At 55.6% G+C, this 57,671-nt stretch carries 44 protein-coding genes and 1 pseudogene; 18 read left to right on the top strand and 27 right to left on the bottom strand.

The genetic code is table 11. The annotated features are described in order from the left end of the window. The first annotated feature begins 7 nt into the window (after positions 1–7). The 4 genes from PHT20_RS08880 (at position 8) to malQ (ending at position 6,045) form a co-directional block, all read left to right on the top strand. A complete protein-coding gene (locus PHT20_RS08880) occupies positions 8–1,669 on the top strand; it encodes an alpha-D-glucose phosphate-specific phosphoglucomutase (protein WP_301020239.1) in 1,662 nt (553 codons plus the stop codon). A gap of 71 nt (positions 1,670–1,740) precedes the next feature. Next, positions 1,741–3,015 (top strand): glucose-1-phosphate adenylyltransferase, encoded by a 1,275-nt coding sequence (gene glgC / locus PHT20_RS08875; RefSeq protein ID WP_301020238.1) that lies wholly within the window; start codon positions 1,741–1,743, stop codon positions 3,013–3,015. 14 nt (positions 3,016–3,029) lie between these two features. Beyond that, positions 3,030–4,478, top strand: a complete 1,449-nt coding sequence (glgA, locus tag PHT20_RS08870; RefSeq protein WP_301020237.1) for a glycogen synthase GlgA — start codon at positions 3,030–3,032, stop codon at positions 4,476–4,478. 43 nt (positions 4,479–4,521) lie between these two features. After that, positions 4,522–6,045, top strand: a complete 1,524-nt coding sequence (malQ, locus tag PHT20_RS08865) for a 4-alpha-glucanotransferase (protein ID WP_301020236.1) — start codon at positions 4,522–4,524, stop codon at positions 6,043–6,045. Positions 6,046–6,121: 76 nt separating this feature from the next. Here malQ and glgX read toward each other — a convergent pair whose 3' ends face one another. Genes glgX through PHT20_RS08850 form a run of 3 tightly spaced genes read right to left on the bottom strand, consistent with a single transcriptional unit; the run spans position 6,122 to position 12,846 of the window. Then, positions 6,122–8,221: a glycogen debranching protein GlgX gene (glgX, locus tag PHT20_RS08860; RefSeq protein WP_301020235.1), complete on the bottom strand. Its 2,100-nt coding sequence runs from the start codon at positions 8,219–8,221 to the stop codon at positions 6,122–6,124. Then, positions 8,209–10,389 carry a 1,4-alpha-glucan branching protein GlgB gene (gene glgB, locus PHT20_RS08855; protein ID WP_301020234.1) on the bottom strand — a complete coding sequence of 727 codons (2,181 nt, stop codon included), beginning with the start codon at positions 10,387–10,389 and terminating at the stop codon, positions 8,209–8,211. The genes glgX and glgB overlap by 13 nt, the downstream gene beginning before the upstream one ends. Before the next feature lie 24 nt (positions 10,390–10,413). Next, a complete protein-coding gene (locus tag PHT20_RS08850; protein ID WP_301020233.1) occupies positions 10,414–12,846 on the bottom strand; it encodes a glycogen/starch/alpha-glucan phosphorylase in 2,433 nt (810 codons plus the stop codon). A gap of 417 nt (positions 12,847–13,263) precedes the next feature. Here PHT20_RS08850 and PHT20_RS08845 point away from each other — a divergent pair, with 417 nt between their 5' ends. Continuing rightward, positions 13,264–15,123 carry a DEAD/DEAH box helicase gene (locus PHT20_RS08845; protein WP_301020232.1) on the top strand — a complete coding sequence of 620 codons (1,860 nt, stop codon included), beginning with the start codon at positions 13,264–13,266 and terminating at the stop codon, positions 15,121–15,123. A 67-nt stretch (positions 15,124–15,190) separates the two neighbouring features. Here the strand turns inward: PHT20_RS08845 and PHT20_RS08840 are convergent, their stop codons facing one another. After that, on the bottom strand, positions 15,191–17,227 hold the full coding sequence (locus PHT20_RS08840; protein ID WP_301020231.1) for a cache domain-containing protein: 2,037 nt from the start codon (positions 17,225–17,227) through the stop codon (positions 15,191–15,193). After that, positions 17,224–18,606, bottom strand: a complete 1,383-nt coding sequence (locus PHT20_RS08835; RefSeq protein WP_301020230.1) for a sigma-54 dependent transcriptional regulator — start codon at positions 18,604–18,606, stop codon at positions 17,224–17,226. The genes PHT20_RS08840 and PHT20_RS08835 overlap by 4 nt, the downstream gene beginning before the upstream one ends. Positions 18,607–19,036: 430 nt before the next feature. Here PHT20_RS08835 and PHT20_RS08830 point away from each other — a divergent pair, with 430 nt between their 5' ends. From PHT20_RS08830 to PHT20_RS08795, 8 genes are all read left to right on the top strand, one after another. Next, complete coding sequence (locus PHT20_RS08830; protein WP_301020229.1) at positions 19,037–19,246, top strand: formate dehydrogenase; 210 nt, start codon at positions 19,037–19,039, stop codon at positions 19,244–19,246. A gap of 32 nt (positions 19,247–19,278) precedes the next feature. Continuing rightward, the gene (locus PHT20_RS08825; RefSeq protein ID WP_301020228.1) at positions 19,279–22,242 is read left to right on the top strand and encodes a formate dehydrogenase subunit alpha; all 2,964 of its coding nucleotides are present in this window, start codon (positions 19,279–19,281) and stop codon (positions 22,240–22,242) included. A 10-nt stretch (positions 22,243–22,252) separates the two neighbouring features. Continuing rightward, on the top strand, positions 22,253–22,924 hold the full coding sequence (gene fdh3B / locus PHT20_RS08820) for a formate dehydrogenase FDH3 subunit beta (RefSeq protein WP_301020227.1): 672 nt from the start codon (positions 22,253–22,255) through the stop codon (positions 22,922–22,924). Next, positions 22,921–23,142 carry a membrane lipoprotein lipid attachment site-containing protein gene (locus PHT20_RS08815; protein WP_301020226.1) on the top strand — a complete coding sequence of 74 codons (222 nt, stop codon included), beginning with the start codon at positions 22,921–22,923 and terminating at the stop codon, positions 23,140–23,142. The genes fdh3B and PHT20_RS08815 overlap by 4 nt, the downstream gene beginning before the upstream one ends. A 14-nt stretch (positions 23,143–23,156) precedes the next feature. Next, positions 23,157–24,332: a formate dehydrogenase subunit gamma gene (locus tag PHT20_RS08810; protein ID WP_301020225.1), complete on the top strand. Its 1,176-nt coding sequence runs from the start codon at positions 23,157–23,159 to the stop codon at positions 24,330–24,332. Between the two features lie 19 nt (positions 24,333–24,351). Continuing rightward, a complete protein-coding gene (locus PHT20_RS08805; RefSeq protein ID WP_301020224.1) occupies positions 24,352–24,726 on the top strand; it encodes a hypothetical protein in 375 nt (124 codons plus the stop codon). 8 nt (positions 24,727–24,734) lie between these two features. Continuing rightward, on the top strand, positions 24,735–25,562 hold the full coding sequence (locus PHT20_RS08800; RefSeq protein WP_301020223.1) for a formate dehydrogenase accessory sulfurtransferase FdhD: 828 nt from the start codon (positions 24,735–24,737) through the stop codon (positions 25,560–25,562). 107 nt (positions 25,563–25,669) lie between these two features. Continuing rightward, positions 25,670–28,186, top strand: a complete 2,517-nt coding sequence (locus PHT20_RS08795; RefSeq protein WP_301020222.1) for an FtsX-like permease family protein — start codon at positions 25,670–25,672, stop codon at positions 28,184–28,186. Positions 28,187–28,199: 13 nt separating this feature from the next. On the opposite strand, the gene PHT20_RS08790 is transcribed toward PHT20_RS08795, so the two are convergent. From PHT20_RS08790 to PHT20_RS08705, 18 genes are all read right to left on the bottom strand, one after another. After that, complete coding sequence (locus PHT20_RS08790) at positions 28,200–29,318, bottom strand: DUF1972 domain-containing protein (RefSeq protein ID WP_301020221.1); 1,119 nt, start codon at positions 29,316–29,318, stop codon at positions 28,200–28,202. Position 29,319: 1 nt separating this feature from the next. After that, the gene (locus PHT20_RS08785; RefSeq protein WP_301020220.1) at positions 29,320–30,546 is read right to left on the bottom strand and encodes a glycosyltransferase family 4 protein; all 1,227 of its coding nucleotides are present in this window, start codon (positions 30,544–30,546) and stop codon (positions 29,320–29,322) included. Positions 30,547–30,548: 2 nt separating this feature from the next. Beyond that, a complete protein-coding gene (locus tag PHT20_RS08780) occupies positions 30,549–32,099 on the bottom strand; it encodes a hypothetical protein (RefSeq protein WP_301020219.1) in 1,551 nt (516 codons plus the stop codon). Positions 32,100–32,112: 13 nt separating this feature from the next. Continuing rightward, positions 32,113–33,135 (bottom strand): glycosyltransferase family 2 protein, encoded by a 1,023-nt coding sequence (locus tag PHT20_RS08775; RefSeq protein ID WP_301020218.1) that lies wholly within the window; start codon positions 33,133–33,135, stop codon positions 32,113–32,115. Further along, complete coding sequence (locus PHT20_RS08770; protein WP_301020217.1) at positions 33,132–34,745, bottom strand: polysaccharide biosynthesis C-terminal domain-containing protein; 1,614 nt, start codon at positions 34,743–34,745, stop codon at positions 33,132–33,134. The genes PHT20_RS08775 and PHT20_RS08770 overlap by 4 nt, the downstream gene beginning before the upstream one ends. After that, positions 34,651–36,090, bottom strand: a complete 1,440-nt coding sequence (locus tag PHT20_RS08765) for a hypothetical protein (protein ID WP_301020216.1) — start codon at positions 36,088–36,090, stop codon at positions 34,651–34,653. Before PHT20_RS08765 ends, PHT20_RS08770 begins: the two co-directional genes overlap by 95 nt. Positions 36,091–36,156: 66 nt before the next feature. After that, the gene (locus PHT20_RS08760; RefSeq protein ID WP_301020215.1) at positions 36,157–37,056 is read right to left on the bottom strand and encodes a nitroreductase family protein; all 900 of its coding nucleotides are present in this window, start codon (positions 37,054–37,056) and stop codon (positions 36,157–36,159) included. 161 nt (positions 37,057–37,217) lie between these two features. Further along, complete coding sequence (locus tag PHT20_RS08755; RefSeq protein WP_301020214.1) at positions 37,218–38,555, bottom strand: polysaccharide pyruvyl transferase family protein; 1,338 nt, start codon at positions 38,553–38,555, stop codon at positions 37,218–37,220. Then, entirely contained in the window at positions 38,506–39,156 is a 651-nt protein-coding gene (gene epsI / locus PHT20_RS08750; RefSeq protein WP_301020213.1) for an exosortase-associated protein EpsI, B-type, read from the bottom strand. The genes PHT20_RS08755 and epsI overlap by 50 nt, the downstream gene beginning before the upstream one ends. A 107-nt stretch (positions 39,157–39,263) precedes the next feature. Continuing rightward, the gene (gene xrtB, locus PHT20_RS08745; RefSeq protein ID WP_301020212.1) at positions 39,264–40,118 is read right to left on the bottom strand and encodes an exosortase B; all 855 of its coding nucleotides are present in this window, start codon (positions 40,116–40,118) and stop codon (positions 39,264–39,266) included. Next, positions 40,111–40,995 carry a chain length determinant protein tyrosine kinase EpsG gene (gene epsG / locus PHT20_RS08740; RefSeq protein ID WP_301020211.1) on the bottom strand — a complete coding sequence of 295 codons (885 nt, stop codon included), beginning with the start codon at positions 40,993–40,995 and terminating at the stop codon, positions 40,111–40,113. The genes xrtB and epsG overlap by 8 nt, the downstream gene beginning before the upstream one ends. Beyond that, positions 40,992–42,362, bottom strand: coding sequence for a chain length determinant protein EpsF (epsF, locus tag PHT20_RS08735; protein WP_301020210.1), 1,371 nt, complete (start codon positions 42,360–42,362; stop codon positions 40,992–40,994). The genes epsG and epsF overlap by 4 nt, the downstream gene beginning before the upstream one ends. A gap of 63 nt (positions 42,363–42,425) precedes the next feature. Continuing rightward, positions 42,426–43,196, bottom strand: coding sequence for a polysaccharide export protein EpsE (gene epsE, locus PHT20_RS08730; RefSeq protein WP_301020209.1), 771 nt, complete (start codon positions 43,194–43,196; stop codon positions 42,426–42,428). A gap of 66 nt (positions 43,197–43,262) precedes the next feature. Beyond that, a complete protein-coding gene (locus tag PHT20_RS08725) occupies positions 43,263–44,234 on the bottom strand; it encodes an EpsD family peptidyl-prolyl cis-trans isomerase (protein WP_301020208.1) in 972 nt (323 codons plus the stop codon). Between the two features lie 17 nt (positions 44,235–44,251). Further along, the gene (epsL, locus tag PHT20_RS08720; RefSeq protein WP_301020207.1) at positions 44,252–45,430 is read right to left on the bottom strand and encodes an XrtB/PEP-CTERM-associated polysaccharide biosynthesis outer membrane protein EpsL; all 1,179 of its coding nucleotides are present in this window, start codon (positions 45,428–45,430) and stop codon (positions 44,252–44,254) included. Between the two features lie 180 nt (positions 45,431–45,610). Continuing rightward, on the bottom strand, positions 45,611–46,198 hold the full coding sequence (locus PHT20_RS08715; protein ID WP_301020206.1) for an FxDxF family PEP-CTERM protein: 588 nt from the start codon (positions 46,196–46,198) through the stop codon (positions 45,611–45,613). A gap of 134 nt (positions 46,199–46,332) precedes the next feature. Next, a complete protein-coding gene (locus tag PHT20_RS08710; protein ID WP_301020205.1) occupies positions 46,333–47,589 on the bottom strand; it encodes a class I SAM-dependent methyltransferase in 1,257 nt (418 codons plus the stop codon). Between the two features lie 29 nt (positions 47,590–47,618). Further along, positions 47,619–49,187 (bottom strand): methyl-accepting chemotaxis protein, encoded by a 1,569-nt coding sequence (locus tag PHT20_RS08705; protein WP_301020204.1) that lies wholly within the window; start codon positions 49,185–49,187, stop codon positions 47,619–47,621. A gap of 81 nt (positions 49,188–49,268) precedes the next feature. Here PHT20_RS08705 and PHT20_RS08700 point away from each other — a divergent pair, with 81 nt between their 5' ends. The 3 genes from PHT20_RS08700 (at position 49,269) to PHT20_RS08690 (ending at position 51,362) form a co-directional block, all read left to right on the top strand. Next, entirely contained in the window at positions 49,269–49,928 is a 660-nt protein-coding gene (locus PHT20_RS08700) for an HAD-IA family hydrolase (protein ID WP_300081886.1), read from the top strand. Further along, positions 49,921–50,307, top strand: coding sequence for a Rieske 2Fe-2S domain-containing protein (locus tag PHT20_RS08695; RefSeq protein WP_300081888.1), 387 nt, complete (start codon positions 49,921–49,923; stop codon positions 50,305–50,307). The genes PHT20_RS08700 and PHT20_RS08695 overlap by 8 nt, the downstream gene beginning before the upstream one ends. Positions 50,308–50,456: 149 nt before the next feature. Further along, on the top strand, positions 50,457–51,362 hold the full coding sequence (locus PHT20_RS08690) for a S49 family peptidase (protein ID WP_301020240.1): 906 nt from the start codon (positions 50,457–50,459) through the stop codon (positions 51,360–51,362). A 28-nt stretch (positions 51,363–51,390) separates the two neighbouring features. Here PHT20_RS08690 and PHT20_RS08685 read toward each other — a convergent pair whose 3' ends face one another. Genes PHT20_RS08685 through PHT20_RS08670 form a run of 4 tightly spaced genes read right to left on the bottom strand, consistent with a single transcriptional unit; the run spans position 51,391 to position 55,918 of the window. Next, on the bottom strand, positions 51,391–52,176 hold the full coding sequence (locus PHT20_RS08685; RefSeq protein WP_301020203.1) for an SAM-dependent methyltransferase: 786 nt from the start codon (positions 52,174–52,176) through the stop codon (positions 51,391–51,393). Then, a complete protein-coding gene (locus PHT20_RS08680; RefSeq protein ID WP_301020202.1) occupies positions 52,173–52,766 on the bottom strand; it encodes a Maf family nucleotide pyrophosphatase in 594 nt (197 codons plus the stop codon). Before PHT20_RS08680 ends, PHT20_RS08685 begins: the two co-directional genes overlap by 4 nt. Positions 52,767–52,805: 39 nt before the next feature. Continuing rightward, the gene (locus PHT20_RS08675; RefSeq protein WP_301020201.1) at positions 52,806–55,274 is read right to left on the bottom strand and encodes a serine/threonine protein kinase; all 2,469 of its coding nucleotides are present in this window, start codon (positions 55,272–55,274) and stop codon (positions 52,806–52,808) included. A gap of 38 nt (positions 55,275–55,312) precedes the next feature. After that, on the bottom strand, positions 55,313–55,918 hold the full coding sequence (locus PHT20_RS08670; protein ID WP_301020200.1) for an SIMPL domain-containing protein: 606 nt from the start codon (positions 55,916–55,918) through the stop codon (positions 55,313–55,315). A 339-nt stretch (positions 55,919–56,257) separates the two neighbouring features. Between PHT20_RS08670 and ompR the strand changes: the two genes are divergently transcribed. Further along, positions 56,258–56,989 carry a two-component system response regulator OmpR gene (ompR, locus tag PHT20_RS08665; RefSeq protein WP_301020199.1) on the top strand — a complete coding sequence of 244 codons (732 nt, stop codon included), beginning with the start codon at positions 56,258–56,260 and terminating at the stop codon, positions 56,987–56,989. Then, positions 56,976–57,671, top strand: a pseudogene (locus PHT20_RS08660) (two-component sensor histidine kinase); the annotation flags it as partial. The gene ompR and the pseudogene PHT20_RS08660, both read left to right, overlap by 14 nt.

Below are 57,671 nucleotides of genomic sequence, written 5' to 3'. Positions count from 1 at the left end.
TTTCACCATGGCCATTCAGTCCATTTCTACCCACAGCTTTGCAGGCCAGCGCCCTGGTACTTCGGGTTTGCGAAAAAAAGTCACGGTATTCATGCAGCCCAATTACCTGGAGAACTTTGTCCAGGCGCTGTTTGATGTGCTCAGTGGCATTGATGCCGAGGGTCAACGGGGCACGGCCTTGCAAGGCCAAACCCTGGTGTTGGGCGGGGACGGCCGCTACCACAACCGCGCGGCGGTGCAAACCATTTTGAAGCTGGCAGCGGCCAACGGCGTGGCCAAGGTGTTGCTGGGGCAGGGCGGTATTTTGTCGACACCGGCGGTCAGCGCAGTCATTCGTCGGCGTGCAGCGTTGGGCGGTATCGTGCTCTCGGCCAGTCACAACCCGGGCGGGGCAGAGGGCGACTTTGGCATCAAATACAACGCCAACAACGGCGGCCCAGCCAGTGAGGCGATGACCGAAGCCGTTTACGCTCGCACCCAAGTGCTGACACAGCTGCGCATGAGCGACGCGCCAGACATTAACCTCAACCCCTTGGGCGTTCAAATGCTTGAGCAGATGCAGGTGGAGGTGATTGACCCCGTGGCTGATTACTTGGCGGTGATGCGCAGTTTGTTTGACTTTGACCAGCTGCGAGGCCTGTTCCAGAAGGGTTTCACGCTGCGCGTGGATGCCATGAACGCGGTGGGCGGCCCTTACGCCAAAGCCATTTTGGAAGACGTGCTGGGCGCACCGGCAGGCAGCGTGGTCAACGCCGTGCCGCTGGAAGACTTTGGCGGATTGCACCCCGACCCCAACCCGGTCAACGCCACCGATTTGATTGACCACATGAGCGCGCCCAATGCGCCAGACTTCGGAGCTGCCATGGACGGCGATGCGGATCGCAACATGGTGGTCGGGCGCAACTTTGTCGTGTCGCCCTCTGACAGCCTGGCGCTCATGACGGCGCATGCCAAGCTGATTCCTGGTTACCGCCATGGTTTGCTGGGGGTGGCGCGCTCCATGCCCACCTCGGCCGCGGTCGACCGGGTGGTGAAGGCCTTGCAACTGCCGTGTTTCGAAACCCCCACTGGCTGGAAGTTTTTTGGCAACCTGCTCGATGCGGGTCAAGTCACCCTGTGCGGCGAAGAAAGTTATGGCACCGGCTCCAGCCATGTGCGAGAAAAAGATGGCTTGTGGGCGATTTTGTTTTGGCTCAGCCTGCAAGCGGCCACGGGCAAATCAGTGCAAACCCTGGTGCAAGAGCACTGGCGCATCTATGGCCGCAACTACTACACCCGCCACGACTACGAGGCCATTGCGGTTGATGTGGCCAACGCCTTAATAGTCGATTTGCGTGCCAGCTTGCCCGGTTTGGTGGGGCAGCGTTTTGGCCAACGCACGGTGGCGGTGGCAGATGACTTTGCCTACACCGACCCGGTGGACGGCTCAATTTCCAACCAGCAAGGCGTGCGCCTGCTGTTTGATGACGGGGCGCGGGTGATTTTCAGGCTGTCGGGTACGGGCACCGAGGGCGCCACCTTGCGCTTGTATTTAGAGCGCTACGAGGCCAACCCGGACTTGCATGCGGTGCCGGTGCAGATCGCCTTGGCCGACTTGGCTGCGGTGGCCGAGCAGGTGGCCGGTATTTGTGCGCGCACCGGCATGGCGGCACCCAGCGTGGCCACGTGATGAACGCCGTGCTCAGGCGGGTGCGAAACCAGCGCATGGCATGAAAAGATTTTGACAACGAGGAGACAACCATGGTGCATACAGAAAAAAGAACCCCCGAAACCCATCAACTGGTGCGCCACACTGTGGCGCTGGTGCTGGCCGGTGGGCGTGGTTCACGGCTCAAGCAACTGACCGACACCCGCGCCAAACCGGCTGTGTATTTTGGCGGCAAGTTCCGCATCATTGACTTTGCCCTGTCCAATTGCCTGAATTCAGGCATTCGGCGCATGGCGGTGGTGACGCAATACAAATCGCATTCACTGATGCGCCACATGCAGCGCGGCTGGAGCTTTTTGCGCGCCGAGCTCAATGAAATGGTGGACTTGCTGCCGGCTCAGCAGCGTGCCGGTGAAGAGCATTGGTACCGTGGCACGGCCGATGCCATTTTCCAAAACATGGACATCATCCGCTCCAGCAAGCCCAAGTACATTGTGATTTTGGCTGGTGACCATGTGTACAAAATGGACTACTCGATCATGCTCAAAGACCATGTGGCCATGGGCGCTGGCTGCACGGTGGGTTGTATTGAAGTGCCACGTGCCGAGGCCAGTGCCTTTGGCGTGATGGCCATTGACGCAGACCGGCAAATCTCGGAGTTTGTGGAAAAACCCACCAACCCGCCGCCCATGCCCGGCAACGATGCGGTGTCCCTGGCCAGTATGGGCATCTATATTTTTGATGCGGACTACCTGTACCAACTTCTTGAAGACGACTTGGCCAATCCGGCTTCAGAGCACGACTTTGGTAAAAACGTCATTCCCCGTGCCGTGTCTGAAGGTCGTGCGCTAGCGCACCCGTTTGGCATGTCATGTGTCTCGCGAGTGAAAGGTGTGGCGCCCTACTGGCGCGATGTGGGCACCATTGATGCCTTTTGGTCGGCCAACCTGGACTTGGCTTCGACCGTGCCCGAGCTTGATATTTACGACACCGATTGGCCAATTTGGACTTACCAGCGCCAGTTGCCGCCAGCCAAGTTTGTGCCCGACAAAGATGGCAACAATGGCATTTACGTCAACACCGTGGTCTCAGGTGGCTGCATTGTGTCGGGCTCTTATGTGGCGCATTCAGTGCTGTTTTCTGAGGTGCGGGTGCATTCTGATTGCAAGATTGACGAGGCCGTGGTGCTGCCTGATGTCACCATCCATCGCCACTGCCGCCTGCGCCGCGTGGTGATTGACCGCGCGTGCGTCATCCCTGAAGGCCTGGTGGTGGGTGAGGATGCGGCGCTCGATGCGCAGCGCTTTGAGCGTTCTGAGGGCGGTGTGGTGCTGATCACCCGCGACATGTTGGCCAAGTTAGTTTGAAGAGAACCCTTTTGATGAATGTCTTGCAAGTCAGCGCTGAAATTTTTCCTTTGCTCAAAACCGGGGGGCTGGCAGACATTGCCGGGGCGCTGCCCGCCGCGCTTCATGGTGCAGGCTGTGACGTGCGGGTGTTGTTGCCCGGTTTTGCCCCCATCATGGCTGACCTGCAACAGCCCCAAGTGCTCACCGAGTTGACCTCCCCCTGGGGCGAGACGGTGCGCATTTGCCATGGCGAGCTGGTCACGCTGGGCGTTCAGGCCTATGTGCTGGATGTGCCACACCTCTACCAGCGCCCCGGCACCCCCTATGAAGACGAGCAGCGCCAGCCGCACCATGACAACCATCGCCGCTTTGCCTTGCTGGGCTGGGTGGCGGCTCAATTGGCCTGCGGGCTCGACGCGCATTGGCAACCCGCTGTGGTGCACAGCCACGACTGGCACGCCGCGCTCACGTCTGCCTACCTGGCTTTTGGCCCCGTGCGTGGCCGCATGGTGGCCAGTGTTTACACCGTGCACAACCTGGCTTACCAAGGGGTGTTTGCGCCGATTCATTTTTACGACCTGGGCTTGCCGCCCCATGCGTTCGCGGTCAACGGGCTTGAGTTTCACGGCCAAATGTCATTCATGAAGGCGGGCTTGTACTACGCCGACCACATCACCACCGTCAGCCCGACCTACGCCAAAGAAATTCAGACGCCAGAGCAAGGTTGTGGCCTGGACGGCTTGCTGCGTGAGCGTGCCTCAGAGTTGACCGGCATTTTGAATGCCGTGGATGAGTCGGTTTGGAACCCGGCCACCGACAGCGCCATCCCCCACACCTTTGATGCCAAAAAGCCCGCCGGCAAGGCGCGCTGCAAAGCGGCGCTGCAGCAAGCCTTGGGTTTGTCAGTCAAGCCCGAGGCCTTGCTGTTTGGCGTGGTCAGCCGCCTGACCGAGCAAAAAGGCTTGCACCTGGTGCTGGCTGCGGTGGACGACCTGATCGCCCAGGGTGGGCAACTGGTGGTGTTGGGCACCGGCGAGGCCGCGCTAGAGGCTGAATTCTCAGCCCGCGCCGCCCGCCACCCCGAGTCGGTGGCGGTGCGCATTGGCTACGACGAAGCATTTGCCCACCAAATTTTTGCGGCCACCGATGTCACGCTGGTGCCCTCGCGCTTTGAGCCGTGTGGCCTGACGCAAATGTATGGCCTGAAATACGGCAGCTTGCCTCTGGTGCACAAAGTGGGCGGTTTGGCCGACACCGTGGTGGACTGCGCCCTGGAGCATCTGGCCGACGGCAGTGCCAACGGCTTTGTGTTCAAAGAGTTCAGTGCAGCTGCTTTGCAGCGTGCCATGCGGCGCGCTTTTGCGCTGCATGACCGCCCGACCGAATGGCGTGCTGTACGCCAGCGTGCCATGCAGCAAGCGCTGGGCTGGGACAAGGCCGCAGCGCAGTATGTGGCGCTGTACCGCCACCTGTTGGCTTGATCAACCCCACCCTTTTTCTATTTTGAGCTGGAGTTCTTGACGCATGCTTCATTCATGGATGGCGCAGCGCGCCGCGGGGGTGCTGCTGCACCCCACCTCATTGCCCGGGCCGCATGGCGCGGGCGACCTGGGTCCCAACGCTTATTACTTCGTTGACTGGCTGCACGGCGCCGGTCAAACGCTGTGGCAAACCCTGCCACTGGGGCCGGTGGGGCCGGGGTTTTCGCCTTACATGGGCAGCTCGGCGTTTGCCGGCAACCCGCTGCTGGTGGCCTTTGAGCCCTTGGTGCAACGCGGCTGGCTGCGTGCCGAGAGCTTGCACTCAGAATGGGTTGATGAGCGCATTGACTACCCCGTGCTGGTGCCGTGGCGCATGCAGAAGCTGCGCGAAGCCTTTGCTGGGTTTGGCCAGCATGCCACCCCAGAAGACCAGGCTCAGCTGGCCACTTGGGCGCAGTCGCAACAGCACTGGTTGGACGACTACACCCTGTTCATGGCGCTTGACCATGCCCACAGCCCCGCGTTATGGCCACAGTGGCCGCCAGGTTTGGCGCAGCGTACGCCTGACGCCATGGCGCAAGCGCGCCTGCAGCACGCATTGGAGATGGCTTTTTGGCGCTTTGTGCAATGGCAGTTTGATGTGCAGTGGCAAGCCCTCAAAGCCTATGCCCACGCCAAAGGGGTCAGGCTGGTGGGCGACTTGCCTATTTTCGTGGCACACCACAGTGCCGACTGCTGGGCGCGGCCAGACTTGTACCAGCTCGACGCCGTGGGGCAACCTACTGTGGTGGCGGGTGTGCCGCCTGACTTTTTTTCTGCCACCGGCCAGCGTTGGGGCAACCCGCTCTACAACTGGGTCGCCATGGCGCAAGACGGCTACGCTTGGTGGATCGAGCGGGTGCGCCGCCAGTTGCAACTGGCTGATGTGGTGCGCATTGACCACTTCAGGGGTTTTGTGGACTACTGGGAAATTCCGGCCAACGAGCCCACCGCCATTCACGGGCACTGGCAAATTGGCCCCGGTGCGGCCTTGTTTGACGCGTTGGCGCAGGCGCTGGGCGACCTGCCCATCATTGCCGAAGACCTGGGGCTGATCACCCCGGCGGTGCACGCGCTGCGCGAGTCCACCGGTTTCCCGGGTATGCGGGTGCTGCAGTTTGCCTTTTCAGGCGATGCCCACAACGCCTTTTTGCCGCACAACTTTGAGCCCAACACCGTGGTTTACACCGGCACCCATGACAACGATACGGTGCCTGGCTGGTGGGCCAGTTGCAGTGGGCATGAGCGCAGTTTTGCCGCGCATTACCTGGGGGTGGCGCCCGAGCCAGTCGCTGCCGTGCAGTGGCCGATGCTGCGCGCGGCCAGCTTCTCGGTGGCGCGCTTGGCTGTGTGCCAGTTTCAAGACGTGCTGGGGTTGGGTGGCCAGCACCGCATGAACACCCCTGGCACCATGGGCTGCTGGAGCTGGCGCTTCAAATGGGACTGGGTGCAACCCCACATGGCGCAACAACTGGCACACATCACCGCCGCCAGTGGGCGGGTAGGCTTTGAGCGCTTGGAACTTTGAGTTTGCTGGCTGTTTTATATGCTTTTTAGGCTTCTAGAGCTTATGAATAAAGCGTAAGTAGCTACTTAATACATAGCTAAACTTGAAGCAACAAACACAGGCTGGGTGCTTGCACCGTCAGGCTGCTGGTGATGGGGCTGGTGGCGGGTGGCTCACCTTGCGAGTGGGCGCAGTCCAGCAACACCTGCCATGAGCCGCGTGGCAAGGTGAAGGCCACGGCCGTGGCACTGGCGTTGATCAGCAGCAGCACGGGCTTTAAGCTGCGCCCGGGGTGACCCACCAGGCAGGCTAGGGCACGGTTCATGAGCTGCTGCCAGGCATCGCCCTGCAGCACACTGCCATCGGCTTCCCACCAAGACAAGTCGTACACGCCGTGCAGGTCAGCAATGCCGCTGTACCACTGGTTGTGAAACGGTTGCAGCAAGTGGCGCAGGCCAATCACCCGCTGGGTAAAGGCCAACAGGTCAGTATTGGGTGACTGCCAGTTGATCCAGGTGATGGCGTTGTCTTGGCAATAGGGGTTGTTGTTGCCGCCTTGGCTGTGGCCAAGTTCATCGCCGGCGCTTAGCATGGGCGTGCCTTGCGCCAAAAGCGTGGTGGCCAGCAGCACGCGCTGCAGCTTGCCGCGCAAGGCCAGCACGGTGGGGTCGGTGCTGGGGCCCTCTTCGCCACAGTTGAAGCTGAGGTTGTCACCCGTGCCGTCGCGGTTGTCTTCACCATTGGCAAGGTTGTGCCGCAGGTTGTAGCTGACCAGGTCGGCCAGGGTAAAGCCGTCGTGCGAGACCACGTAGTTGAGCGATTTGGCCGGTGTGCGCTGGCTGGGTTGGTACACGTCTGACGAGCCGCACAGCCGCATGGCAAAGTCGCCCCGGCTGCAGTGTGCCAGTGGGGCATGGGGCGAGGCTGCGCTTTGAATCCAAAAGCAGCGCATGCCATCGCGAAAGTGGTCATTCCACTCCAGCCAACCGCGCGGAAAGCCGCCCACCTGGTAGCCGCCTGGCCCCAAATCCCAGGGTTCGGCAATCAGTTTGACACGGCACAACACCGGGTCTTGGGCGACTGCGGCAAAAAACGCGGCGTTGGTGCTGAAGCCCTGCTCGGTGCGCCCCAGCACGCTGGCCAGGTCAAAGCGAAAGCCGTCGACATGCATGTCGCTCACCCAATAGCGCAGGCTGTCCATCACCAGTTGCAAGACTTTCGGGTGTTTGACGTTGACCGTGTTGCCACAGCCGCTGTAGTTTTCATAGCGCGATGCATCACCTGCGGCCAGCATGTAGTAGCTGGCGTTGTCCAGCCCGCGAAAGCTGAGGGTGGGGCCGGTGTGGTCGGCCTCGGCGGTGTGGTTGTAGACCACATCCAAAATCACTTCCAGCCCGGCCTGGTGCAGGGTTTTGACCATGTGGCGAAATTCATCGCGCACGCTCAGGCCCAGCGCGCCACTGGCCAGACGCGGGTTGACGCAGAAAAATCCCAGGGTGTTGTAGCCCCAGTAGTTGGTGAGCCCCATGCTCACCAGGCGCTCTTCAGTCAGGCTGTAGTGCACGGGCAGCAGGTTGACGGCGGTGATGCCCAGCGCCTTGAAGTGCGCCACCGCAGCCGGGTGTGCCAAGCCTGCAAAACTACCGCGCAGCGCCGCTGGAATGTCTGGGTGCAGCTGGCTGAAGCCTTTGACATGGCATTCATACAACACGCTGTGCGCCAGCGGGGTGGTGGGTGGGTGGTCGTCGCCCCAGTCAAAGTGGTCATCCACCACCCTGGCTTTGAGCGCCAGGCGGGCATTGTCATGGGTGTCCATGTGGCGCGAGAGCGGGTGCTCTTGCGAAAAGTGAACGGGGCTCCAGATGAAATCACCCACGATGTCGCGGGCATAGGGGTCGAGCAGCAGTTTGGCCGCATCAAAGCGCAGCCCTTTGTCTGGCCGCCACGGACCGTGGGCGCGCAGGCCATACACCAGGCCGGTCTGCGCACCCGGTAAATAACCGTGCCAGACCTCGCCAGTCAGGCAGGGCAGGCGCAGGCGCGCCACTTCAAACTGGCCATCGGAATCAAACAGGCAGAGCTCAATGCTTTGGGCATGCCCGGAAAACACCGCAAAGTTGACCCCGTGGCCATCAAAATGCGCACCCAGCGGCCACGGCTGCCCGGCCTGCAAGCTGGTGGGGTTTACGCTTTCCATTCAAAAAACACCGTGGCCAAGGGCGGTAGCGTGAGGCGCACCGAGCAGGGTTTGCCATGCCAGGGGGTGGGCTCGGTGTGGGCGCTGCCCAGCGGCGTGCCCACATTGCTGCCACCGTAGTGGGCAGAGTCGGTGTTGAGCACTTCTCGGTACACGCCAGGCTGCGGCACGCCCAAGCGGTAGCCAGACTGCACCTGTGGCGTGAAGTTGCACACCACCAGCGTGAAGGTGTTGGCATCCAGCCCGTGGCGCACAAAACTGAGTACCGAGTGCGCGGCATCGCTGTGGTCAATCCACTCAAACCCGGCAGACACAAAATCTTTTTGGTACAGCGCTGGGGTGGCGCGGTAGAGGCGGTTCAGGTCGCGCACCAGGCGCTGCACGCCGGCATGGGCAGGGTCATCCAATAAATGCCAGTCCAGGCTGTGCTCATGGCGCCATTCACGTTCTTGGGCAAATTCACAGCCCATGAACAGCAGTTTTTTACCCGGGTGTGCCCACATGTAGCCCAGATAAGCGCGCACATTGGCCAGCTGTTGCCAGCGGTCGCCCGGCATTTTGGTTAAGAGCGAGCCCTTGCCATGCACCACTTCGTCGTGTGAAATGGGCAAGACAAAATTTTCATTGAAAGCGTAGACCAAGCCAAACGTCATCTCGCCTTGGTGGTGTTGGCGGTGAATCGGGTCGCGCGCCATGTAGGTCAGGGTGTCATGCATCCAGCCCATGTTCCACTTGTAATGAAAACCCAACCCCCCGGCGTAGGTGGGGCGCGACACCGCGGGGAATGCGGTGGATTCTTCGGCCAGCGTGATGGCGTGCGGGCAGTGCTCGCCCACCACTTCGTTGACGCGTTTGAGGAAAGCAATGGCTTCCAGGTTTTCTCGGCCACCATGCACATTGGGCAGCCATTCACCCGCTTTGCGGCTGTAGTCGCGGTAGAGCATGGAGGCCACCGCGTCTACACGCAGGCCGTCTACGCCAAAACGCTCTAGCCAATACAGGGCATTGCCAACCAAGAAATTGCTGACCTCGGTGCGCCCCAGGTTGTAAATCAGGGTGTTCCAGTCTTGGTGAAACCCTTCGCGTGGGTCGGCGTATTCATAGAGGTGGGTGCCATCAAAATTGGCCAGACCATGTGCGTCTGAGGGAAAGTGGGCGGGAACCCAGTCCAATATCAGCCCCAGCCCGGCATCATGGCAGCGCTGCACCAGGCGGCCAAAGCCAGCCGCGTCACCAAAGCGTGAGGTGGGTGCGTACATGCCCACCGGCTGGTAACCCCAAGAGCCGTCAAACGGGTGCTCGCTGATGGGCAGCAGCTCCAGGTGGGTAAAGCCCAGATCTTGGGCGTAGGGAATGAGCGTGTCGGCCAACTCGTCCCAGGTCAGCCAGCGGCCACTGGCGTCAGACGCGCGTCGCCACGAGCCCAGGTGCACTTCATAAATGCTGACCGGTGCATCCAGCGCGTTGGCTTGCTGGCGACCTGACGCAAGGGCTATTTTGGCGGGCAGTTGCCCGACCACACTGGCGGTGGCGGGGCGCAGCTCGGCTTGCAGGGCGTAGGGGTCGGCATGGGCGGGCAGCACTTGGCCGCTGGCACTGCGCAGCTCAAATTTGTAGAGCGCACCTGCGCCCACACCGGGCAAAAACAGCTCCCACACACCGCATTCGCGGCGCAGCCGCATGGGGTGACGGCGGCCGTCCCAAAAGTTGAAGTCACCCACCACACTGACGCGGCTGGCGTTGGGCGCCCACACCGCAAAGCGGGTGCCGGCCACGCCCAGCATTTCAGACGGGTGGGCACCCAGCACCTCAAACGGGCGCAAGTGGGTGCCTTCACCCAGCAGCCACACGTCCATTTCACCCAGCACCAAGGGGAACCGGTAGGGGTCTTCCATTGTGCTGTGTTGGCCGTCAGCCCATTGCACCTGCAGCTGGTAGGGGGTATCCATGGCCATGGGCACAGCGGCTTCAAAAAAGTCAGTGCCAGTGCGGCGCACCAGGTCGGCCAGCGCCGCCCCCTGTGGGCTGACCACTTGCACGCTTTGGGCATGTGGCAAAAAGCAGCGCACGCTGCAGTGTTTGGGGCGCAGCCGGTGCGGCCCGAGCACGGCAAAAGGGTCACCATGGCTGGCGCTGCAAATCAAGGCAATGTCTTGGGGTGTGAGCATGGTGAAGGGCCTGTGGGAGTGTGGTCAGTCGGGCAGCTTGGCGACATGCCAGATTTCTTGGGCATATTGGGCAATGGTGCGGTCTGCCGAGAATACCCCCATGCCGGCCACGTTGGCAATGGCGCGCTCGCACCACAGGGCGGGCTGGCGGTACAGCGCGTCGACCTTGGCTTGGGTGGCAATGTAAGACTCAAAGTCGGCCAGCAGTAGGTAATGGTCGCCGCCCCACAGCAGCGAGTCCACCAGTGCCCGGTAACGCCCCGGCTCTGCCGGTGAAAACTGGCCTCCGGCAATGGCTTCGAGCACGGCTTTGAGTGCGGGCAGGCGCTCGAAGTAGCGCATGGGCTGGTAGCCGCTTTGTTTCAGGGCTTGCACCTCGGGGGTTTTCAAGCCAAAGATGAAGATGTTGTCGTCGCCCACGTTTTGCCGGATTTCAATGTTGGCGCCATCGTCAGTACCAATGGTCAGGGCACCATTGAGCGCCAGTTTCATGTTGCCCGTGCCAGAGGCTTCGGTACCGGCAGTGGAGATTTGCTCAGATAAATCTGCCCCGGGCATGATGACCTCGGCCACCGAGACGCTGTAGTTGGGCATGAACACCAGCTTGAGCTTGTCGCCCACACGCGGGTCGTTGTTGATGATTTGGCCGACATCGTGGATCAGTCGAATGATGGACTTGGCCGTGACGTAGCTCGACGCGGCCTTGCCCGCCAAGATGACGGTGCGTGGCACCCATGGTGCGTTCGGCTCGGCCAAGATGGCCTGGTAGCGCCACACCACGTGCAGCACATTGAGCAGCTGGCGCTTGTATTCGTGAATGCGTTTGACCTGCACGTCAAACAGGCTGTCAGGGTTGACCACCACCCCGGTGCTTTGTGCAATGGCCTGGGCCAGACGCGCTTTGTTGGCATGCTTGACGGCCATGAAGCGCTGTTGAAACTGTGCATTTGTCTTGTGCGTTTGCAACTGGCGCAGTTGATCCAAGTCGAGCCGCCAGCCTTGCCCCAGCGTCTCGTCCAGCAAACTGGACAAGCCAGGGTTGGCCTGCGCCAGCCAACGCCTTGGTGTGACACCGTTGGTCATGTTGGTAAAACGCTCAGGCCACAGGGCGGCAAAGTCGGCAAAGATGGTTTGCACCAGCAAGTCAGAATGCAGTGCCGACACGCCGTTGACCCGGTGGCTCCCCACAATGGACAAATGCGCCATGCGAACACGGCGCTCGCCACGCTCGTCAATCAGTGACAAGCGCGCCAAAAAGTCGTTGTCGCCAGGGCGCTGTTGGGCGGCAAACTCCAAAAATTCTTTGTTGATGCGAAAGATGATTTCGAGGTGGCGCGGCAGCACATGCTGCATCAACCCCACCGGCCAGGTCTCTAAAGCCTCGGGCATGAGGGTGTGGTTGGTGTACGAGAAAGTTTGGCCGCACAGCGCCCAGGCTTGCGTCCAGGGCATGAGGTGCTCGTCGCACAAAATGCGCATCAACTCGGCCACGCCAATGGCGGGGTGGGTGTCGTTGAGGTGAATGGCCACATGCTCAGCCAGGTTGTCCAGGCTGGGGTGTTCACTCAAGTGGCGTTGCACCAGGTCTTGCAGCGAGGCGGCAACAAAAAAGTACTCTTGTTTCAAACGCAGTTCGCGCCCGGCAGGTGTGCTGTCGTTGGGGTACAGCACCCAAGAGATGTTCTCAAACTCGTTTTTGGTGCTGGCGGCGCGGGCGTAGTCACCGGTGTTGAAGGCTCCCAGGTCAAAGTGAGCCGGAGCCACCGCTTTCCAGAGCCGCAGGGTGCTGACCTTTTGGGTGCCGTGGCCAGGCACCACCATGTCATAGGCTTTGGCAGCCACTTCGCCAGCGTGGCGCCACAGGGCACGGTCGTCAATATGTTCTACCCAGCCGCCAAAGCGCACCGGGAAGGTGATGTCGGCGCGCGGAAACTCCCACGGAGTGCCGTCAGTCAGCCAGGGGTCGGGGTACTCAACTTGCGCTCCGCCCTGAATTTCTTGCGCAAACATGCCGTATTCGTAGCGAATGCCATAACCGTAAGAAGGCAACCCGAGGGTGGCCATGGCGTCCAGAAAACAAGCTGCCAAGCGCCCCAAGCCACCATTACCCAGCGCTGCATCGGGCTCCAGGCTGGCAATATCTTCAAGTTTTTGCGCATGCTCGGCCAGTCCTTGGGCTGCGCCTTCGGTCAGGTTCAGCGCGGCCAGCGCGTTGGACAGGGTGCGCCCCATCAGGAATTCCATCGATAAATAGACCACACGGCGAGCCTTGTGCTGACGCTCTTTGGCTTGCGTGTCGACCCAGCGCTTGGACAGTTGGGCACGCGCGACCTGCGCTGTGGCCTGCATCAATTCGTTGGGGGAAGCGCGGCTGGGGTCAACCCCCACGGTGTGCAGCAAGTGCGCGTTGATTTGCTCGGAAGACGTGGTGGCAAGCGGAGTGGCAGAAGCGTTCAATGGAGTTCCTTGCGACGTGGATGGGTGGAAGGTTGGCTAGGCAAGCCTGCACTTATTTTGCACTTGTATGACAGCCAGCTTTACAGGCAGGTTACAACATGCAATTTTCAGGCCGAGGCACTGCGCTGCGGGTGGATGGGTTGTGGTCAATTCGGCTTTGTGGTTGATTTAGGTAGAAACCCGAATTCATGGCATAATCTTAGGCTGTTCTGTACATAGCAGAACACATATGTACATCTCCCAACATTCACTGGATCTGAAATTTGAGCTGTTTACGGCTTGACTTCAAAAAGATCCCCTGCTTCGATACAGCCTCACTTTGGTGAGGCGCTAGCCGGTTCCGTTTGATGGTTGATGTTTTTTAACCACCACGGAGCTACTGCACAACTTGCAGGGCTTTCGTATTGAGGAAATACCATGACTGACGCTACTTTAGCGGCTGGCGAAATCTCGTCTGCCGAAAACTTGTCCAACGAATTCAACGTGCTGCCGCTTGACATCTCTGATGCACCCAATGCGGACGTGATTGAAGCCCCCAACGGATTTGTCACCCTGGGCTTGGCGCCCGAGCTGATTGCAGCCGTGAAAGACCTGGGCTTTACCCAGCCGACCACCGTGCAGCTTAAAACCATTCCCCTGGCCATGGAAGGCATTGCCTGCGAAGGTCAAAAGGCCAAATTTGTCGACCTGATGGTGTCAAGCCAAACGGGTAGTGGCAAAACTGCTGCATTTTTGTTGCCCGTGCTGCACACCTTGCTCAAGCAACAAGAACAAATTGAAATTGACGCACGCGCCGACTACGAGCGCGCTGTGGCAGAAGCGGCCGCCAAAGGCGAAGCACCGCCCAAGCGTGCCAAGCGCAAAGACCCCACCAACCCACGTCATTTTTCTGCCCCCACACCCGGTGCGCTGATTGTTTGCCCCACCCGCGAACTGGCTCAGCAAGTGGCGCATGACGCCATTGACCTGGTGCAGCATTGCCGTGGCCTGCGCGTGGCCAACATCGTGGGTGGCATGCCTTACCAGTTGCAAATTGCCAAGCTGCAAAACGCCAATTTGGTGGTGGCTACGCCTGGCCGTTTGCTGGATTTGCAGCGCTCGATGCAAATCAAACTCGATAAAGTGCAGTTTTTGGTGGTGGATGAAGCCGACCGCATGCTGGATTTGGGTTTTTCTGATGACTTGGCTGAAATCAACCAGCTCACCATTGATCGCAAGCAAACCATGATGTTCAGCGCCACCTTTGCGCCGCGTATCCAGCAGCTGGCTTCGCGCGTGATGCGTGAGCCACAGCGCATCACCATCGACAGCCCGCAAGAAAAACACGCCAACATCAAGCAAGTGCTGTTCTGGGCTGACAACGCCCAACACAAGCGCAAACTGCTAGACCACTGGCTGCGCGACGAAACCATCAACCAAGCCATTGTGTTTGCCAGCACGCAAATCGAGTGTGACGGCTTGGCCAACGATTTGCAGCAAGAAGGCTTTGATGCCGTGGCCTTGCACGGCGCCTTGAGCCAAGGCTTGCGCAATCGCCGCCTGATGGCTTTGCGCCAAGGGCATGTGCAAATTTTGGTCGCCACTGATGTGGCCGCACGCGGCATTGACGTGCCCACCGTCACGCACGTGTTCAACTTTGGCCTGCCCATGAAGGCAGAGGATTACACCCACCGCATTGGTCGCACCGGGCGTGCTGGGCGTGATGGCATTGCCGTGACCTTTGCCGAGTTGCGTGACCGCCGCAAAATCATGGACATTGAGGCCTACAGCCGCCAGCCCATCAAGCCCGATGTGATTGCTGGTTTGGAGCCCAAACAGCGTATTCCCGAGTCGCGCCCCAGCTTTGGTGGCCGTGACAACCGTGGCGGTGGCAACTTTGCCCCGCGTGACCGCAAGTTTGGCAACCCACGCGCTGGTGGTTTTGATGCACCACGTGCGGGTTTTGGTGACAGAAACACCTCTGGCCCCCGTGTTGTAGGCGAAGGCAGCTATCAAAATAACCAAGGCGGACGTTTTGCTGGGCGCGAAGACCGCCCGTTTGCCCCCCGTGAAAACGCCCCACGTGAAGGCTTTAGCTATGAACGCAAGGGCGGTTTCAACGACCGTTTTGCCGCTGACCGCAACAGCGCGGCGCCCCGCGGAGACTTTGCGCCCCGTGGTGACTTCGCAGACCGCAAGCCAGCATTTGGCAAACCAGCTTTTTCCAAGCCCGCTGGTGGTGGCAAAGTGTTTGTACCGCGCGATGCGCAAAAACGCTTTTCCAAAAATGACCGCTGATGGCTTGACGCACCAGCGCTGACATCCAAAGCCCACAGGACTTAACGCCTGTGGGCTTTTTTTCAATCTATGAAAGATTGATACTGAACACCGCACCGGGCGAATCTTCGCCAAGCTCACGGCGGTTTTTGGCTTGAATACTGCCGCCATACCGCTCCAGCAGCCCCACACTGACCCACAAGCCCAGCCCATGTCCCTCGTGTTTGGTGGTGAAAAATGGCTTGAACAGGCGATTTTGGTCTGCCTCAGTCAGGCCGCAGCCGGTGTCGCAGACTTGAATCACCACACCGGTACCGCTCGCTGAATGCGGTTGATCAAAACTGCGCAGGGTCAGGGTGCCGCCCTGTGGCATGGCTTGAATGGCGTTGAGCAGCAAGTTGATCAGGACTTGCTGCAGCTCCTGGCGGTTGATGTTGACAGGACGTGAGGCCAGCCAACTGCGCTCAATCGTGATCTGGGCACGGCTAAGCTCGTGTTCTACCAGCACCAGCGAACCTGCCAAGGCATCATTCACATCGACTGGCACCACGTAGCCTGCGAAATCATTGGGTTTGGCGTATTGCAGCAATTGCGTGACGATCAACCGCATGCGCTCAATTTGTTGATCTATCAAGGTCAGTTCTGGCCTCACAGACTGGGCCTGTTCTGCCAAGGTTTCCCGCATCAAATCCAGATTGCCTTGCATGACGGCAATCGGGTTGTTGATCTCATGCGCCATGCTGGCGGTGATTTGGCCAATGGCCGCCAATTTTTCTGAATGCACCAACTGGGCTTGCGCCTGCTTCAAAGATTGGTTGCTCTCTTCTAGAGCGTGCGTGCGTGCAGCCACTTCCAAGTCAAGCTGTTGCCCCCAGCGTTGCAGGCGGGCAGTTTTGTCGTTGACCGTGTCAAGCAAGTGATCTAAATGCACGGCCAGGGCACCCAGTTCATCTTGTTGCTTGAGTGTGCCCACACGGGCGTCCGCGTGCCCAGCCGCCACTTGCTCAATGGTGCGGTTCATGCGCTCCACGGGTTGAAAAATACTGCGTGCCCAGCGCAGCGACAGCCAGGCGGCCAGCATCATCACCAAGGCAAATATGCCAACGACTGCCCCCAGTAGCCCGGTTTTGACGTGTCGAAAGGGCGTTTCCAAGTAGCCAACATACAGCATGCCAATGCGCTCTTGCTGAGCCCCCAGCAGCGGCTCATAGGCAGAGACATACCAGTCGTTGACGACGAACGCGCGATCCAGCCAGGTTTCGCCACGCGTCAGTACCGCATCTCGCACGGCTTGCGAGACCCGTGTGCCAATGGCGCGTTGATTTTGAAACAAGCGCACATTGGTGGTGACGCGCACATCGTCCAGAAACAGCGTGGCGGTGCCCAAGCTGCCCAAAGGCAGCGAACCCACGGGGTAGACAATTTGGTTGATGTGGTCAATCAAAGGCAAATTTTGGTTCACCAGCACGCCAGCTTGCACCCAGGCCAGCACTTGTCCATCGTCACGCAAGATGGGATAACTGGCCAACATCATCAAGCCTTGGTCTTCGTGGCTGCGTGATGTGGGGGCTGCATTGGGTGTGGCTACCAGGGGAATGTTCAAGCGAGTCGCCAAATGTGGCGCAAGTTGCAACACCTGGGCCTGACTCAAGCGCATCAAATGGTTTGTACCCACTTGTTGATTTTTGAATAAAAATGGGTTCAAAGCCTTGTCAATAAAGCGTGAGTAGCTCTCATTTTTAGATGGGTGTGCAGACAAAATTTGGTCACTTGCTGTATACAAATTGACAAAATCCAGGCTGTGCGTGTGCTGTGCCTTTTGCAGGGTTTGTTCAATCAAGCGGGTGTTTTGGCTGGCCAGCGCTTGGTGCAAGGCATGGGAATTGGCAGTGGCCTGCGTGCTGTTGCCCACCTCGGACTGCACTTGCAAAAAATAGCCACGCGCCACCGCCAGGTCACTGCGCACTTTGGTGATGAGCAACTGGTCGTAAGCTGCGTTGCCCCAAAGTACCAAAGCAGTCATCAACAGGGGCAGCACCAGCACCAAGGGCAACAAAGCCAGCACCATCAGTTTGTGCCGTACCGACAATTTCAGCCAGCGTTGCCGCCAGGCGTTAAGTGTCATGGCGTGGCCCATTCGGCGCTTCGCCGCTCAAGCGTGCGCCGCGAAATACCCAGCAGCTCTGCGGCTCGAGTTTTGTCCCCTTGCACGCTGTCGAGCACGGCTTGAATGTGCTGTTTTTCAAGGGTGTGCAAATCTGTCGGGGCGGGGCTCGATGAGGGCGCGCAGGGGGCGGACATGTCATACAGGGCAGACACATTAAGCTCGCCCAAAATCAAAGAGCGCTCGATCAAATTGCGCAGTTCACGGGCGTTGCCTGGCCAGGGGTATTGCATCAGGTAAGCCATGTGCTCGGGCGACAGGGTTAGGGGTTTAAGCCCCAAACGTGGCACCAGTTGTGCCATGAAATGTGCGGCCAAATCTGCAATGTCTTGCTTGCGATCGCGCAGTGGTAACAAATGCATCTCAACCACTTGCAGGCGAAAGTACAAGTCTTTGCGAAAGCGACCCGCGGCCACTTCGTCTTGCAACACCCGGTTGGTGGCGGCCATGATGCGTACATTGACCTGGATCAGTTGGTTGCTACCCACGGGGCGAATTTGCAAATCTTCCAGGGCGCGCAGCAAGGCTGCCTGCATGGGCAAAGGCAGGTCTGCCACCTCATCCAAAAACAAGGTGCCACCTTGGGCGTAGTAAAAAAGTCCATCGCGCTCAGTGAGGTGGCTGGCGGTGGCCTGGCCAAACAAGGTGACCTCAATTTGCTCATCCGACAAGCTGGCGCAGTTCACCGGCACAAAGGGGCCTGCATGGCGCGGGCTGAGTTGATGCAGGGTGCGCGCGACCAGTTCTTTGCCAGTACCTGATTCGCCTTGCAACAGCACCGTGCTTTCAACTTGCGCCACGCGCGGCAGTGCGGCGCGCAAACCTTGCATGAAAGCAGATCGTCCAATCAAACCCGTGTGGGTGTCACTTTGGCGTGACAAGGTGTGTTTAAGCACGTAGTTCTCGCGCAGCAAGCGCGCACAGTCAAAACAATGTTTGATGGCATTCAAGATTTGCGGCACGCGAAAGGGTTTCAAAATGAAATCAGATGCACCTGCGCGCAGTGCCTCAATGGCAGTTTCAAGGTCGGCAAAGGCGGTGATCAAAATCACATAGCCACGGTAGCCTTGGCCACGCAGAGTTTTGAGCCAGGCCACACCGCTTTGGCCGGGCAATGAGATGTCGAGCACGATCAAATCCACGTGTTGCAGCTGCAAAACCTGCGCACCTTCCTCGGCACTGCCCACCGCATGAACCGTATGGCAACGGGGGACCAAGGTTTTGACCAAAAAATTTCGCATGCCCGGCTCATCGTCGACGATCAAAATTGACCAATCTGGCCAGGCTTGGACAGGGTTGTCTGAACCCGTTGCGGGTGCGAAGAGGGGGCTAGGATGCATCATGGTGTTCAGAAATTCTATCGGTAGACCCGACTAAATTAGTCGGGTAAAAATATTTTGATGGTCTGTCACGCTCGTGTGACTGTGCGCCTACTGGGGTCATGAAAGGGTTTTAAAACCCATCGTGCGACAACTTGTCGCACCTGTTTTGACACTTTGACCTATGAATCGGCATGGATGGACCTAATGGCGACTTGGATCAAGCTAAAACGCTGGAATTTTGATGGCATGCGGTCTGGTTGAAATGGCATAACTATTGCTAGTAAACGGCTTCTCAAAAATACCCATCAAAAGCAATGTGAACCCACCAGCGCTTCAAGCTGGATGCTCAGTGGGTTTACCCACTTGCATGAGCATGCTCTAGCGGTTAGATTCCAGCCACTCAGATATGTTGATGAGTTCATAAGCATGCCACTTGAGGAGACTTTTCATGCCTTCAACCCCATCCAGATTGTCACGTCGCTCCATTTTTTTAGGCGCGGGTACCGCCTCTGCATTGGCTGCTGCGGTCAGCGTCATGCCTGTCATGAAATCCGAGGCAGATGCTCATACGACAACACCGGCAGCCAAGCCTGAAAAAGGTGGCGGATACGCCCTGAGCGAGCACGTCCAGCACTATTACAAAACAGCACGGGTCTGATTCGCCCACCTCATCGTTTTTCGGAGACTGATATGTTGTTAACCAAAAAATCTGGTTCATCGGGCAATGCTGTGCATGCGCCATTTGTTCACAGCCTGCGTCGTGGCTTGAGCCAGGCGCTGCCCACCATGGATCGGCGAGCTTTCTTGCGCCGTTCTGGTCTGGGCGTTGGCGTGGGGCTGGCAGCCTCGCAGTTGACGCTGGTCAAAAAATCCCAGGCTGCCACCGGCAATGTAGCGGTAGGCGAGGGCAAGATTGAAGTCAAGCGCACCGTGTGCACCCACTGCTCGGTGGGCTGCGCGGTGGATGCGGTGGTGGAAAATGGTGTCTGGGTGCGCCAGGAGCCAGTGTTTGACTCGCCCATCAATTTGGGCGCACATTGCGCCAAGGGTGCGGCACTGCGTGAGCATGGCCACGGCGAGTTCCGCCTGCGCTATCCCATGAAACTGGTCAATGGCAAGTACCAGCGCATCAGCTGGGACACTGCCTTGAACGAGATCACGGCCAAAATGCAAGAGCTGAAAAAAGCCAGCGGCCCTGATAGCGTGTATTTCATTGGGTCTTCCAAGCACAACAACGAACAGTCGTACCTGATGCGCAAGTTTGTCAGCTTCTGGGGCACCAACAACTGCGACCACCAAGCGCGCATTTGTCACAGCACCACGGTGGCCGGTGTCGCCAACACCTGGGGCTATGGGGCTATGACCAATTCGTACAACGACATGCAAAACAGCAAGTGCGCTTTGTACATTGGCTCCAACGCCGCTGAAGCGCACCCGGTGAGCATGTTGCACATGCTGCACGCCAAAGAGACCGGCACCAAGATGATTGTGATCGACCCGCGCTTCACCCGCACGGCGGCCAAGGCCGACGAATACGTGCGCATCCGCTCGGGTTCTGACATTGCCTTTTTGTTTGGTGTGCTGCACCACGTGTTCAAAAACGGTTGGGAAGACAAGCAATACATCCACGACCGTGTGTACGGCATGGACAAGGTGCGTGACGACGTGATGGCCAACTGGACCCCGGACAAGGTCGAAGAAGTCTGTGGTGTCAAAGAAGACCAAGTGCTGCGTGTGGCACGCATGATGGCTGAGAACCGCCCGAGCACATTGGTGTGGTGCATGGGGCAAACCCAGCACAGCATTGGCAACGCCATGGTGCGCGCCTCGTGCATCTTGCAACTGGCGTTAGGTAACGTGGGCAAAAGCGGCGGCGGTACTAACATCTTCCGTGGTCACGACAACGTGCAGGGCGCCACTGACGTTGGCCCCAACCCTGACTCACTGCCCGGTTACTACGGCATTATTCCGGGCGCATGGAAACACTACGCCAAGGTCTGGGGCGTGGATTACGACTGGATTGTCAAGCAATTTGCATCACCCGCCATGATGACCAAACCTGGCATCACCGTGTCGCGTTGGATCGATGGCGTATTGGAAAAGAACGAGCTGATTGACCAAGACAGCAACCTGCGTGGCGTGTTTTACTGGGGCCATTCGCCCAACTCGCAAACCCGTGGTCTGGAAATGAAACGCGCCATGGACAAGCTGGACTTGCTGGTGGTGGTCGACCCCTATCCATCCGCCACCGCAGCCATGGCAGCCATGCCTGGCAAGCCTGAAGACTTGAACCCGAACCGCGCGGTGTACCTGTTGCCAGCGTGCACACAGTTTGAGACCAGCGGCTCGGTCACGGCTTCCAACCGTTCCATCCAGTGGCGTGAAAAAGTGATTGAACCGCTTTGGGAAAGTCGCTCTGACCACATGATCATGCAGCAGTTTGCCGACAAGCTGGGCTTTGGCAAAGAGCTCTCGGTCAACTACAAAATGCAAAAAGTGCACGGCATGGACGAGCCCACGCCAGAGAGCATTTTGAGCGAGATCAACACCGCCACCTGGACCATTGGCTACACCGGCCAAAGTCCGGATCGCATCAAAGCGCACATGCGCAACATGGGCGCGTTTGATGTCAAAACCCTCAAATGCAAAGGCACGGTGAAAGACAAGGAAACTGGCTACGACATGACTGGCGACTACTTTGGCTTGCCTTGGCCGTGCTACGGCACGCCCGAGCTCAAGCACCCCGGTTCCCCCAACCTGTACGACACCAGCAAACACGTGATGGACGGCGGCGGTAACTTCCGCGCCAACTTTGGCGTGGAAAAAGACGGTGTGAATCTGCTGGCTGAAGACGGTTCGCATTCGCTGGGCGCTGAAATTACCACCGGCTACCCCGAGTTTGACCACGTGCTGCTGAAAAAGCTGGGTTGGTGGGCGGACTTGACCGAGGTCGAACAAAAAGCCGCAGAGGGCAAAAACTGGAAGACTGACCTCTCAGGCGGCATCCAGCGTGTGGTGCTCAAAGTGCACGGCTGCCACGTGTTTGGCAACGCCAAAGCGCGTGCCGTGGTCTGGAACTTTCCCGATGCCATTCCCAAACACCGCGAGCCGCTGTACGGCATTCGCCCTGATCTGGTGGCCAAATACCCCACGCATGACGACAAGAAAGCCTTCTGGCGCTTGCCCACCTTGTACAAGACGGTGCAAGACAAAAACGTGGCCGACAAGGTGCATGAAAAGTTCCCGTTCATCATGACCTCGGGGCGTTTGACCGAATACGAGGGCGGTGGCGAAGAAACCCGCTCCAACCCCTGGTTGGCTGAACTGCAGCAAGAAATGTTCATTGAAATCAACCCCAAAGTGGCGGCTGAAAAAGGCATTCGCAATGGCGAGCGCGCCTGGGTCTCCACCCCCACCGGTGCACGGCTGAACGTGCAGGCCTTGGTGACACCGCGGGTGGGGCCAGACACCGTGTTCATGCCGTTCCACTTCTCGGGGCGTTGGCAAGGGGCGGACATGCTGGCGTATTACCCGGCTGGTGCAGCACCTGTGGTGCGTGGCGAGGCCATCAACACCAGCACCACCTATGGTTACGACAGCGTGACCATGATGCAAGAAACCAAGACAACCGTCTGCAACATCGAACGCGCTTAAGGAGAATCCCATGGCAAGAATGAAATTTGTCTGCGACGCAGAGCGCTGTATTGAATGCAATGGCTGCGTCACCGCTTGCAAAAACGAGCATGAAGTCCCTTGGGGTGTGAACCGCCGCCGCGTGGTCACTCTTAACGACGGTGTGCCGGGTGAAAAATCCATCTCGGTGGCCTGCATGCATTGCAGCGATGCGCCTTGCATGGCGGTGTGTCCGGTGAACTGTTTTTACCGCACCGACGAAGGTGTGGTGCTGCACGACAAGGACGTGTGCATCGGCTGCGGCTACTGCTCCTATGCTTGTCCGTTTGGCGCGCCACAGTTCCCCAGCCAAGGTACCTTTGGCGTGCGCGGCAAGATGGATAAGTGCACTTTCTGCGCCGGTGGCCCTGAAGCCAATGGCAGCCAAGCCGAGTTTGAAAAATATGGTCGCAACCGGTTGGCTGAAGGCAAGTTGCCGGCCTGTGCCGAAATGTGTTCGACCAAAGCGCTTTTAGCGGGCGATGGCGATGTGGTGGCTGACATTTTCAGAACCCGTGTCATGACTCGTCAGAAAAAAGGCGCCGAAGCTTGGGGTTGGGGCACAGCCTACGGTAGCAAGCAGCAAGGTCCACATGGACAAGGTGATCAGGGTGGGCAGGGCAATCAGTACGGCAAGCCGGCACAGCAAGGAGCCAAGTCATGAAACGCAGCTTATTCGTAATCGTTTTGCTGGCAGGTTTGGCAGCTTGTGGCGAAAAACCACAGGCGCTTGAAACCAATAAGCACGACAGCGCGGCTTACACCGGCACAGGCAAGGCGTTTACTCAGCCTGACTGGAAACCGGGTGACAAAGCCAGTTGGGAGTCGCATCTGAAAGCACGTGAGCAGTATGGTCAAAACGACTACACGCGCATGCAATAAGCCGGAGGCCTGCTATGAAAAATGCCTTGATTTTGAGTTGTGCCTTGTCGCTGCTGCTGGGCAATGCCTTGGCACAATCCGCACCTGTTTCCGCGCCCGATGTTAAGCCAGCCGCTGCGGCGGGCATGCCTGGCATTCAGAGCATGAACATTGCAGATGTCAAGCCTGATGCCAGCCTTGATCCCGGTTATGCCAGCCAAAACAATGGTGAGCGTGCCAAAGTGCAGCCAGGAAATAACGCACCTATGTGGCGGCAAGTGGGCTCTGGCGTAGAGGGTTTTAGCAGCTTGCCTAAATCCCAAGCGCCAGAGGCTGGCGTGTTGATACAACCCTTTGTGCAGTACCCGGGCTCGCGTGTCACCAATGCGGGAGAAGCCTGGCGGCAAGTGCGTAACAACTGGCTGATTCCCTATGGTGGTTCGTTGCTGTTGATTGTGTTGGGTGCGATTGTTTTGTTTCATTTCAAAATTGGCCCGATGAAGGTCAAAGGTGAGTTGACAGGGCTGTTGATTGAACGCTTTTCGGCATTTGAGCGCGCAGCACACTGGGCCAATGTGGCGGCTTTCCTCACCTTGGCGGTGTCAGGTGTAGTGATGGCGTTTGGCAAATTTTTCTTGCTCCCCGTGCTAGGCGGCACCTTGTTTGGCTGGCTTACCTATGCCTTGAAAAACGCGCACAACTTTGCCGGGCCGTTGTTTGCCGTGTCGCTGTTGGTGGTGATTGCAACTTTCATGCGTGACAACATGCCTGCCAAAGGTGACCTGCAGTGGTTGCTCAAGGGTGGGGGGCTTTTTGCGGGCCACGAAATAGATTCGGCTCGCTACAACGCTGGCGAGAAAGTGGTGTTTTGGGTGGGGGTGTTTGCGCTGGGTTTGACGGTGGTTGTGTCTGGTTTGGCCATGGACAAATTGTTGCCAGGGTTGACCTACGACCGCAGCACCATGCAAATTGCGCACATGGTTCACTCTGTGTCTAACTTGTTGATGTTGTTGATGATGATGGGGCATATCTACCTGGGGACTTTGGGTACAAAAGGTGCGCTTGAAGGTATGAAAACAGGCTTTGTTGACGAGACATGGGCCGCACAGCACCACAAGCTTTGGTATGACGACATCAAGGCAGGCAAAATTTCCGCACGTCGTACACCCGTTGCCGCGTCCACTTCGCTCAATAAGCCAGTTCAAGCTTGACCCCAAAGGAGACATGTTCATGAGCAATCGAATGAAAACTTTCTGTGTGGCGTGTGCGGTGGCGCTGATGGGTGCCACGGCGTTCGCCAAACTCCCTGCGCCTTCAGATGAAGCCAAGGCCAAAGCGGCACAGGCCAAAGCCAAGGCTGATTGGAGTGGCAAGGTTGCCGCCTACAAGCTGTGTCAAGCGCAAGACCAAGTGGTTGCGCATTACAAGAAGGCGCCTGAACCCAAAGCGGTCAAAGCGCCAGCCAAAGGTGCAGCACCTGCAGCCACACCAGCGGGTTCTTGTGCCGACCCAGGCCCCTTTGTTTATACGCCAAATCAGGCTGTAGCCCCCGTTGCTGCTGCCTCGGCAGCTCCTGCAGCTGTAGCAGCTGCGAAAAAGCCCTGAGTCATTTGTTGTTGCCGCGTCTGACCCAAGCCTGCGCGCCTTTGACGCGTGAGGTGAGCGTCGTCAACGAGTTTGGCGAGTCCGGTACTGTTTCCATCCCCTCTGAGCGTGCGTTAACCGTTTACGTGGACAAGCGTGAACTGGTCACGCTCATGACGCTGGGCGCGCACCCCGAGTTGTTGGTGCTGGGTTTTTTGCGCAACCAGCGTTTGGTCGCCAGCGTCGACGAGGTGGAGTCCATCACGGTGGATTGGGACGTGGGCGCGGCAGCAGTCAAGACGCGCCAAGGCATTTCAGACATCGAAGCACGCACCGCAAAACGTGTGGTCACCACCGGTTGCGGCCAGGGCAGCGTGTTTGGCGATTTGATGGCTGAGGTGGAAAGCATCGTGTTGCCACCGGCCACACTGACGCAGACCGAGTTGTATGGCATCGTCAACGCCATTCGTGTGCAGGAAACCACCTACAAATCGTCGGGTTCGGTGCACGGCTGCGCTTTGTTCAAGGGCGCGCAGATGCTGGTGTTCATCGAAGATGTGGGTCGCCACAATGCCTTGGACACCATTGCGGGCTGGATGTGGATGCAAGATGAAGAGATGACGGGCGCAGACAAGGTGTTCTACACCACCGGCCGGTTGACCAGCGAGATGGTCATCAAGTCCGCGCAAATGGGCGTGCCGATTGTGGTTTCGCGCAGTGGCATCACGCACATGGGGTTGGAGGTGGCGCAGCGCCTGGGTCTTTGCACCATTGGCCGCGCCACCAACAAGCGCTTTTTGTGTTACAGCGGGGTGGAACGGCTCAAGCTGCAGCCACTTGAGGCCGCGCCTGCATAGTTTCCAAAGGTGCTGGTCGAAATGCTTGGGCTTGATGTTGGGGTCTGCCTCCCTCTTGCAACGCCTTACACATCAGCCGCGAAAGCAATCTGCGGTATGGTTGCTGAATGCGAATTTCTTTTTTAAAACTAGGTTGGCGCAGCTTGACGCGTGATTTGCGTGCCGGCGAACTGCGCTTGTTGATGGTGGCGGTCACACTGGCGGTGGCTGCAATGACGGCAGTGGGTTTCTTTGCCGACCGCCTCAAGGGGGGCTTGCAGCGTGATGCGCATCAGCTGTTAGGGGGTGATGCCGTGGTGGTCAGTGACAACCACGTGCCAGCTTCATTCGTGGCACAAGCACAAAGTTTGGGGCTGCAACAGTCACTCAATCTGACGTTTCCCACCATGGCGCGGGCACCTGATGAACTGGGTGGCGGGCTCAAACTGGTGGCGTTGAAGGTGGTCGATGCCTCTTACCCGTTGCGCGGAAAAGTGCGAGTGAGCGGCAAGCCCGATGGAAGCGGTGAGTTGGCACAGGGCGTTCCCGCTTTGGGACAGGCCTGGGTCGATGCCGGTTTGCTTGATGCTTTGGGCTTGCAGATGGGCGCTGAGGTGCTGTTGGGTGAGAAGCCGTTTCGCATCAGTCACATCATTGTCAATGAACCAGATCGTGGTGCTGGGTTCATGAATTTTTCACCCAGGGTGATGATCAATCAGGCTGACATTGAAGCCACTGGGTTGATTCAGCCTGCCAGCCGTTTGCGCTACCGGCTGGCTGTGGCTGGTGGTGATCAGGCGGTACAAGCCTTTGTGGACTGGGCTCAACAGCAGGTCAACACCCATGCGGTAAGGGGCATGCGCGTAGAGGCGCTGGACGGCGGGCGCCCAGAGCTGAGCAGCACGCTGGCTCGCGCAGAAAAGTTTTTGAGCTTGGTGGCTTTGTTGGCGGCACTGCTCAGTGCTGTGGCAGTGGCTCTGGCCGCGCGTGGGTTTGCTGCCAACCATTTGGACGACTGCGCCATGCTGCGCGTGCTGGGATTGCGCCAGCGCACCATTGCAGCGGCATACATTTTTGAATTTGTGTGGGTGGGTGTCATCGCCAGTGGCTTGGGCGTGGGGTTGGGGTTTGTGGTGCACCATGGTTTTGTGGCGCTGTTGGCTGGGCTGGTGGATGCCAATTTGCCTGCGGCAGGGTTTGCCCCCTTGGTTTTTGGCATGGGCATGGGCTTGACGTTGTTGTTGGCCTTTGGCTTGCCGCCGGTGTTGCAGCTGGCTCAAGTGCCGCCGCTGCGAGTCATTCGGCGCGACACTGGCGGGCTGAAACCCGCCTCTGCAGCGGTGTTGGCCTTGGGTGTGTTGGGTTTTGCCATTTTGCTGATGGCTGCCAGCCGCGACGTGAAGCTGGGCTTGATTGCGGTGGGTGGTTTTGCGCTGGCTGCATTGCTGTTTGCTGGGCTGAGTGGATTGGCAGTCAAGCTGTTGCGGTGGGCTGTGAATGACGCCACGGCGCCAATGGCTTGGGTGCTGGCAACCCGCCAAATGGCAGCTCGCCCAGCGTTTGCGGTGGTGCAGGTAAGCAGTTTGGCCGTCGGTTTGCTGGCTTTGGTGTTGCTGGTGCTGCTGCGCACTGATTTGATCAGCAGTTGGCGTGCCGCTACGCCGCCTGATGCCCCCAACCGCTTTGTCATCAACGTGATGCCGGAACAGGGCGAGGCCTTTACCCATGCACTGAAAAATGCTGGGGTGGCCAAGTTTGATTGGTATCCCATGATTAGAGGGCGCTTGGTGGCAGTGAATGGCCATGCGGTGAGCCCAGAAGATTTCCCTGATGAACGCGCTCGGCGTTTGGTGGATCGAGAATTCAATTTGTCTTACAGCGCAACCCAACCCGATCAAAACCTGGTGGTGAAAGGGCGTTGGTTGGCTCATGAGAAGGGGGTAGTGAGTGTGGAGGAGGGCATTGCCAACACCCTGGGCTTGGCGCTTGGAGACACGTTGACGTTTGACATGGGTGGCGTGCAAACTGTCTCCAAAATCACGTCGCTGCGCAAGGTGGACTGGGGGTCAATGCGTGCCAACTTTTTTGTCATGTACCCGGTCAATGAGCTCGTGGGTGTGCCTGCTACGTTCATGAGTGCGTTCAAAGCCCCACCCGCCAAAGGTTTTGACAGTGCACTGGTGCGAGAGTTTCCAAACATCACCAACGTAGACATGACGGCTACCCTGGCACAAATCCAGCGCGTGCTGGATCAGGTGATTGGCGCTGTGGAGTTTTTGTTTACCTTCACCTTGGCCGCTGGGTTGGTGGTACTGTTTGCCGCAGTCACAGCCACGCGAGAGGAGCGCGCACGAGAATTTGCCATCATGCGTGCCGTGGGTGCCAGTGCCGGGTTGCTGCGCCAGGTGCAGCGCTTTGAGTTGGCCGGTGTGGGCTTGCTGGCGGGCTTTTTGGCATCTGTGATGGCCAGTTTGGTTGGCTGGGCACTGGCGCGCTTTGTGTTTGAGTTTGACTGGGCGGTGTCGCCTTGGGTGTTGGTGTGGGGCTCTTTGGCTGGCGCTTTGTTGGCTTTGATGGCAGGGTGGTGGGGGTTAAGAGAAGTGTTGGGGCGGCCGGTGGTGGAGACGTTGCGACGGGTCGTGTGAGACTTTTTGAAATTTATGTTTGACCCGAGAGCTTGGGCTGAAACGATTCCAATAGTTTTTGATATTGCCCCAGAATATCAGACCAGTAAAAAGCTTCTTTGAATCTTTCTCTTGCATGGCCTCTTAATGCTTCTAAAAGTGCAGGGTTTTCTTCCAATCGGTCAATGCAACGAGCAAACCCTTGTGCGTCGCTGAAATATTTGGCTCCCTGACCTGCAACCCACCGGTTGAACTGATTGTCGTGGGCGATCACGGCATTGCCTGCGCCCAAGGCCTCAACCAATGATGGATTTGTGCCGCCGACTTGGTGTCCATGAATATAGGCCAAGCTGTGGAATCGAAGCGAATGAAGCACATGCTTGTCGTAAATGGCTCCCGCAAACTGAACCTCATCACTGGCCACAGATTTGACACGTTGGTGATAAACATTATTGGATTCGTAATTGCCAATCACCAAGAGCTTTAAGCCGCGCGGCTTGACTGAAAAGCCTTGTACGATTTCCAGAATAGAGTTTTCTGGCTCTGCTCGTGCAATCACAGTCAAATACTTACCTGGGACAAGATCAAAATTTTTGAGAGGCTCTAGCGATGCATCTGTCACCAAGTCAGCACCATAAGCAATCATGGTGATTTTCTTGTCAGGGACTCGCGTACGTAAATGCTCTTTGATTCTAGGGTGATCAGCCACCAAGTGATTGCCAATAAAACATCCTGCCCAGTCATTGAGCCAGAACCAAAATTTTGTGATGGGACCCCATTTGCCTCGATGCCACTCAATACCATCCATATTGAATAAATTGGGAACGCCGTTTACTCTGAGTCGGGCACTGAAAATCGCTGTGTTGTAGCCAAGGGTGAGGCACAGGTCATTGTGTTGGCAAGCGTGCTGAATGGATTTCCAGTCAAAGATGATTGAACCTTTGGTACCTGTTTCAGAAACTGGGATGCGGATACGCTCTACACCTTGCCAAATGTCTTCGAATAAGGAACCAGTTCCCTCATCTTGACAGTAAACCACCACGCGCCAGCCATTCGCAACCAGATAGAGGGATAAATATTCGGCAAAAGTTTCAAAACCGCCGTGTGCGGCGGGCACGCCGCGCGTGCCGAGGATACGTAGGGTTTTTGGCATGTTAATTTGTGACACCCAGGCTGGCATAAAGTGCCAGCGTGGCATTGAGATACCCAGCGCGGTTGAAGTGGCTGGCAACATGATTGCGCGCGTGCCTGCCAACGCCTGCCACCTGAGCCGATGGCATGGCGATTATGCGCGAGAGAAGGGCTGAGAGATCTTCAGTACTGCGGCTCTCAAACGTCCAACCGGTCTCACCGTCAAGCACCAACTCTGGAATGCCACCCATGCGCGCACCAATCACCGGTGTGCCCAGCGCAAAACTTTCTAACACACTCATTGGCGCGTTTTCATACCACTCTGATGGCAGCACCACTGCCCGCGCTTCGCGAATAAGTGCATGCAGTTCTGCGCCTGATCGGTAGCCCAAGAAGTCGATGTCGCCCTGCAGCTCTGCCTGCAGAGCATGTAATTCGACTTCGATGGGACCCGTGCCCGCAATCTTGAGATTGACACCTGCCGCCTTGGCTGCGCGCATGAGTGTGGCTACGCCCTTTTCTGGCGCAAGTCGCCCGAAGTAAAGGAAGTAAGCGCAAGGTTCATACCCAGGCGTAAAGTGCGTGGCATCAACGTAGTTGGGTATGTAGGCAAACTTGTCACGGGGCCAGCCCCACTCAATAAACTTCTCCATAAAGAAGTGGCTTGGCACCACCACCTTGTCTAGCTTGCCTTGGTAAGTGTTCAAGATACGGTGCACAGTGCTTTCCACCATCACGATGGTGCTGGCTGCCAGTGAATCTCGCACACAGCGATGCGTTACCACATTGAGTAAATTGCCACCCTTGCACTTTTCACATATGCCTGTGCTGTTCAACATTTTGTAAGCAGGACAGGCAATTTTTAAATCGTGCGCCGTCATGACCACTGGTACACCTGCATCGTGCAGCGTGGGGATGATGGATGGAGACAGGTGGTGGTAGATGCAATGAAGGTGTGCTACATCAGCGGGGAAGTCTTGCAGAAGTCGTTTGAGCTTGTGTTGCGACTCGAACGAATACACCACCTTGGAAGCCATGGCCAGCTTTTGACTGAGGGTGTAGGCGTGGCCAAACTCAATCTCGTCAACGAAGTATTGAGACCAAGGTGTCGCAAGATTCTTGGGGTGGTGCATGGCAAAAAATCCATTACGCCAACCCTGTGACTCCATCAAGGCAGCATGATCTAAGTAAACCACATCAGAGCCGCCGCGACGGTAGTGGTAGTTGTTGACACTAAGTAGCCTTGCCATCGTTATTTCAGATCACTTGACTGATTTGAAGTAATCTCTAGACTCAATGCGGTGACAGAGTGTGCTGAAACTGCATAAGTAAAGTCGCCTGAAGCACCAATTTGAATGATGGACTTACTGCGTTTTGGAAATACCTTATAAGGTACAACATAATTGTTTTCACTGGAGTCCTTGCCCGATATTGATGCGGTTTTGATTAAAACTGTTTGTCCAGCCAATTGGGGTATGACCACTGAAATATTCTCCGCTGTGTGACCTCGCTGTACAGTCCATATTGAAAAATTTCTGCGATTTTGTGAAGCCATCACAACTGAATGGGTATCGTATCCAACACTGCTGTCAGATCGATTTGATACTGACATGTCTGCGCTCAATACATCCTCTAACATCGTTTCTCGCAAGATGACCAGCGCCCAATAAACCGCACCAGGATACACAACACCATCAGCGCGTTTATGAAATATGGGCCATGGGCCTTTGGTGGCATGAAGAGAGTGAACAAACGCACCGTTGACACTCTCTAGTGGTGCCAACGTGATCATTAAGTCTGCAGCGCTGACAGCTGCAGACAGATCGCCAGTTTGTGGCCAGTTGTTTTTCCAAAAAGTATCCGCTGGGGTGCCTATTGGCGTTTTTCCAAACTCTGTCACCCATGTTGTTGAATGTCTGTTGGGCAATTGGGTCGCCTCAAGGTTCTTGCAGAATTGCTTGAAAACGCGCGAAAGAGGTGGTCCCCAAGGTGCTCCATCGTAGTAAAGATGGAACGAATGCTCGTTGGATGTGTGGGCAAGCGCCGCCGCGGTGTAGGCGTTGTAATCAGTACCCGACCGTCCGGCGCCTGTGTGCGCCCAGTCTTGACCCATCACAACAAATTCTGCATCTGTACGCACTGAGCGCACGGCATCGGTCATCACGGCAGCAGTCGTTGAGTATTTGTCAGGCATCCATTGGTATCTGCCACGATCCAACTCGTTGCCAAGTTCCCACCTGTAAATGGTGGGTAAGTCATTATTTTCTGGTTTGCTAAGAAATTTAGCTAGATCAGCTGCAGCACCAGCTAAATTAATTGGAGTGTCTGAATTTTTAATCGATCCGTACATATTTAATACATACCAAGGGGTACCATTGACTTGTTGAACAAATTTTAAATATTCAATTAAGCCAAATGAGATGACTTTCGCTGATTGATAATCAACAGTTTTTTGAGCTATCCGTTGATCAATTGGGCCAATTGCTTGTTGCCAGGTAAAATGATTTGAAACTGTGCCACCAGGATATCTGTAGACTGCTCCTGGGAATCTGCTAAGTAGTGAAAGAGCTTCGTTATTGACTCGTTTATTTGACTTATCCCAAAGAGAGTCCTGAAACTCAATAACTTCCAAATTAAATCCAAAAAATTGTGGCGAAATTTTTCTTAAGGCAATGTCTCTGTGATCTACATAAATTTTATTACTATCGCTAATTTGTAATGTAGAAGTGCATTCAAAAGTCTTTGCGTTGGCGTGTGCTATTAATAAAAAAAGGATCGAAAAAGAAAACCATGTATTTTTCATAGATTTAAATATATCAATTAATTTTATTATTTATTTCGATGCTGGATATTGTTAAATGTGGTGATGTTTGTTTTTTTAGTAGTCCGCCAATCAAGCCGAGTGCATACGCATGCCAAGATACTACAGAATAAATTCCAGTTGAAATTGATTTCTTTTTGATAATCATGCCCAGAAAAGGCGTTATCAGGAAATAAAGGATATAACTTGAAATGGCGTGTTTGTATATCAATCCAAAAACTAATATTATCCCAAGCACAGTCCAGCCTATTGCAACTACTGCGTAGACTCTGATTTCTCGTACTTCTTTGATCAAAAGCGTTAAATAATTTTTCCCTATTGCGCTTTTAAATAATTCACCAATTCCCAGCACATATCCGCTTTGCCATCTTTTGAGCAGCAGTTGATAGGCTTCAGTTTGATGGCCGAAGTGAGACACGGCAACCTTGTCGATTCTGTAAAGCTCCCAATCATGACTCCGAAGTCGAACAGCAAGTTCATATTCTTCATATGCGTGGAGATTCCGATTGGTGAAATAACCGAGTCCGTCGATGGCTGTACGGCGGTAAACGCCACCACCATCTAGTCGATCTACTAGACCGGGTAGTAAATCTTTGGGGGCTCTTTGAACGCGTGAACGAAACTCAAGACTTTCCAAGTTGCGTTCAACGACTCGCCCACCGACCCCTGCAGTTTTAGGATGATCATCAAGAAATTTCAGTGCATGCGCAAGAAAACTCTTCTCGATAGTCATGTCTCCATCTATCAGCCATACAAACTCACCTGTTGCATATTGATAACCAAGTTGCCCTCCAACACCACAGCATCTTTCATTGGGATGTGTGATTTGAACAATGCGAATGTTATATTGTGATGCAATTTCTACTGTGCGATCTGTCGAGTATGAATCCGCCAATATGATTTCACTACTGAAACCTTGCAGGGCGTCGATTGCACTTTGAATAGTAGACGCGATATTTTTTTCTTCATTCAGCGCTTTTATAATTAGACTTATTTTAATGATAGATTGCTGTTTCATAAAAAAAATATTTTTCTCGGAAGCAAAGAATTTATTAAATTTCTTTCGGTATTTGAAAATGCATCACGTGATTTTATGATTAAGCAATAAGTAAATGTGGCTATAATGATTCCTGCGACAAAATTAAGTGCCCCATTTTGTAATTTATTAATAATTATCAATATGGCATACATGACAACGCCAGCAAGTAAAAAAATAGCTATGCCATGCGTGTCAGGTTGATATGCGAAGCCTTTGCGGCGCAAATAATAAGATGCAAATAGGTTGTAAGTTAAACCACCAATTGCTGATGCAGCAACTGCTCCCAGCGGTCCCCAATGAGGAACCAACCACAGCGCACAGGGGAATGCAATGGTGGAAACAAGTCCTGCATAGAGTTGCATGGTATTTTTTTCCAATGTGCCCGCCAAGAGTGACAACACTAACTGGTGACTGGTCAACACGAGTAGGCTCAAAATGCCAACAAATAACCAGTGGCCTTCTGCATATTTCCCACCAGAGATCCAGCCGAGTATGTCGCTGCCATAGACGGCCGCAAGCGCTATGCCTGGAGTGAGTACCAGCAAATTCAATTTCAAAATGAGCCGTGCCATTGCATTGAGTTGTCCAAAGTCACCTGTTTTGACGTATTGACTTACAAATACTGGTTTGATCAGACGAAGTAGGAGCACAGCGGGGAGATAGCGCTGTACCGTATCGGCAAGGCTGTAGGTGAACCCGTAAACGGCAGACTGCAAAACACCGGACAAGCGTGTGACCAGCAATTTCATGGCCTCTGCGTTGAAGAGTTGAAACACCACTTGTGCGACGTAGTTGAAGAGTGCAAAGCGTTGCAGGCGATGGCGATGGGTCTTGACGATAGTCCAACCGCTGTGAAGTCCTACACGCGAAAAATGACTTAGCAGCAACACCACGCTCATGAATGCTGCAGCACCCGTGGCCATCAGTTCAATTTGGATGACAAGATGGGTATTGACTTCAGTCACCTGCCAGCCAGCCAGTAACAACAGTAACAACAGTAACTTGATGACCACATACACACTCATACTGATCTGCGCCTGCCTTTGGTGAAGCATGGCTTCCAAAAGAACGACGGCAAAAGCCAGCAACCCCGTCAGTGACACCACACAGAGCCATAGTTTGAACAACTCGCTCTGTGGACTCAATCCAACGAGCGCGGTTATGTTTTCAGCGAATACCCAACCCGTGCCCACTAGCAAAAACAGCGTTGCAATGCGTGCAAACAAGACGGTGGCCACAAAACCAAGTAAGTCTGAATCGGAGTGCCGCATGCGTAGTTCTGGCATAAATCGCTCGGCGGTTGTATCTATACCCAAGTTAGAGACAGCAAGCAAGGTTGCTTGTAGCGCCAAAAAGGCGATGTAAACACCATAGTCTGCTGGCGACAGCCAACGCGCCAAAACGACGAGGGTCGTCAGGCTAACCATTGCATTGAGCGCTTTACCCCATAGAAAATGGAACAGGGATGTTTTGACGGCAGACTTGCCGTAATGATTAGCCACTGCTTTTGCTTTGTGTTTTGCGCCACCAGTAAGCCACATATCCCAAATAGAACATGGCTGCAAACTGCATGGGCGGGCTGCTGACAATGGTCACCTCATAAAAAATGGCCAATGGCATGATGGCTAGGGCAGCTTCGACACCGGACATGGCTGCCCGATGCCATGCTGGCACAGCTGGGTTTACTTTGAGCGACCGGGCACGAAAGAAACCCAATACAAATACGGTTACGAAAGTGAGACTGCCGACTACACCTGACTCCCAAAGCAATTTTGAAATGCCTGTGACATCAAGCATGACAGCTTGCGCACGCACCGCAACGCCTTCACCAATGACAGAACTTGAGCTCACTGCGCTAGCCAGACCATGTCCAAATAGCAAAGTCAATGGGTTGTCTAACACGCTGTGATGATTCCACCAAAAGAGCAGCGATTTGACACGCCCCAAGTTGGTTGTGGACGCTTGAAACTGGGGATTAAAGCTGTAAGCAAATTGATTGAACAATGCATCAAACATCCCTTTGTTATTGTCGGTTTGCCAGTACAAGAAATAGTAGGCGACCAGCAAGCCACACATCAACATGGCAATAGCCAGTGATCCAGCAATGAAGACGACCGGTTTTTTGAATGCGTAGTCGCGATAGACCAGAAAGAACCCTGCGGGAATCATCAAGGCAATGACTTTTGACTCAACCATGGCCATGGCGGCAAAGCTCGAGACAAAAATGATTAAAAACCAGAGCGTCTTAAGTTGGGCTTGCTTATGTAGGGCGATAGCCAAGGTGGTCATAAGCGATAAGTAGATTCCTAAAGAGCCGCTTTCGCCGCCACCAAACTTGTCGCCACCAAAAGTACCCACAATGCTGTCCCACGCAGAGCCAGGATAGTGCCCTGCTAGCCTGGATGGCACGATGTAGAGTTTTTGGTAGAGACAGAACGCCCATTGCACGCTTGCAATGGCAAGCATAAAAATCAAAATCCCTTTGAGAAGTCGCTCGTTAGGGTTGCAATAGGCAATATAGGCAAAGATGCCAAACACGGGTAAGTAAATTCGCACGCCCACCAGCCAATCAAGTATGGGTAAGCTGTTGGCAGCAGAACTAAAAATCAAAATTAACCACCACAGCCCCATCCATGCAAGGAGCCCCGTGTCACTTGAAGGGATTGACGGTGATGCGTATGCACGTTGTAAAACTGTGTAGGCAAGCAAGGCCACGCCCAGCCCGGAAATAACCCACTGAAATTGACCCAGACCGAAAAAATACTTAAGTGATCCAGCTACCAAGAGTGTCAGCCCTGCAAAGGCAACCAGCCCGATCTGTGGATATTTCACCAAATAAAAAGCGGGTACCAGCAAAACCAAAGGTGCAATGGCTAAGTAAAAGCCAAAGCCAATGCCAACTCCCGCAGCTGCAGCAACAACCAGCGTCGTCAAGGACATTAAAACTGAAAAAGAATTCAGCCTGGAGGCATTCATTTTTTGAAAAATGCTGCCCCCGATTTATTTAAAAGACAGTACATCAATCAAAGCCTTGCGATGAGACCGTGGAACCTTAGTTTGCTGATGAGGGTAGCCCACCGCAATGAACATGATAATTTTGTGAGACTTTGGTAGGTTCAGAAGCTGATGCACTACAGAATCAGTTTTAGGTGTGACACACCAGTTCAGGCAGCATGTGGCCAAGCCATGGACTTCAAGGGCATAAAGAAGTGACATGGCGAACAGTCCACCATCAATATAAGGCTGGTTTCTCTCAATGGCACCAAAAAAATGATCAGCATTTGCTGTCACAACCAATAGCAAAGGAGCCATATGACCAAAGCCTGTATTGCCGTTTTGATGAGCAAGCAACGATGCACGCAAGGATTCGTCACTCACCGCGACAACTTTGCAGGGCTGTCGATTACAAGCTGACGGACTTAGCTGCGCAGCCGCAACAGCATGCCGCAAAATTTCTTGTGAAACCGGCTTGCTTTCAAAATTTCTAACACTGCGTCGTGCCAAGTACATGTGATGCAAGCTTGAAAATGATACAGAGTTGATCAATTGTTCTTTTTCAATCAACATGGGCGTGTCAGCAGTATCCCCAAAGTAGCATTGGTTGCTTAAAAATGAATAGACGGTTGGGAGAATCTTGTTTTCAGGATCCAGTTTTTGATTTTCAAGATGAGTTAAATACGCCTGCAAACTGTTCAGTGCACCTTGGTAAATGGGATCATTCACACTGAAGTTTGATTTTTTCCAGCTGTTCATCATGTGGATGATTTGCGGAACAACTTCAAGTGCAAATAGACGATGCTGTCCTGGCATGCAAAGGCCTTTTTCTATTTTATGATAATAAAAAAGTAATTTAGCCCGGAGTTGCGCAAGCTCCATTTGCTCATTTTTACCCCAAAACATGCTTTTCTTAACAATCCTAAGATCATAAAAAAAATACCTGAGACTGAGCAAGCATTGAATTCTGTATTTAAAAGAAACATAACATGCATAACACTCATGGCATGTCTGAAGTTTATGCCGAAAATATTCTTTAATTTTCATTTAAAAACGTTTTTATGGCACTATTTTATGAGAGCTCTAGCCAAGAGTCTAGCGGAAGTAGAAGTTTTCTCACGACATAAAGGTATTTTTTCATTCAGTATGCTGATGATATATTTATGGTTATAAACCAAATAACTTAAATACTTTTTAAGATTGCTTGTGCAGACTTTTGGTGTTTCAAGTACACAATCTTCGTTACCAAAAATATCTCTGTTTAATCCTTTGGCCTTCATGCTGTAGGCAATTGAAATTGTGGGTACCAGGGAGCCTAATGCCGCTATGGTGGCGTGCGTTCGTGCACCCATGAAGTAAGTGCATTGTGATAGCAGAAATTTCAACTGAGCAGCATTAAGCGTACTGGGTGCCATACTTATCCTGTTTTCATAGCCTTTGCACATGATAAATATCTCACGCATATAGAACGTGTCGCTATTGTTGGCTATTCCATCCAGAGGATCAACATGAGGAATAAATAGCACAGAAATATTTGAAGTTTCGAGCGTATGTTGAATGAAATCAGCAACTTCCCTTTGTAAAACTTCCTTAGCCTCACCAGGTGGTCTGAATTTTTGAATCAATGGACTAATGTTGAATCCAAGCACTGGCGTATTTTCTGGAAACGGCCAAAACGAGGATGTGTCGACCGGTTCTGGCCTCATGACGAAAGCCCCATCTGCAACCAGTGCAACATTTTCTGTAATGTCTATTGTTTTCAGATAGTGTTCAGAGATCGTCTCACGGACTGTGACACTGACAGCTGACCGTAAAAAATCCGCAACGAATTTCTCAACGGCTGGCTCTTCGGGAAATGGGCCAATCGAGGCACCCCATACCATGACTTTTTTGTCTAAGCGTTGCGCATGCTGAGCGAAGCGAATGTGCCAAATCAAAGATTCCAAGCCGTAGTCAAGGGTGATGTTGTCGCCACCAATCATCAAAAGCGCATCGCATGAACGAATGTCATTCTCTATATCTGTCGGAATTAAAAAATCCGGAATGTAGTTATTTTTAATACCAGGGTAATATTTTCTTATTTTCCCCCATACCTTCAATGAAGTTGGGTAAGGCATTGCACGAACAAATTTACAACCGGCGTTGACGGCATCTGGCCATTGCTTCATATCCAAATCTGGTCTGTAACTAGGCACCAACACTGTGACATCGCCAAACTCTGCCTTTAATAACTGAAGTGTTGAGCGCACCAGCGCTTCGCAACCCCGATTACCAAAGTTGTTTTGACCAGATAAATAAAACTTTTTCATTGGCGTGAAATACTTTTCAATTGATACCAATACATGCAGATATAGTTCATATTTTTTTGGATTTGCCACCCATAAATCGAGTGCGAATATTGTCATCAATCACATCAGCAATGTCTTTGGCAAACTGTTCTTGTATGGCGTAAGCGGTCAAAGTATCTTTGTCGATGGATGAAATCCTAAAAAGCATCCCGTCTGGAACCTTGTCTTGGATGGCGTAATTTATTTCAACCAGTTTTTTGCTGATGCTGGACTTGACTGAATAGTCACCCACAACTGTCCAGTAAGTGACCGGCTCATGGCGGGCACCCAGCGAGGTCTCAAGCCGTGTGGCCTGAATGAGGTGACTTGGCAGTTCAATGATGGTATTTTTTCTGGATAGAAGTTTGAATCCTTGCGCCGGGTAACACACCTCTGGCTTGTGCAGTTGCAGCGCATCGCTCTGGTTTTTGCCATAGGCAATCGACAGCATGATGCGGTAGCCCTGCTTATTGACATAAGTACGGCTCAATGTTTGGCTGTAAATCTTGTCCAGCATGCTTTTCTGATGCGGATTGACGACTTGGGCAAGCATGTTGGCTTCTTCACGCCATTCATCAAACGTCTTGGGTACCATGGTCTCAAGGTTGATGGGGGGGCGCTCATCAGCCAGACTGATGCGTGGCTTCAAGACCGTTCCAAGTGCTGCAGACAGCAGCATTAAAACAAGCAGAATGAGGGTTTTGGTTGTGGAGATCACAAAAAAATTCAGTTTAAATTCATAGCTGCTTACGCTTATTTATCTAGCGATAGAGGCCAATTTGTTTATCAATTGTTCAGTGTGTTTCGCTGCCGATAGTGCTCAAACGTGTGCAGCGCGGTGTCAAACCCAATGATCAGCATCAACGCACTTAAAAACAGCACCATCCCCGCAAAACCGTGCAAAAAGCCTTGGCCAGCCGCATCCCCCCAGTGGTAAGTGATCAGGCTCAAGGCCATCACGCGAATCACGTTGGCGGTAAATGAAATGGGCACAATCAAAATGGCCAGCCCAATGTTTCTGAAGGCTGAGTCACGCCGCACCAAATTCAAATACAGCAAGCCTAGTGCTTCCAGCGTGAGCAGCGTGTGCAGACCGGCGCACGCATCGGCCACCAGCAGCATGTATTGGCCAATTTGCAAAATGACCCCATTGCGCCCAATTGGGTAACCTGCCCAAAACAGCACGTGCTCAGCCACATACGACACCGCCATTTTCATGGGCATGGTCACGGCATCCACCACAGCGCTGGGCAGCGGCACCATGAACAGCATGAAAAAAAGCGCAAACCACTGCACTTTCAGGGCGGCAGAACTGCGCAGTAACAGCGCCAGCCCAATCAAGAGCCAGATCACAGAACCTATTTCAAACATCAAAATATCTTGTGACCGTCCCAAGGTATACAGCAGCAGACCCATGATGAAAATGGGCCAACCCCAAAGACTGGTGGGCTGGCTTTGGGACGCTGCTTCCATGGCGGCCCAGTTGCGCTGCAGCAGCCACAAGCTGATGCCCAGCACAATGGGGCCATGCATTTGCTCGTCACTCGACCAGATGCCCGTGAACAAGTCATACAGGCTGGGCACATAAAGCACCGCCAGTCCAAGCATGACCGGCAACCAAGTGACGATGTTTTTACGCATCATTGAGCACCGAGCCAATCAGCTCCACACCGCCGCCTTGCAGTCGGCTAGCCAAGTGCAGGGCATCGGGCAGCAAGGTTTGATTGTTGCGGCACACCAAAAGCGCATGACCTGCCCGGGTGGCAATGATTTCTGCGTCGGCAAAATCACCCCCAGCGGGCGTATCGATCAAGATGATGTCAAATTGCTGGCTGGCACCTTCAAGTAAGTTGCCAAAGGCCAGCCGTCCCAATAATTCTTGCGGGTTGGGCGGCACCGCGCCCGCAGGCAGCACCGCTAAATGCGGCAGACCAGGCACCAATTGAGCCGCTTCAAGCCCGGCACGGTTGGCCAATATGCCAGAGAGCCCCAAGCTGCGTTCCAGTTTGAACAAGCTTTGTTGACTTTTATGCGGTTCGGCGCGCAAATCAGCATCCATCAGCAAGGTGCGATGCCCCTGTTGGGCAAACACGATGGCCAGATTAGCCGCCACAAAGCTGCGCCCATCATTTTTGCTGGGGCTTACCACTGCCAACACATTCTGTTGGGGCTGTTTGCCAAGCCAGCGCAATGTGAGTTGGCTGCGCACCGCGCGCAGGTTTTCGCTCACGGCACCAAATGGCTGGTAGGCTGCCAGCAAGGCGGGGCTCAGGCTGGTGTTGGTGGCATTCAAATAGGCGTAGTCGTATTGCTGACTGAGGGCAAAGTCAATGTCATCTTTGGTCAACAGTTTGAGCGCAATGGCCGCATCGCCAAAGTGCAAATTTTGGGCTTGTTGATACGCCAAAATCTGTGCGGCAGCTTGTTCGGTGAGCCGACCATTGGCCACCAAGATGTCGCCAATCGAGCGGCTGGCATTGAATATGGGTGAAATTGGCAATGCCACAGACCCCGTCATGCCGCCACCTTTTTCCCTGGCAACAAGTGCGTGGCTCGGCCAATGCTGCCTAGCACAGGCAAGTCAAGTGCATCTCTTAAATCTTGGGCTGAGCGCACTTTGCGCTCTTTCAACTCCAGCATCAGTGCCAACCCAACGCCCAACAGGGTGCCTAAAAAAATAGCAACCAAGGTATTTAAAAACACACGGGGTTTGGATGGCAGTGTGGGCCGCACGGCAGGGTTGAGCACCGAGACGTTGGTTTGGTTGGTTTGGCTGGCAATGTTGGTTTGCGAGGCGCGCTGGCTCACCAATTCAAACGCGCGTTGGGCTGATTCAATGTCACGCCGCAGCACATTGAGCTCATCGCGCTGCTTGTTGAGTTTGAGGACACGTTTTTTTTGGTTCTCAAGCGCGCCTTTGAGTTGCTGTTCTCGGGCAAGGCTGATTTGGTAGCTGGTCTCAATAGAGCGCCTGATTTTTTCGGTTTCTGAAGTCAGCTGAGCTTTCAAGCTAGACAGTTCAGCCGCATAGCGCTGAGCTTGGGGGTGATTTTTACCCAAGTTGACACTGCTCTCTGTCAAGCGCGACTCCATTCTGGCAATGTCGGCTTTCAGGCCATTGATCAGGGGGCTTTGCATCACTTCAGCCAGCGTGTCGCTTTGGGCGTTGAGGCGCTTGCTCTGGCTGTCGGTGGTTTGCCCTTGAATGCCTGTGAGTTGGCTAGAGGTTTCATTCAATTTGGCGGTTTCAAAGTCAAGCCGCTCATCTGCCGAGGTGATGCCATGGGTTTGCTGGTAATCAGACAAAGCTTGTTGGGCTTTTTCCAGCTTGGCACGCGCTTCTTTGGTTTGCTCTTCAAAAAAAGTGGCGTATTGCCGCGCCGGTGCCACCTGCAAGTCAAGGTTGACGTCGATGTAGGCTTGCGCAAAAGCGTTGGCAACCGCGGTAGCAAAGTCTGGGTCAACCGCGGTGTAGTTGATGTTGATCACCGTGCTTTCACGTGCGGGCTTCACGTCAAGATTTTTTTGCAGCAAGTTCGCCAGCCAGTCTGCCAATTGCCCCTCGCCCTTGGTGTCATCTTGCCATTGTTGTTGAATGGCGGCGCTTTGATCCATTTTCAGCATCTTGACCACTGTTTTGGCCACGCGGTCGCTGTTGATGATGTCCACTTGCGTCGCCATGTAGCCGGGCGCCATCATGCCTTGCAAAATCATGCCGCTGACCATGTCGGGTGCTTTCACGTCAATCACCACAGCAGCGCCCGTGGTGTATTGTTTGGGCAGCAGCAAGCTCACCACCACCGCTGTGGTCACCGTCACCAGCAGCGCCAACAAAGCAATTTTGTAGCGTGCCCGCAAAATCAATAAAAACTGCTGCAGGGTCATGACTGCATGGCTCGGATGAAATTTGTGATCAGCAGGAGACGAGAGCTGGGCAAGGAGCGCACTTTAGAAAATACTTTCTTTGACAAAGATCACATCGTTGGGTTGCACTGCGTCTGTCAAGTTGGGTTCAAGTTGCAGCACATTGCCACGGGCATCTTTGCGATGCAGGCGCAGCCGCTTTTCGCTGCCTCTGGCCGTGGGGCCGCCGCCTTGCGCCAGGGCCTGCATCACGGTCATGTTTCGCTCAATGCGAAAAGCGCCAGGGCGCTGAGCTTCGCCATAAATGTAAAACACCGGTGCACGGTGCACATAAATGGTGTCTCCACCTTGCAAGATGAGGTCGTTTTGAATGTCAGCATCCAAAAAAATGGCAGGAATATCCACCTGACTGCGAAATGGCTTGCCGTTGCGCACGCCAGTCACGATGGCCACGTCGTCGCCACCCGGTGTTGCACCACCTGCGTTGGCCAGCATGTCTGTCAAACGTGTGTTGGCTGTTTCAAGTGGAAAGCGGCCAGGGCGAGCGACTTGCCCCAACACCGACACCTGGTTGCCTCGAATCTGCACCAGCACAATGTTGACTTGAGGGTTTTGTAAAAACCCACCTTGTTGCAAACCCTCACTGATTTTTTTTTCAGCGGCAGCAATAGACAAGCCACCCAATGCCACTTCACCCAAAAGCGGGTAGGTGATGGCGCCGTTTTCAGAGACACGTGTTTCAATGGTGAGGTCAGGGTTTTGAAACACCTGAATTCTTAACGCATTCCCTACACCCAAGGGATAGTCAGGTTGAACTTGCGCCAACCCTGGCAGCACAAAACCTGCCATCAGCATCAAAACCCAAAAAAAGCCGGATCGGAAGGGGTGAAAAAACGCATTCATAGCCACATACCCTGTGAGTTACTTCAGGCCAGCTACACCTTTTTCAATAGTGCTCTGCACTTTATCCATAAGCTCTAGAGGCTTATTGGGCGTATCTTTTTTAGGCTCTTCTGTTGCTGACGCTGGCGCCGAAGTGGCGGCTTGTTGCGTGGCTTGAAATTCACCCATGTATGTGATGGTGGTGCTGGCTCTGAGCTGTTTCATCTCTGCGGCCACAGCTTCTGTGGCGCGTTGGTTGCTCAAAAACTGCTCAATCCGCGGCAGCGCAGTGGTTGAGTCCACAGGCGCTGATTGTGACGATGCCAAGCGCAGGTAGGTGACTGATTGAGGGGTGTCTAACACCAGGCTCTGCCCGTCTTGCAGGGCGTGCACCTTGGCCAGCAATTCCAGTGGAATTTGTTCGGCGGGGCGGCTGGCACTGCCGCCATTGAATTTGATGTTTTTGGACTGGAGCTGTTTGGCCACCTCGTCCATTGATTTGCTGGCAGCGGCCATGCCGCGCAATTGTTCCACCAGTCCCGGTGTGACAGGCGCCACAATTTCTTGAATGTTGAAAATGCGTCTTTGCGAAAACAACTGAGGATGTTCGTCGAAATACTTTTTGGCTTCTTCCTGGGTAGGTTTAGGCAAGTCTGAGGCAATTTTTTGCAAATAGGTGCGCGCCAAAATGTCGCGTTTGGCAGCTTCAAGAGCGGCCACCGTTTCGGGCGTGCGGTCGAGCTTGCTCTCAATGGCTTTGTTGACTGCTAATTGTTGGTCAATGAGTTTCTCCAGCACCTCTTTGCCCATGGCTTTGGCAGCCTCTGGCGTGGCACCTGCGGTGTTGCTGCGGCTCAGAACTTGGTTGATTTGGTGCACTGAAATTTCTTCAGAACCCACTTTGGCGGCCACCTGAGTCGCCACAGACTTGTCGTCCTTTTTGCCGCAGGCAGACAAGCCCAACATCAAAATGCCAATGAGCAAATAACTTTTAAGAGGGGCGGTGTGCATGGCGGTTGAGAAAAAGGTTAATAACTGTATTGAGCAGACACTGAAATCTGCTGACTTTCATAGTCTAAGCCAGATTGGTTGGCGCTACGGCTGGCATTTTGCAGTGCAGCACTCAAGGTGAAACGTTGATCAGGTTGCCAGTAAAAAGTCACACCTGTGTCATGAATATTGTCTTCACGCTGGCTGGGCACGACGCCTTGCGGGGCGCCCAAATAACGGATGCGTGACCTGCTGTGTTGCAGCCGCACCAAAGACTTAGGGCTGAACTGCCAGCTGGGTGACACGAACAGCCGTTGGGTTTGGGTGTAGTTGCTGTCTCTGACGGCGTAGCTGGTCACCGTTCGCGATTGCCCCAGTTGCACGGAAGATTTGCCTGTGAGCAGCCAATTCAGGCTGGCACCAGAGTTGAGGCCGCTGAAATCGCGTTCAGGAAAATGGGGGTGGGTTTGACGCAGTGCCGTGAGGTAGAAGTCAGCGCTGTGCTTCTCTGGCATGGCCCAATGCGCCCGCAAGTCACTGATGGATTGATTGAAATCCGGGTCATAAGGGCTGTTGGCCACCAGTTTGCGGCGCAAGAAATGACCGCTGACTTGTTTTTGTATCCAATTCAAGCTGCTGCCACTGGCAAACACGTAGCCTAAGCCTGCATTCAGTGTGCGTGTGGTGTGGTCCCCGCCGGCCACCAGCGCTTGCTGGTTGGTTTGTGAAAATGTTGAGACACCTGCCAGCACACGCCAAGGGCCATCAATTTCATACTCAGCATCAAGCCGCTGGCTGGCTTCGGTGCGCAAGTTGCTTTGGCGGCCGGTGTAGTCTGCAAAGCTGTTGGCCGTTTCCTTGCGGTCTGCACTTAGCAGGCCATGCAGCCTGGGGGTCAGGCTCCATTGCAGCGCAGCGTTGTAGTTGTACGAGGCGTAATTCAAATAACTGAAGTTTTGAAACTTGGAGTCCACCACGCTGACAGAGACGTTGACTTTTTGCAAACTCAGCGTTTGACTGAAGTTCAGGCTCAAGGTGGTGACCCCAATTTGCTCGGCACCACTGTCTTTGCCAAGCACCCGCAGGGTGTTGGTGGCTGCCGGGAGCCTGAACAGATTGTTGTCAAAGGTCAAAGCCGCCTCAGCCTTCAGGGTCAGGTGCGACGCTTCAGCTTGCACGTCTGCTACAGCCAAAGTACCCGCAACAAAGCAAACCACAAGAAAGAATGAATTCAAACGCATGCAAACTGGCGCTGAGCCGCAACTTGAAACAGAGACAAGGTCAAAAAATAGCAGGATGATTTTTGCTATTCACCAGCCACTACACCACAGCGTTTTGAAAAACAAAAAAAGGGGATTGCAAAACAATCCCCTTTGAGCTGTAGCGAACAGCGCGGTTTAGCTCTGACTTGCAACCTTGCGTTCGCGCCTGCGCGTGGCAAAACCCACCAAACCCAAACCAGCCAAAAGCATGGCGAAGGTTTCTGGTTCTGGCACAGCTGCCACCGCAGAGCCACCCAGGCTCATGTTGTAGGTACCTGTACCGTTACCCCATTGAGGCCCGCCTGGGCCAGCGGTAACGCCGGTAATCACCAATGTGTTCATGCCTGTATAAAAACTTGCAGCACCCGACAGCGTGCCGGCGTACGATCCAGGTGTGAGGTTTAAATGCACACCATTGAGCACGGCTGACCAAGAGGTAATTTTCCAGTTGCTGACCAGAGAGGCGTAGCCGGCCAGGGGATCTGTCAAATTGAAAGTATAAAAATCCGAGAATTTGTAGCCGTCACCTGCGTCACCCACCACAGACTTTGTGTGACTGCTGTAGATGTCATAACCAATACCATTGTCAAAAGTGCCTTTTAACCAACCACTTGGGTCAAGCACCAGATCATTGGAGGTGTAGTTGTTTTCAGTCACGGCATGTGCGCTAAGTGAACCGATCGCAAGCAAAGAAGCTGCCAAAATTTTTGAAATGCTGAACATGGTGATCTCCGGGAATTTGAATTGCATGTTACAGGATGTATCAAGTTTGTCAAATAGTTTGATTGGCAAGCCAATGCAACTGTTGTGCCATCACCAGATTGATCAGCCATTTGGTGTGGCTGTTGCTGAGTGTTTTAAGGCTTCGGTGCAGCCAACCGCCACAGCGAAGTGATCTCTTTGCTGCGCGCCTGATGCAGTGCGTCAGTTGTGTCTTGGGTTTTGGGGTGTTGCGCTTTGGCATCAATGCGGCTAATGACACGCAGGCCACAAGCGTCGATCATGGTCAACAGCTCGCTTCGGCTGCGCAAACCCAGGTTTTCAGCCAGGTTGGACAAAATCAGCCAGCCCTCACCGCCCGGTGCCAGGTGGCTGCGCAGGCCAGCCAGAAACTCTTGCAGCATGCGCCCACCTTCGTCATACACCGCGCGCTCTAAAGAAGAGCCGGGTCGCGCCGGAAGCCAAGGTGGGTTGCACACAATCAAATGCGCTTGACCCGGGGGAAATAAATCAGCTTGCAGCAGCGTCACTTGCGATTGGATGCCCAGACGGTTGAAGTTGTCTTCGGCGCAGGCCAAGGCTCGCGGTTCTGAGTCTGTGGCCACCACATGTCCGACACCGCGGCGGATCAAGACCGCGGCCAACACCCCAGAGCCCGTGCCTATGTCAAACGCCGTGAGGCTGGTTTGCCCCTTGCCGGGTTTGGGCAAGTGGGCACTGGCGACCAGACCTGTGTATTCCCCCCGCACCGGAGAAAACACACCGTAGTGTGGGTAAATGCGGTTGTCTGGCGCAACGCCCAGAGCCATCACTTCCACGCCCACCCGTCGCCATTCAGCGGCGCTGGTGATGCCCAGTAACTCCCGCAATGACAACACAGTGTGGTCATCAGTCGCCTCCGAACTAGCCTGTTCAGGCATCTCTGCGGCGTGCCACGCCTGGGCGCAGGCGGTTTGCACGTTGGGTGCACGGCGCAAGTCAATGTGGTGGTTGGCATCCATTTCAATCAACACCATGCCCAGCGTGCGTGCCCGCTGTGCCTGAGCTTGGCGGTGCAAATGGAAAGCCTCCACCATGGACACGGGTGTTGGCGTTTTGACGCGTTTGCGTTTGGGCACCTGGTCAATGCGTCGGCTCATGGCTTGCAGCAGCAAGCGCGCATTTTGAAAGTCTCCCCGCCACAGCATGCCGGTGCCCGCACAAGCCATCCGGTAGGCGCTGTCCGCTGTCAAGCTGTCGTCGGCCAACACCACTTGTTTGGGGGCAGCGCTGCCGCGCTCACTGCGCCAGCGTGCAGAGCGCGCTTGTCCTGACTCGACCCAATGCACCCGGGGCGGTTCAGGCAAGGTGATCGGTTGCAGCGGGTTGGGGTAAAGAGTTTGGGAATGAGGCATGACACAAATGCTATTTAAAAAATAGCATCTTACGCCTTATTCATAAGGGCTAGGTGGTTGTTTGACTCATTTATTTTGAAAGTGCTCACGACCTGCTCCAAATGCTCGGCCTGGTCTTGCAGTGATTGAGCGGCGGCGGCGGCTTGCTCAACCAGTGCCGCGTTTTGCTGCGTGACGTGGTTCATGTCATCAAGCGCGCTGCCCACTTTTTCGATGCCAGCGGTTTGGTCGGCACTGGCCGCGGTGATCTCGCCCATGATGTCAGTCACATGGCGAATGCTGTCCACAATGTCGTTCATGGTGTGGCCAGCTTTTTCGACCAGGCTGCTGCCGGCATCGACCTTGCTCACTGAGTCGGCAATCAGCGTTTTGATCTCTTGGGCGGCATCGGCGCTGCGTTTGGCCAGGTTGCGCACCTCGGTGGCCACCACGGCAAAGCCACGGCCTTGCTCACCGGCACGGGCCGCTTCCACCGCAGCGTTCAGCGCCAAAATATTGGTTTGAAAGGCAATGCCGTCAATCACGCTGATGATGTCCACAATGCGCTTGGACGAGGTGTTGATCGAGGCCATGGTGTCAATCACACCGCCCACCACCGTGCCGCCTTGCACCGCAACCTCAGAGGCGCTTTGAGCCAACTGGTTGGCACGTTGGGCGTGTTCCGCGTTCTGGGTCACGGCCGTGGTCACTTGCGCCATGGAGGCGGCTGTGTGTTCAAGCGCGCTGGCCTGCAGCTCGGTGCGGTTCGACAAATCCAGGTTCCCGCTGGCAATGTCGCTGGAGGCTCTGAAAATGGTGTCAGTGCCCAAGCGCACTTGGCGCACGATGCCACCCAGACTTTGGTTCATGTCTTTCAAAGCCTGTTGCAGTTCCCCCATTTCGTTGTGGCTGTGCACGGCTACCTGTTGCGTCAGGTCACCGGCGGCAATGCTGCGCGCCACCTCGACACAACGCTCCAGCGGCTGCGTCACCACGCGGTGGATGAACGGGTAGATCAGCATCAGCACCGGAATGCAGGTGATCAGTGCCGCCAGAATCGACTTCATGCGCTGCTCAGCCAAACTGGCATTGACCTTGTCGAGCGAGACCTTCATGCTGACCACCCCCAGCACCGTGCCCTCAGGCGCCAAATGGCAGCTGGTGCAGTCTTTTCCCAAAGAGTTTTTAGAGGCCAAAGTGGGGCGCACCGCACGCAAATACTCGCCTTTGGCATCAGACTCTACTTGCACGATGGCTTGGCCACTTTGCAGCACTTGCTGCTCCAAAGCGTCGGGCTGGCTGTCGTCTTTTTCAGTGCCTTTGCCAAACAGCTTGATCACGGCCTCGCCGCGCAACACCCGAACATCGCGAATAGAGCCGAGCTGTTTCACCTGGTCTAAAAACACATCCCGTTGTGCCACGGTGCCCGTCACCATCATGCCTGTCAGGCCGGCCATGGTGGCATCGTGCATGCTGGCTGAAAAGTCTGTGGCTTGGTCCAGGGCAGCTTGGCGCGTCACATGCCCCTGCCAGATGATGACGCCGGTCCAAACCACCAACAAGGCCACGCCAATGGTGGTGAGCAGTTGAATCCAGATTTTGTATTGGGTCGTATGCATAATGACTCAGAGCCTTAAGTGGCAAGAATATAGCCTTTATTTTGCTGGTCAATGGCTGGCTTTGCACAATCTCACACCCTTATGACACCACGACGTTTTGATTTGATCGCTTTCGACTGGGATGGCACCTTGTTTGACTCCACTGCCATCATTGCCCGCTGCATTCAAGCCGCCGTGCGCGATGTGGGTGGCCAAGAGCCAACCTATGAGGCCGCGTCGTTTGTGATTGGCATGGGGTTGATGCAAGCGCTGGCACATGCCGCGCCAGACGTGCCCGAAGCGCTTTACCCACAGTTGGGTGACAGATACCGCCACCACTACTTTGCCATTCAACATGAAATCAGCCTTTTTCAGGGGGTGCTTCCCCTGTTGGCTGATCTCAAATCAAGGGGCTATCTGTTGGCTGTGGCCACCGGTAAGAGTCGCCGGGGGTTGGATGAGGCACTGGCCACCTCCACGCTGGCCGGCACCTTTGATGCCTCGCGCACCGCAGACCAAACCGCTGGCAAGCCCGACCCCTTGATGCTGCACGAACTCATGGCTGAGTTTGATGTGCGCCCAGAGCGCACCTTGATGATTGGCGACACCACCCACGACCTGCAAATGGCGCTCAATGCCCGCTGTGCCAGTGTGGGTGTGAGCTATGGTGCGCATGAACCCGAGGCCTTTGCTGACCTGAACCCCTTGTTTGTGGCGCACGACGTGGCGCAATTGCACCAGTGGTTGTGCGCGCATGGTTAAGCCTCACGACGACAGCGTTGCCGTTGCCCTTTGCCGCTCTGATGAGTTGCAAGACAGTGGCAAGGCGGTGGCCTTTGATGTACTGTATTTTGGGCGCCCCGAAGCGGCATTTGCCGTGCGCTACCAAGGCCAAGTGCATGCCTATTTGAACCGCTGCAGCCATGTGCCCATGGAAATGGACTACCAGCCCAATGAGTTTTTTGACACCACTGGCCATTGGTTGATGTGCGCCACCCATGGCGCCATGTATGCCCCGCACACCGGCCACTGCCGCATGGGGCCGTGCCGGGGTGGTTTGGTCAAAATTTCGTTGTCAGAGGTCGACGGCGTGGTGCACTGGCATACTTCAGGCCAATTCACCCCCATCAAACCACCATGACCGATCCACATCTGCCTGCGCCAGAAGACGCTAACGCCGCTGAAAAATTTAAGCAAAATAGCACTGTAGAGCCCGTGGATATTGCTCAAGCAGCTCCTAAAAATGACAAAGACAAGACCGCAGCCGAACCCCAAGGTTGGGAGCGCTCCATGCTTGAAAAACTGGCTTTCGCCACCCTCAAGGAGCAGCGCGCCAGCCGTCGATGGCGAATTTTTTTCCGCTTTGCCTGGCTAGGTGTGTTGTTGGCTTTGATCGGTTTGGGTGTGAGTCAAAACGCCGGCACCAAAGATGTCAGCGCACCGCATACCGCGGTGATTGAGATCAAGGGCGAAATAGCCTCGGGTGCCGAAGCCAGTGCCGAGCTGCTGGTGTCGGCCTTGCGCACGGCTTTTGAAGATGTGGGCGCCCAGGCCGTGGTGTTGCTGATCAATTCGCCGGGCGGCAGTCCGGTGCAGGCCGGCATCATCAACGATGAAATCAAGCGCTTGAAAAGCATTCACAAAAAGCCGGTGTATGCTGTGGTGGAAGAGTCCGCAGCCTCGGCTGCTTACTACATTGCCGTGTCGGCCGACAAGATTTTTGTCGACAAAGCCAGCATTGTGGGCAGCATTGGCGTGCTGATGGACGGGTTTGGTTTCACCGGGCTGATGGACAAACTCGGGGTTGAGCGGCGCTTGATGACCGCCGGTGAAAACAAAGGGTTTTTAGACCCGTTCAGCCCACAAACTGACACCCAACTCGCCTACGCCCAGACCATGCTCAATCAAATTCACCAGCAATTCATTGCTGTGGTGAAAGAGGGGCGAGGCCAGCGCCTGAAAGAAACGCCTGAAACCTTCAGCGGTTTGTTTTGGAGCGGTCAGCAAGCCATTGAGCTGGGTTTGGCTGACCAGTTGGGCAGCCTTGACTATGTGGCGCGCGAGGTGGTGAAAGCAGAAGACATTGTGGACTACACCCGGCGTGACAACGTAGCCGAGCGCTTGGTCAAGCGCTTTGGTGCAGCCATCGGCACCGGGGCGGTGCAGGCCTTGAAGGCCTCTACCGCCTTGCATTGAGGCTGGTTGGCGCTTGCGCCGGACAGTCTCAACGCCCGATGGCAAAAACAGCTGGAATGGCGTTGTCTAGCACCGCAGTGCTTTGTTTCCAGTGTTTCACGGGGTGGCTGATGATGCTGGCTTGCGCCATGGTCAGCCCACTGCTGATGGCCAGCCGGGTGTGCGGCTGCAAGGTGTGCTTGAGCGCCGCCAGCATCACGGCGTTGCGGTAGGGGGTCTCAATGAACAATTGCGTTTGCCCAGTCTTCAAAGCCAGCGCTTCCAGGTCGCGCAGCCGTGCGCAGCGTTCTTGCGCGTCTTGTGGCAGGTAGCCCACAAACGCAAAATTCTGCCCATTGAGACCACTCGCAGCCAAGGCCAGCAGCAGCGACACCGGGCCGACCAAGGGGCACACTTGCAGGCCTGCGTCATGCGCGGCACGCACCACCGACGCACCGGGGTCGGCAATGGCCGGCATACCGGCTTCACTGATCAAACCCAAGTCATGCCCTTGCAGCGCAGGCGCCAGCAAACCGCGTGCGTCAAACTGGCCTTGGTGATCGCCTTTTTTGTGCACTTCTCGCGGCAACTCCACCAGCGACATGGCTTGTATCGGTTGACACAGCGGGGTGATGTCGTGAATGCGTTTGAGGTAAGCGCGCGCCGTTTTGGCGTTTTCACACACCCAGTGCGACAAGCTGGCCGCTTGTTGGAGCGTGCCCAAGGGCATGCTGGCTTGCAAGTCTGTGGCTTGGTCGCAGCCAAAGTCCAGTGGTGCGGGCACTAGGTAGAGCTTGCCCAGTGCGCTCGTGCGTGGGGTGGCAGGTGTGTTCATAAAAGTTTCAGGCCAGCAGCGCGCAGCAGTTGGCAGGTGCGAATCAAGGGAAGCCCGACCAGTGCGGTGGGGTCGTCATTGTCGATGCGTGCCAGCAGGGCAATGCCCAAGCCTTCGCTCTTGGCACTGCCCGCACAGTCGTAAGGCTGCTCAGCATGCAAATAGGCGTCAATTTCAAGGTCAGTCAAGGGGTTGAAGCAGACCTTGACTTGGGCCAACTCGGTCTGGGCAAATTGGCGTGCGTGGCACACCACCGACACCGCGGTCTGGAAGATCACGGTTTGGCCGCGCATGCGCTGCAGTTGCGCCACTGCGCGGGCATGGGTGTGGGGCTTGCCCAGCGACTCACCATTAAGGTCGGCCACTTGATCAGAGCCAATCACCACGCTGTTGGGGTGTAAGGCCGCCACCGCTTGCGCCTTGGCGTGTGCCAAGCGACAGGCAAGTTGTGCCGGGGTCTCAAGCGCCAAGGCGGTTTCGTCCACGTCTGGGGAGACTACATCGAAAGGCAGACGAAGCCGCTCCAGCAGTTGGCGCCGGTAGCGTGAGGTGGAGGCCAGAATCAAATGAGGTGTGGTGTGTTTAGTCATGACTTACTTTTCTGCGGTTGTGTGGCCACAACCCGGCGTCTACTTGATGCCTTGGCGAAATGCCATCACCGCCTGGTTGCGCAGGGTGCGCAGCAGCGCCAGCTCTTTTTCATCCAGCTTCAAGCCCCCGCTGTCGGCCATGTCGGCATAAATCAGCCCAAACGGGCGCCCTTTGAGCACCAGCGGCAACACCAAAAATGTGGGTGCGTTGAACGATTTAAGGTACCACGCGGGCAGGCGGCTGGCCAGGCGCGGTTCGCGGCTGTCGGCAATCAAGGTGTCGACCCCCTTGGTGCAAATGGTGGTGAACACATCTGGCACAGCGCTGTCAGACAGCGGCACACAAAACGACTTCACCACACCCTCGACCCCAGCGCCCAAGCCAAAGCGCCCAGTCAGGGTGTCGGTTTTGGGGTCGCGCATGCAAAAAATGATGCGGTGAAACGACAGGGCACGAAACATGGCCTCCAAAATCATGCGCAACACGTCACTGAGTTTGTAGTCTTCAACCATGGCATTGGTGATATCTTGGATGCCCGCCGTCAGGGTTTGCGACACATGTTCAGCAGCAGGTTTGGCGTGCCCGTGTGCTGCGGCAGGCTCGGGCGTGGCTTGCAACTGGCTGGCCACCAGTGCGTCGTGGTCTTGCTCTGAATACTCCACATGCTCGGGCACGCTGCCCGGCGGATGCAACAAGGGCGCCACAGGCGAGGTTTTCCGCACCCGCAAATCCATGGCATCGGCCAACTCCACCAATTTTTTTCTGGCCACTTGGGTAGCCGCAGTCACCTGAGGGGTGGTCAACCCCAGGGTTTTACTGAATTTTCTGGCCACTTTGTCCAACTGCAGCGCCACATCATCGACGTTGGTGTGCAGCATGGCATCGGTCATGTCGTTGGCGGCGCGCGCGGCCCAGCGCAAGCGTTCCAGCGCATCAGTGGGCACCCGGCTGGGCGGCTCGCCAGCGGGCCATTGCATGCAGCGCTGAATGCCCTCTGGCAAGCCCCAGGCACGCGCCACCCCCACGCCTAACGCTTCGTAACTCATGCCCAGCACGCGCACCGAGGCTACCCGTTCCTCCACCGGCTCTTTGGCTGCGTGCACCAGGCTGCGAATGTTGGTGGCTTCTTCGGGGAAATAAAACTGGCTCAGCATGCGCCCCAGGTTTTGAAACAGGGCACCAATGAAGGCTTCTTCACCCTCTTCGCTGGTGCTGGCCAGCTCGGCTGCCACAGCGCCGGCCATCAACCCACGCAAAAATTCCTCTTTGAGCAAATGCGCGTTGGTTTTGTCTTGCATGTGCTCCAGCAGCACCAGACTCAGCGCCATGTTGCGAATGCCGTTAAAGCCCACCAGCTGCACTGCCCGGGAGACTGTGCCAATGCTGTTGCCGCGGGCATAGTGGGCGCTGTTGACCAGCCGCAGCAGCTTGTTGGTCAGCGCCACATCTTTCAAGATTTCGTTGGTGATGCTGCTGATGCTTTCTTTCTCAGAGTTGGCCATGCTCTGAATGCGCACCACCGACTCTGACAACGCGGGAAAGTCGGTTTTGCTGCGCATGCGGCGCAGCAAAAATTCCAGTGTGCTGTTCTGGCTGTCCGCTGGTGCCTCCAGGGGGGATACGGCAGCGCTTTGCTGTGCTGTCCATGCGCCCAGCGCCGCCAGAAAAACTTCGCTGCTGGGGTAACGCTGATCAGCTGCGGGGTTCAGCGCCCGCAGCACAATGGCCTTGAGGTTGTCATCAAGCTGGTCCAGCAAGGCTGCAGGCAGCGCCAAATTTTGGTAGGCGGCGCGGTAAATGGCCTGGTAGGCATCGGTTTGCGGCTGCAGCGGTTTGCCCCACAACAACTCAGCCAGCATCAAGCCCGCAGAAAACACGTCCATCACCGGTGACACCGGGTCGCCACGCGCAGCCTCAGGCGCCATGTAAGCCGGCGTGCCAGCCAGCGCGGTCGTGGTTTGGCCGAGTTGTTGGGTGCTGATGCGTTGGGCAATGCCAAAGTCCATCACCCGGGCGCGGCCATTGGGCTCAATCATCACGTTCGACGGTTTCAGGTCGCGGTGCACCACCCCGGTGGCATGGGCAGCGGTCAAGGCCTGCAACACATCTGTCATCAGTGCCACCGCTTGGGTGGCGGGAAGTGCGCCCTGGCTGGCCATGAGTTGTGCCAAGGTTTGCCCCGCCACGTATTCAAACACCAAAAACGGCTGCTGGTCTTGCACATCGGCCTCAAACACCGGCACGATGTTGGGGTGGGTCAGGCGGCTGACGGTGCGCGCCTCGCTCAACCACTGGGTCAGCCCCGTGGTGTCCTTGGCGCTCATGGGCTTCATCAGTTTGATGGCCACTTCGCGCTCCAGCCGCGGGTCAAACGCCAGCCACACCTTGGACTGTGCGCCTTGCCCCAGCAAGCGCCTGAGTTCAAACCGCCCCAGATGCCCTGGGTCGGCACTTTGCGCCCCGCTGGCCATGCGCTTGAGGGTTGAAAGGGGAGAAAAGTCAGCCATGCTTGGGTTAGGGTCGGGTGGGTCAATAGGTCAGTGGGTCAGTGGGTCAGCTGCACCGAGCCAGACACCGTCACGCTGACGGTGGTCACACCGGCTTCAAGTGGCAGCGGCGCCTCGGCGGCCGCAGCACGGGTGCTCATGGCCATCAGGGGTGGGCGACCGCCGCCAAAGTCATTGGCATTGAGGCTGGCCTCCAGCAAGCTGAAACTGGCATAGCCAAAGCTTTTGGCAGCCTCTTGGGCCCGCTGCAAAAACAGTGCAATGGCCTGACTTTGCGCCTGGCTTTGCGCCGCTTGGCGCTGTGGCTCGGTCAAAGCAAAGCTGGCGTTGGCCACGGTCAAAGTGGTCAGTTGGCCAGCCAGCTCACCCAGGCGGGCAAAGTCGCGCCCCTGCAAGACCAGCTCGGCACTGCCCGCCCAGCCACTGACCTTGCCGTTGCGGTCGGTGCGCGGCGACACATGAAAGTGCCCGGTGTGCACCTCCAGTGCCGGCCCCAGGTTGCTGCGTTTGGCTTGCGCCAAGGCTTGCTCAAGGGCTGCTTTGAGCTGGGTTTGTACGCTTTGGGCGTCCAATGCCTCACGCTGGGTGGTCAGTGACAGGGTCAACACATCTTGTGGCACTGGCACACTGGCAGTGGCTGACAAGGTGATTTGTTGAACCGGTAGAAGCGCCGGATTTTTTTGAGAAAAACAGGCTGTAGCGCTTATGAATAGTGCGCAAGCTGCTATAAATTTAGTTGAGCATTTCATCTGGAAAAGTAGCTGGCAAAAATCTTAAAAACATTCATCTTATTTGTAACAACATGTGAAACCGGGCTTAAAAAGGTTCACATTTGCAACTGAACCACGCAAAATCAAACCGTTACATTTTGCGCACCATCTTAATGTGAAACACCGTTCAGAATGAGCTGGTCGAACCCTTCGACACGCTCAGGGCGAACGGTTTCATCATTTCAGGGTGGTGCGACATCCATGAAAGTAAGTATGACCGCAAACCTTGACCGCACTGACAAAATTTTGGTCGTTGACGACGACGCCCGCATCCGCGACCTGCTGCGCCGCTACTTGAGTCAAGAAGGCTTTGAAGTGCTGCAAGCCGAGGATGGCAAGGCGCTTACCCGCGTGCTGCTGCGCGAACCCGTTGACCTGATCGTGTTGGACCTGATGATGCCAGGTGAAGACGGCCTGTCGATTTGCCGCCGCCTGCGCGGTGCCAACAACCGCACGCCGATCATCATGCTCACCGCCAAAGGCGAAGACATTGACCGCATCGTGGGGCTGGAAGTGGGCGCAGACGACTACCTGGGCAAGCCTTTTAACCCGCGTGAACTGCTGGCGCGCATCCACGCCGTGCTGCGCCGGCGCCCCCCGCCGGAGGCACCTGGTGCCCCTTCGGCCGAGCTGGAGGTGGTGAGCTTTGGCCCGTTCAGCTTCGACATGGGGGCACGCACCTTGAACAAAGAAGGTCAAGAGCTGCCCCTGACCACCGGTGAATTCGCCATGCTCAAAGCGCTGGTGCGGCACGCACGCCAACCGCTGTCGCGTGAAAAATTGGCGCAACTCGCGCGCGGGCGCGACTTTGAACCGTTTGACCGCAGTTTGGACGTGCAGGTCTCGCGCCTGCGCAAACTGATTGAAGACGATGCTGCTGCACCGCGCTACATCCAAACGGTGTGGGGTGTGGGCTACGTGTTTGTGCCCGATGGCAACGCTTGAGTCGCCCTTCAAACCGTACCCGCCAGAGGATGAGCCAGCCCGCAAGCACCGCAGTGGCTTGAGCCTTTTTTGGCGCACGTTTGTGCTGCTGTCCTTGCTGCTGATGGGCAGTGTGCTGGCTTGGACGCAAACCTTGCGGGAGCTTGAGGCCGAGCCCCGCGCCCTTCAAACGGCGCGTCAAATTGCCTCGTTGGTCAACTTGAGCCGTGCCGCAGTGATGCACACCGATGCCATCACCCGCGTGTCATTGTTCAAAACCATGCGCGTCCAAGAGCATGTGGTGATCTTGCCGCGCGAGCCCAAAGACGTGGCCATCGACCTGGACAACAGCGAACTCAACCACTACATCGTCAATGAGCTGACGGCGCGGCTGGGTACCGACACGCGGGTGGCAGGCAGTGTGAATGGCAAAGCCGGCTTGTGGATTGGCTTTGCCATCGACAAAGACCATTTTTGGCTGCAAACCAGCCTGGATCGGTTTGAGCCCCCAGCGGGCAAAACCTGGTTGATCTGGCTGAGCACGGCGGCGCTGTTGTCACTGGCTGGTGCGGCCTGGATTGCCCGGTTGATCAACCGGCCGCTGAAAGACTTGTCGTTTGCGGCCAGCCGGGTGCGCGAGGGCGACTTTGAGGCCAGTGAACTGGATGAATCGGTCACCACCAACGAAATTCGTGCCGTCAAC

The organism is Rhodoferax sp. (assembly GCF_028715765.1).
Classification (GTDB): domain Bacteria; phylum Pseudomonadota; class Gammaproteobacteria; order Burkholderiales; family Burkholderiaceae_C; genus Rhodoferax.
The sequence above is the reverse complement of the archived record's forward strand: the minus strand, read 5'-3'. Positions and strand labels throughout refer to the sequence as shown.

Bases quoted from the DNA above. Each gene is read 5' to 3' on its own strand.
- PHT20_RS08880 (WP_301020239.1), top strand. From the start codon at position 8: ATGGCCATTCAGTCCATTTCTACCCACAGCTTTGCAGGCCAGCGCCCT.
- glgC (WP_301020238.1), top strand. From the start codon at position 1,741: ATGGTGCATACAGAAAAAAGAACCCCCGAAACCCATCAACTGGTGCGC.
- glgA (WP_301020237.1), top strand. From the start codon at position 3,030: ATGAATGTCTTGCAAGTCAGCGCTGAAATTTTTCCTTTGCTCAAAACC.
- malQ (WP_301020236.1), top strand. From the start codon at position 4,522: ATGCTTCATTCATGGATGGCGCAGCGCGCCGCGGGGGTGCTGCTGCAC.
- glgX (WP_301020235.1), bottom strand. From the start codon at position 8,221: ATGGAAAGCGTAAACCCCACCAGCTTGCAGGCCGGGCAGCCGTGGCCG.
- glgB (WP_301020234.1), bottom strand. From the start codon at position 10,389: ATGCTCACACCCCAAGACATTGCCTTGATTTGCAGCGCCAGCCATGGT.
- PHT20_RS08845 (WP_301020232.1), top strand. From the start codon at position 13,264: ATGACTGACGCTACTTTAGCGGCTGGCGAAATCTCGTCTGCCGAAAAC.
- PHT20_RS08840 (WP_301020231.1), bottom strand. From the start codon at position 17,227: ATGACACTTAACGCCTGGCGGCAACGCTGGCTGAAATTGTCGGTACGG.
- PHT20_RS08835 (WP_301020230.1), bottom strand. From the start codon at position 18,606: ATGCATCCTAGCCCCCTCTTCGCACCCGCAACGGGTTCAGACAACCCT.
- PHT20_RS08830 (WP_301020229.1), top strand. From the start codon at position 19,037: ATGCCTTCAACCCCATCCAGATTGTCACGTCGCTCCATTTTTTTAGGC.
- PHT20_RS08825 (WP_301020228.1), top strand. From the start codon at position 19,279: ATGTTGTTAACCAAAAAATCTGGTTCATCGGGCAATGCTGTGCATGCG.
- fdh3B (WP_301020227.1), top strand. From the start codon at position 22,253: ATGGCAAGAATGAAATTTGTCTGCGACGCAGAGCGCTGTATTGAATGC.
- PHT20_RS08815 (WP_301020226.1), top strand. From the start codon at position 22,921: ATGAAACGCAGCTTATTCGTAATCGTTTTGCTGGCAGGTTTGGCAGCT.
- PHT20_RS08810 (WP_301020225.1), top strand. From the start codon at position 23,157: ATGAAAAATGCCTTGATTTTGAGTTGTGCCTTGTCGCTGCTGCTGGGC.
- PHT20_RS08805 (WP_301020224.1), top strand. From the start codon at position 24,352: ATGAGCAATCGAATGAAAACTTTCTGTGTGGCGTGTGCGGTGGCGCTG.
- PHT20_RS08795 (WP_301020222.1), top strand. From the start codon at position 25,670: ATGCGAATTTCTTTTTTAAAACTAGGTTGGCGCAGCTTGACGCGTGAT.
- PHT20_RS08790 (WP_301020221.1), bottom strand. From the start codon at position 29,318: ATGCCAAAAACCCTACGTATCCTCGGCACGCGCGGCGTGCCCGCCGCA.
- PHT20_RS08785 (WP_301020220.1), bottom strand. From the start codon at position 30,546: ATGGCAAGGCTACTTAGTGTCAACAACTACCACTACCGTCGCGGCGGC.
- PHT20_RS08780 (WP_301020219.1), bottom strand. From the start codon at position 32,099: ATGAAAAATACATGGTTTTCTTTTTCGATCCTTTTTTTATTAATAGCA.
- PHT20_RS08775 (WP_301020218.1), bottom strand. From the start codon at position 33,135: ATGAAACAGCAATCTATCATTAAAATAAGTCTAATTATAAAAGCGCTG.
- PHT20_RS08760 (WP_301020215.1), bottom strand. From the start codon at position 37,056: ATGTTTTGGGGTAAAAATGAGCAAATGGAGCTTGCGCAACTCCGGGCT.
- PHT20_RS08755 (WP_301020214.1), bottom strand. From the start codon at position 38,555: ATGACAATATTCGCACTCGATTTATGGGTGGCAAATCCAAAAAAATAT.
- epsI (WP_301020213.1), bottom strand. From the start codon at position 39,156: ATGCTGCTGTCTGCAGCACTTGGAACGGTCTTGAAGCCACGCATCAGT.
- xrtB (WP_301020212.1), bottom strand. From the start codon at position 40,118: ATGCGTAAAAACATCGTCACTTGGTTGCCGGTCATGCTTGGACTGGCG.
- epsG (WP_301020211.1), bottom strand. From the start codon at position 40,995: ATGACGGGGTCTGTGGCATTGCCAATTTCACCCATATTCAATGCCAGC.
- epsF (WP_301020210.1), bottom strand. From the start codon at position 42,362: ATGACCCTGCAGCAGTTTTTATTGATTTTGCGGGCACGCTACAAAATT.
- epsE (WP_301020209.1), bottom strand. From the start codon at position 43,196: ATGCTGATGGCAGGTTTTGTGCTGCCAGGGTTGGCGCAAGTTCAACCT.
- PHT20_RS08725 (WP_301020208.1), bottom strand. From the start codon at position 44,234: ATGCACACCGCCCCTCTTAAAAGTTATTTGCTCATTGGCATTTTGATG.
- PHT20_RS08715 (WP_301020206.1), bottom strand. From the start codon at position 46,198: ATGTTCAGCATTTCAAAAATTTTGGCAGCTTCTTTGCTTGCGATCGGT.
- PHT20_RS08710 (WP_301020205.1), bottom strand. From the start codon at position 47,589: ATGCCTCATTCCCAAACTCTTTACCCCAACCCGCTGCAACCGATCACC.
- PHT20_RS08705 (WP_301020204.1), bottom strand. From the start codon at position 49,187: ATGCATACGACCCAATACAAAATCTGGATTCAACTGCTCACCACCATT.
- PHT20_RS08700 (WP_300081886.1), top strand. From the start codon at position 49,269: ATGACACCACGACGTTTTGATTTGATCGCTTTCGACTGGGATGGCACC.
- PHT20_RS08695 (WP_300081888.1), top strand. From the start codon at position 49,921: ATGGTTAAGCCTCACGACGACAGCGTTGCCGTTGCCCTTTGCCGCTCT.
- PHT20_RS08690 (WP_301020240.1), top strand. From the start codon at position 50,457: ATGCTTGAAAAACTGGCTTTCGCCACCCTCAAGGAGCAGCGCGCCAGC.
- PHT20_RS08685 (WP_301020203.1), bottom strand. From the start codon at position 52,176: ATGAACACACCTGCCACCCCACGCACGAGCGCACTGGGCAAGCTCTAC.
- PHT20_RS08680 (WP_301020202.1), bottom strand. From the start codon at position 52,766: ATGACTAAACACACCACACCTCATTTGATTCTGGCCTCCACCTCACGC.
- PHT20_RS08675 (WP_301020201.1), bottom strand. From the start codon at position 55,274: ATGGCTGACTTTTCTCCCCTTTCAACCCTCAAGCGCATGGCCAGCGGG.
- ompR (WP_301020199.1), top strand. From the start codon at position 56,258: ATGACCGCAAACCTTGACCGCACTGACAAAATTTTGGTCGTTGACGAC.